This window comes from Amycolatopsis sp. NPDC059027, from assembly GCF_042739735.1.
GTDB lineage: Bacteria > Actinomycetota > Actinomycetes > Mycobacteriales > Pseudonocardiaceae > Amycolatopsis.
Window position 1 is genome coordinate 98,637 of record NZ_JBHYIK010000011.1, and the last position, 49,821, is coordinate 148,457.

The 49,821-nt window shown below is 62.1% G+C and carries 48 protein-coding genes, 1 tRNA gene and 4 pseudogenes; 21 read left to right on the forward strand and 32 right to left on the reverse strand.

The window, feature by feature from the left end; all coding sequences use genetic code 11:
• Positions 1-111: 111 nt before the first annotated feature.
• Genes ACFWY9_RS10185 through ACFWY9_RS10200 form a run of 4 tightly spaced genes read left to right on the forward strand, consistent with a single transcriptional unit; the run spans position 112 to position 4,228 of the window.
• The gene (locus tag ACFWY9_RS10185; protein ID WP_378338657.1) at positions 112-834 is read left to right on the forward strand and encodes a quinone oxidoreductase family protein; all 723 of its coding nucleotides are present in this window, start codon (positions 112-114) and stop codon (positions 832-834) included.
• Positions 835-846: 12 nt separating this feature from the next.
• Positions 847-1,149 carry a chorismate mutase gene (locus tag ACFWY9_RS10190; RefSeq protein WP_378324364.1) on the forward strand — a complete coding sequence of 101 codons (303 nt, stop codon included), beginning with the start codon at positions 847-849 and terminating at the stop codon, positions 1,147-1,149.
• 17 nt (positions 1,150-1,166) lie between these two features.
• The gene (locus tag ACFWY9_RS10195; RefSeq protein WP_378324362.1) at positions 1,167-2,471 is read left to right on the forward strand and encodes a 3-deoxy-7-phosphoheptulonate synthase; all 1,305 of its coding nucleotides are present in this window, start codon (positions 1,167-1,169) and stop codon (positions 2,469-2,471) included.
• Positions 2,468-4,228 carry an NAD(P)-binding domain-containing protein gene (locus tag ACFWY9_RS10200; protein WP_378324361.1) on the forward strand — a complete coding sequence of 587 codons (1,761 nt, stop codon included), beginning with the start codon at positions 2,468-2,470 and terminating at the stop codon, positions 4,226-4,228. Before ACFWY9_RS10195 ends, ACFWY9_RS10200 begins: the two co-directional genes overlap by 4 nt.
• Positions 4,229-4,878: 650 nt before the next feature.
• Here ACFWY9_RS10200 and ACFWY9_RS10205 read toward each other — a convergent pair.
• The 3 genes from ACFWY9_RS10205 to ACFWY9_RS10215 are packed head-to-tail and all read right to left on the reverse strand — an operon-like array spanning position 4,879 to position 7,193.
• Entirely contained in the window at positions 4,879-5,523 is a 645-nt protein-coding gene (locus ACFWY9_RS10205) for an LmbU family transcriptional regulator (protein ID WP_378324360.1), read from the reverse strand.
• Positions 5,524-5,579: 56 nt separating this feature from the next.
• Positions 5,580-5,822, reverse strand: coding sequence for an MbtH family protein (locus tag ACFWY9_RS10210; RefSeq protein WP_378324358.1), 243 nt, complete (start codon positions 5,820-5,822; stop codon positions 5,580-5,582).
• Positions 5,823-5,858: 36 nt separating this feature from the next.
• Positions 5,859-7,193: a lysine N(6)-hydroxylase/L-ornithine N(5)-oxygenase family protein gene (locus tag ACFWY9_RS10215; protein ID WP_378324356.1), complete on the reverse strand. Its 1,335-nt coding sequence runs from the start codon at positions 7,191-7,193 to the stop codon at positions 5,859-5,861.
• 868 nt (positions 7,194-8,061) lie between these two features.
• Here ACFWY9_RS10215 and ACFWY9_RS10220 point away from each other — a divergent pair.
• The 3 genes from ACFWY9_RS10220 (at position 8,062) to ACFWY9_RS10230 (ending at position 12,693) form a co-directional block, all read left to right on the forward strand.
• A complete protein-coding gene (locus ACFWY9_RS10220; protein ID WP_378324355.1) occupies positions 8,062-11,295 on the forward strand; it encodes an amino acid adenylation domain-containing protein in 3,234 nt (1,077 codons plus the stop codon).
• Between the two features lie 13 nt (positions 11,296-11,308).
• A complete protein-coding gene (locus tag ACFWY9_RS10225; protein ID WP_378338658.1) occupies positions 11,309-12,097 on the forward strand; it encodes a thioesterase II family protein in 789 nt (262 codons plus the stop codon).
• Between the two features lie 161 nt (positions 12,098-12,258).
• Positions 12,259-12,693, forward strand: coding sequence for a hypothetical protein (locus ACFWY9_RS10230; RefSeq protein ID WP_378338659.1), 435 nt, complete (start codon positions 12,259-12,261; stop codon positions 12,691-12,693).
• A 90-nt stretch (positions 12,694-12,783) separates the two neighbouring features.
• Here the strand turns inward: ACFWY9_RS10230 and ACFWY9_RS10235 are convergent, their stop codons facing one another.
• The 4 genes from ACFWY9_RS10235 to ACFWY9_RS10250 all read right to left on the reverse strand — a co-directional run bounded on the left by ACFWY9_RS10235 (position 12,784) and on the right by ACFWY9_RS10250 (position 15,220).
• Positions 12,784-12,954: a hypothetical protein gene (locus ACFWY9_RS10235; protein ID WP_345393626.1), complete on the reverse strand. Its 171-nt coding sequence runs from the start codon at positions 12,952-12,954 to the stop codon at positions 12,784-12,786.
• Between the two features lie 302 nt (positions 12,955-13,256).
• Entirely contained in the window at positions 13,257-13,499 is a 243-nt protein-coding gene (locus ACFWY9_RS10240) for a hypothetical protein (protein WP_378338660.1), read from the reverse strand.
• A 193-nt stretch (positions 13,500-13,692) separates the two neighbouring features.
• On the reverse strand, positions 13,693-14,505 hold the full coding sequence (locus ACFWY9_RS10245) for a hypothetical protein (RefSeq protein ID WP_378338661.1): 813 nt from the start codon (positions 14,503-14,505) through the stop codon (positions 13,693-13,695).
• Position 14,506: 1 nt separating this feature from the next.
• Positions 14,507-15,220: a hypothetical protein gene (locus tag ACFWY9_RS10250; RefSeq protein ID WP_378338662.1), complete on the reverse strand. Its 714-nt coding sequence runs from the start codon at positions 15,218-15,220 to the stop codon at positions 14,507-14,509.
• Between the two features lie 284 nt (positions 15,221-15,504).
• On the opposite strand from ACFWY9_RS10250, the gene ACFWY9_RS10255 reads away from it, so the two are divergent.
• The 3 genes from ACFWY9_RS10255 to ACFWY9_RS10265 all read left to right on the forward strand — a co-directional run bounded on the left by ACFWY9_RS10255 (position 15,505) and on the right by ACFWY9_RS10265 (position 18,820).
• Entirely contained in the window at positions 15,505-17,175 is a 1,671-nt protein-coding gene (locus tag ACFWY9_RS10255) for a class I SAM-dependent DNA methyltransferase (protein ID WP_378338663.1), read from the forward strand.
• Between the two features lie 88 nt (positions 17,176-17,263).
• Entirely contained in the window at positions 17,264-17,911 is a 648-nt protein-coding gene (locus ACFWY9_RS10260) for a hypothetical protein (protein ID WP_378338664.1), read from the forward strand.
• A gap of 3 nt (positions 17,912-17,914) precedes the next feature.
• Entirely contained in the window at positions 17,915-18,820 is a 906-nt protein-coding gene (locus ACFWY9_RS10265) for a hypothetical protein (RefSeq protein ID WP_378338665.1), read from the forward strand.
• A 161-nt stretch (positions 18,821-18,981) separates the two neighbouring features.
• Here ACFWY9_RS10265 and ACFWY9_RS10270 read toward each other — a convergent pair whose 3' ends face one another.
• Complete coding sequence (locus ACFWY9_RS10270) at positions 18,982-20,043, reverse strand: hypothetical protein (RefSeq protein ID WP_378338666.1); 1,062 nt, start codon at positions 20,041-20,043, stop codon at positions 18,982-18,984.
• Positions 20,044-20,511: 468 nt separating this feature from the next.
• Here ACFWY9_RS10270 and ACFWY9_RS10275 point away from each other — a divergent pair.
• Positions 20,512-20,974, forward strand: a pseudogene (locus ACFWY9_RS10275) (Lsr2 family protein).
• 4 nt (positions 20,975-20,978) lie between these two features.
• Here ACFWY9_RS10275 and ACFWY9_RS10280 read toward each other — a convergent pair.
• The gene (locus ACFWY9_RS10280; RefSeq protein WP_378338667.1) at positions 20,979-22,025 is read right to left on the reverse strand and encodes a DUF4268 domain-containing protein; all 1,047 of its coding nucleotides are present in this window, start codon (positions 22,023-22,025) and stop codon (positions 20,979-20,981) included.
• Between the two features lie 647 nt (positions 22,026-22,672).
• Here ACFWY9_RS10280 and ACFWY9_RS10285 point away from each other — a divergent pair.
• Positions 22,673-23,008, forward strand: coding sequence for a hypothetical protein (locus ACFWY9_RS10285; protein ID WP_378338668.1), 336 nt, complete (start codon positions 22,673-22,675; stop codon positions 23,006-23,008).
• 33 nt (positions 23,009-23,041) lie between these two features.
• Here the strand turns inward: ACFWY9_RS10285 and ACFWY9_RS10290 are convergent, their stop codons facing one another.
• Complete coding sequence (locus ACFWY9_RS10290; protein ID WP_378338669.1) at positions 23,042-24,250, reverse strand: Shedu immune nuclease family protein; 1,209 nt, start codon at positions 24,248-24,250, stop codon at positions 23,042-23,044.
• A 209-nt stretch (positions 24,251-24,459) separates the two neighbouring features.
• Between ACFWY9_RS10290 and ACFWY9_RS10295 the strand changes: the two are divergent.
• Positions 24,460-24,651: pseudogene (locus tag ACFWY9_RS10295) on the forward strand (histone-like nucleoid-structuring protein Lsr2); the annotation flags it as partial.
• 62 nt (positions 24,652-24,713) lie between these two features.
• Here the strand turns inward: ACFWY9_RS10295 and ACFWY9_RS10300 are convergent.
• The 3 genes from ACFWY9_RS10300 to ACFWY9_RS10310 form a co-directional block, all read right to left on the reverse strand.
• The gene (locus ACFWY9_RS10300) at positions 24,714-25,193 is read right to left on the reverse strand and encodes a hypothetical protein (RefSeq protein WP_378338670.1); all 480 of its coding nucleotides are present in this window, start codon (positions 25,191-25,193) and stop codon (positions 24,714-24,716) included.
• A 31-nt stretch (positions 25,194-25,224) separates the two neighbouring features.
• On the reverse strand, positions 25,225-26,586 hold the full coding sequence (locus ACFWY9_RS10305) for a hypothetical protein (protein WP_378338671.1): 1,362 nt from the start codon (positions 26,584-26,586) through the stop codon (positions 25,225-25,227).
• A 1,470-nt stretch (positions 26,587-28,056) separates the two neighbouring features.
• Complete coding sequence (locus tag ACFWY9_RS10310) at positions 28,057-28,245, reverse strand: hypothetical protein (RefSeq protein ID WP_378338672.1); 189 nt, start codon at positions 28,243-28,245, stop codon at positions 28,057-28,059.
• Between ACFWY9_RS10310 and ACFWY9_RS10315 the strand changes: the two genes are divergently transcribed.
• The 3 genes from ACFWY9_RS10315 to ACFWY9_RS10325 are packed head-to-tail and all read left to right on the forward strand — an operon-like array spanning position 28,244 to position 29,364.
• The gene (locus ACFWY9_RS10315) at positions 28,244-28,420 is read left to right on the forward strand and encodes a hypothetical protein (RefSeq protein WP_378338673.1); all 177 of its coding nucleotides are present in this window, start codon (positions 28,244-28,246) and stop codon (positions 28,418-28,420) included. The two genes, ACFWY9_RS10310 and ACFWY9_RS10315, sit on opposite strands and share 2 nt — an antisense overlap.
• Positions 28,421-28,459: 39 nt before the next feature.
• Complete coding sequence (locus tag ACFWY9_RS10320) at positions 28,460-28,843, forward strand: hypothetical protein (protein WP_378338674.1); 384 nt, start codon at positions 28,460-28,462, stop codon at positions 28,841-28,843.
• Complete coding sequence (locus tag ACFWY9_RS10325) at positions 28,840-29,364, forward strand: suppressor of fused domain protein (protein WP_378338675.1); 525 nt, start codon at positions 28,840-28,842, stop codon at positions 29,362-29,364. The genes ACFWY9_RS10320 and ACFWY9_RS10325 overlap by 4 nt, the downstream gene beginning before the upstream one ends.
• A gap of 166 nt (positions 29,365-29,530) precedes the next feature.
• On the opposite strand, the gene ACFWY9_RS10330 is transcribed toward ACFWY9_RS10325, so the two are convergent.
• The 4 genes from ACFWY9_RS10330 to ACFWY9_RS10345 all read right to left on the reverse strand — a co-directional run bounded on the left by ACFWY9_RS10330 (position 29,531) and on the right by ACFWY9_RS10345 (position 34,174).
• Positions 29,531-30,400 carry a patatin-like phospholipase family protein gene (locus ACFWY9_RS10330; RefSeq protein ID WP_378338676.1) on the reverse strand — a complete coding sequence of 290 codons (870 nt, stop codon included), beginning with the start codon at positions 30,398-30,400 and terminating at the stop codon, positions 29,531-29,533.
• A gap of 69 nt (positions 30,401-30,469) precedes the next feature.
• Complete coding sequence (locus tag ACFWY9_RS10335; RefSeq protein ID WP_378338677.1) at positions 30,470-31,675, reverse strand: hypothetical protein; 1,206 nt, start codon at positions 31,673-31,675, stop codon at positions 30,470-30,472.
• A 40-nt stretch (positions 31,676-31,715) separates the two neighbouring features.
• Complete coding sequence (locus ACFWY9_RS10340; protein WP_378338698.1) at positions 31,716-32,591, reverse strand: fatty acid desaturase family protein; 876 nt, start codon at positions 32,589-32,591, stop codon at positions 31,716-31,718.
• A gap of 620 nt (positions 32,592-33,211) precedes the next feature.
• The gene (locus ACFWY9_RS10345) at positions 33,212-34,174 is read right to left on the reverse strand and encodes a helix-turn-helix transcriptional regulator (protein ID WP_378338678.1); all 963 of its coding nucleotides are present in this window, start codon (positions 34,172-34,174) and stop codon (positions 33,212-33,214) included.
• Positions 34,175-34,458: 284 nt separating this feature from the next.
• Here ACFWY9_RS10345 and ACFWY9_RS10350 point away from each other — a divergent pair, with 284 nt between their 5' ends.
• Positions 34,459-35,268: a hypothetical protein gene (locus ACFWY9_RS10350; RefSeq protein WP_378338679.1), complete on the forward strand. Its 810-nt coding sequence runs from the start codon at positions 34,459-34,461 to the stop codon at positions 35,266-35,268.
• 98 nt (positions 35,269-35,366) lie between these two features.
• On the opposite strand, the gene ACFWY9_RS10355 is transcribed toward ACFWY9_RS10350, so the two are convergent.
• Genes ACFWY9_RS10355 through ACFWY9_RS10370 form a run of 4 tightly spaced genes read right to left on the reverse strand, consistent with a single transcriptional unit; the run spans position 35,367 to position 38,601 of the window.
• On the reverse strand, positions 35,367-36,116 hold the full coding sequence (locus tag ACFWY9_RS10355; RefSeq protein WP_378338680.1) for an ESX secretion-associated protein EspG: 750 nt from the start codon (positions 36,114-36,116) through the stop codon (positions 35,367-35,369).
• A 24-nt stretch (positions 36,117-36,140) separates the two neighbouring features.
• Positions 36,141-37,484, reverse strand: coding sequence for a hypothetical protein (locus tag ACFWY9_RS10360; RefSeq protein WP_378338681.1), 1,344 nt, complete (start codon positions 37,482-37,484; stop codon positions 36,141-36,143).
• Between the two features lie 2 nt (positions 37,485-37,486).
• A complete protein-coding gene (locus tag ACFWY9_RS10365; RefSeq protein ID WP_378338682.1) occupies positions 37,487-38,131 on the reverse strand; it encodes a DUF3558 domain-containing protein in 645 nt (214 codons plus the stop codon).
• A complete protein-coding gene (locus tag ACFWY9_RS10370) occupies positions 38,128-38,601 on the reverse strand; it encodes a hypothetical protein (protein WP_378338683.1) in 474 nt (157 codons plus the stop codon). The genes ACFWY9_RS10365 and ACFWY9_RS10370 overlap by 4 nt, the downstream gene beginning before the upstream one ends.
• A gap of 446 nt (positions 38,602-39,047) precedes the next feature.
• Between ACFWY9_RS10370 and ACFWY9_RS10375 the strand changes: the two genes are divergently transcribed.
• Positions 39,048-39,257 carry a hypothetical protein gene (locus ACFWY9_RS10375; RefSeq protein WP_378338684.1) on the forward strand — a complete coding sequence of 70 codons (210 nt, stop codon included), beginning with the start codon at positions 39,048-39,050 and terminating at the stop codon, positions 39,255-39,257.
• A 77-nt stretch (positions 39,258-39,334) separates the two neighbouring features.
• Complete coding sequence (locus ACFWY9_RS10380; protein WP_378338685.1) at positions 39,335-40,132, forward strand: NYN domain-containing protein; 798 nt, start codon at positions 39,335-39,337, stop codon at positions 40,130-40,132.
• Positions 40,133-40,218: 86 nt separating this feature from the next.
• On the opposite strand, the gene ACFWY9_RS10385 is transcribed toward ACFWY9_RS10380, so the two are convergent.
• The 4 genes from ACFWY9_RS10385 to ACFWY9_RS10400 form a co-directional block, all read right to left on the reverse strand.
• Positions 40,219-40,668 carry a contact-dependent growth inhibition system immunity protein gene (locus tag ACFWY9_RS10385; protein WP_378338686.1) on the reverse strand — a complete coding sequence of 150 codons (450 nt, stop codon included), beginning with the start codon at positions 40,666-40,668 and terminating at the stop codon, positions 40,219-40,221.
• 36 nt (positions 40,669-40,704) lie between these two features.
• A complete protein-coding gene (locus tag ACFWY9_RS10390) occupies positions 40,705-41,871 on the reverse strand; it encodes a putative T7SS-secreted protein (protein WP_378338687.1) in 1,167 nt (388 codons plus the stop codon).
• Positions 41,864-42,184 (reverse strand): WXG100 family type VII secretion target, encoded by a 321-nt coding sequence (locus ACFWY9_RS10395; protein ID WP_378338688.1) that lies wholly within the window; start codon positions 42,182-42,184, stop codon positions 41,864-41,866. Before ACFWY9_RS10395 ends, ACFWY9_RS10390 begins: the two co-directional genes overlap by 8 nt.
• A 470-nt stretch (positions 42,185-42,654) precedes the next feature.
• Entirely contained in the window at positions 42,655-43,770 is a 1,116-nt protein-coding gene (locus ACFWY9_RS10400) for a hypothetical protein (protein WP_378338689.1), read from the reverse strand.
• A gap of 263 nt (positions 43,771-44,033) precedes the next feature.
• Between ACFWY9_RS10400 and ACFWY9_RS10405 the strand changes: the two genes are divergently transcribed.
• Positions 44,034-44,273: a helix-turn-helix domain-containing protein gene (locus ACFWY9_RS10405; protein WP_378338690.1), complete on the forward strand. Its 240-nt coding sequence runs from the start codon at positions 44,034-44,036 to the stop codon at positions 44,271-44,273.
• On the opposite strand, the gene ACFWY9_RS10410 is transcribed toward ACFWY9_RS10405, so the two are convergent.
• Both ACFWY9_RS10410 and ACFWY9_RS10415 read right to left on the reverse strand, forming a co-directional pair.
• Positions 44,270-44,788, reverse strand: a complete 519-nt coding sequence (locus ACFWY9_RS10410) for an NUDIX domain-containing protein (RefSeq protein ID WP_378338691.1) — start codon at positions 44,786-44,788, stop codon at positions 44,270-44,272. The two genes, ACFWY9_RS10405 and ACFWY9_RS10410, sit on opposite strands and share 4 nt — an antisense overlap.
• Positions 44,785-46,059, reverse strand: a complete 1,275-nt coding sequence (locus tag ACFWY9_RS10415; RefSeq protein WP_378338692.1) for a multiprotein-bridging factor 1 family protein — start codon at positions 46,057-46,059, stop codon at positions 44,785-44,787. Before ACFWY9_RS10415 ends, ACFWY9_RS10410 begins: the two co-directional genes overlap by 4 nt.
• 663 nt (positions 46,060-46,722) lie before the next feature.
• Between ACFWY9_RS10415 and ACFWY9_RS10420 the strand changes: the two are divergent.
• Positions 46,723-46,794, forward strand: a pseudogene (locus ACFWY9_RS10420) (hypothetical protein); the annotation flags it as partial.
• Positions 46,795-47,190: 396 nt separating this feature from the next.
• Here the strand turns inward: ACFWY9_RS10420 and ACFWY9_RS10425 are convergent.
• The 5 genes and pseudogenes from ACFWY9_RS10425 to ACFWY9_RS10445 form a co-directional block, all read right to left on the reverse strand.
• Entirely contained in the window at positions 47,191-47,475 is a 285-nt protein-coding gene (locus tag ACFWY9_RS10425) for a hypothetical protein (RefSeq protein WP_378338693.1), read from the reverse strand.
• A gap of 22 nt (positions 47,476-47,497) precedes the next feature.
• Positions 47,498-47,570: transfer RNA gene (locus tag ACFWY9_RS10430), tRNA-Ala, on the reverse strand.
• Positions 47,571-47,625: 55 nt separating this feature from the next.
• Complete coding sequence (gene glpR / locus ACFWY9_RS10435) at positions 47,626-48,438, reverse strand: gephyrin-like molybdotransferase receptor GlpR (RefSeq protein ID WP_378338694.1); 813 nt, start codon at positions 48,436-48,438, stop codon at positions 47,626-47,628.
• A gap of 165 nt (positions 48,439-48,603) precedes the next feature.
• The gene (locus ACFWY9_RS10440; protein ID WP_378324351.1) at positions 48,604-49,275 is read right to left on the reverse strand and encodes a GNAT family N-acetyltransferase; all 672 of its coding nucleotides are present in this window, start codon (positions 49,273-49,275) and stop codon (positions 48,604-48,606) included.
• A gap of 8 nt (positions 49,276-49,283) precedes the next feature.
• Positions 49,284-49,821, reverse strand: a pseudogene (locus tag ACFWY9_RS10445) (hypothetical protein); the annotation flags it as partial.

Here is a 49,821-nt window from a genome sequence, read left to right on the forward strand (position 1 = left end):
CCAATACCCCGCGGCGCGCACCTTTTGGGCCCCGGGGGGGGGGGGGGGCCCCCGGCCCCCCCCGGGGCCACCCCCGCGCCGGCGTTCCGGTTGGGCCCCCCCCCCGCCACCGTGGACGTGCCGGTTCCCGGCGCCTACGCCGAACAAGTCGTACTGCCCGCACACCGGCTTGTCCTGGTACCTCCGGGCATTTCGGCCGAGCAGGCCTGCGCTGGCCTGCTGCAGGGAATGACAGTGCGGCTGCTGACGCACGACTGCCATCCGGCACGGCCTGGTGAGACGGCGCTGGTACACGCCGCGGCGGGCGGTGTCGGCCTGCTGCTCACGCAGATGCTCAACCAGCTAGGCGTCCGGGTCATCGGCACGGTTTCCACCGCCGAGAAGGAAAAAGCGGCACGCGAGGCCGGTGCGCACGACATCATCCGATATACGGATGTCGACTTCGTGTCCGAGGTCCAGCGGTTGACCGGACGAGCGGGGGTCGATGTCGTCTACGACGCGGTCGGCGACACCACGTTCGACGGAAGCCTCGCTTGCCTGCGCCGGCAAGGAAAGCTTGTGCTCTATGGTCAGTCGAGCGGCAAGGTGGGGCCCGTCGACGTGTCCACAGGCCCCCTGCGCTCCAAGGTGCTGACTCGGCCTTATCTCCCGGATTTCATCGTCACCAGGGAAGAACTACTCAAACGAGCTGAAATCGTATTCGACTGGATGGGGAACAACCAGCTGAACGCACACATAGAACGGAGATATCGGCTCGAGAACGCCGTCACCGCGCACAGGGATCTCCAGGAACGGCGCACCATCGGGAAGTTACTACTGACTCCACAGAGATAGTGGGTATCAAGCGTGAGCGGTTCAGATGGTGAGGCACTTACATCCGCGGCGACCGTCAGTGCAGGTACTGGTGGTCTTATCCAGTTGTCCGCTGCGGCCGCACGACAAGAGATCGATAACATCGACATCGGGATAGTCAACTTGTTACGCATACGTTTTGATATTTCCAAGCGTATTCAGCAGGCTCGTCTCGACTCGGGTGGCGCACGGACAGACCCCCGCCGGGAAGCCGACATCAAGCGGGTGTACCGATCCTTCTTTGGAGAACCCGGGGAAGAGGTTGCGGATGCCGTCCTGCGACTTTGCCGGTCCTGACCACACTGGTAGGCGTCATGAACAGCCACATGGATGAGCCGGCAACGCGGCGACAGCCTTCGGCGGCACAACAGCCGGACTGGCCGGATCCCGGCAAGCTGTCCGAGGTGGTACGAACACTGGAGCGTCTTCCGTCTCTGGTATCACTGACTGACTGCGATGCACTACGCGACCGGCTCGCCGCTGTCGCCAGGGGCGATGCGTTCCTGTTCCAGGCCGGCGACTGCGCCGAACTCTTCGCAGCGTCGCAGGTCGAATCGGCCGAAGCGAAGATCAGGTGCCTCGCGGATATCGCGACGGTCCTGACCGCTGTCTCGGGTCTGCCAATCGTCACCGTCGGCCGCATCGCAGGGCAGTACGCGAAACCACGTTCGACGCCGACCGAGACGAGAGACGACGATGTGCTGCCGGCCTACCGCGGCGACGCGGTGAATTCGATACAGTTCACCGCCAAGGACCGTACCCCGGACCCACGGCGTCTGCTCCGCGCATACCGCGCGTCGGCGCGCACCCTGCTGGAGATCCGGAAATTGCAGGCTCGCGAACCTGTACTGCGCCGCAGGCTCGGCGGTAACTGTTTCACCAGCCACGAGGCTCTACTGCTACCGTACGAAAACGCGCTCACGCGCACTGACCCGGCCAGCGGGCGGCGATACGGCGCCTCCGGTCATCTACTGTGGATCGGCGAGCGGACCAGGCAGATTTCCGGCCCGCATATCGCATTCGCGGCGCGCGTGTGCAATCCGATAGCGGTCAAGCTGGGGCGTACGGCGACTCCCGGTACGATAGCGCAGCTGGTGGAACGACTCGACCCGCAGCGGCAACCTGGGCGACTCACCTTCATCACCCGGTTCGGCTCCGACGCCGTGCGGGAAATGCTCCCGCCGCTGGTCGAGGAAGCACTCGCCGTGGGTTCTCCGGCCGCGTGGGTGTGCGATCCGATGCACGGGAACACGTTCGTGACACCGGAGGGCCGCAAGACCCGACGGCTGGAGACAATACATGATGAAATACGTGGATTCTTCGAGGTCCACAAGGAGCTGGGGACAATCCCTGGCGGCCTCCATCTGGAGGTGACAAGCAGGAACGTGACCGAATGCATCGATTCCGGCTCTCCGGTTCGAGTGGACGATCTCCACCGCCGATACGAGACGGCATGTGATCCGCGACTGAATCGCGACCAGGTGCTGAGGTTGACCTACGGAACAGCGCCATTGATCAATTCCACCGGCTGGATCAACCCGCGCGCTGGAAACCAGCCCGGCTCACGGGATTCGGCAGGCTCGCTGGTAACTCACCCAAGGCCAGGAAGGTTGTCATGACGGAACACCACAAGTACATTATTGTCGGCGCCGGCCCGGCCGGCTTGCAGCTGGGGTACTTCCTGGAGCGCAGCGGCCGCGACTATCTCATTCTGGAGAGATCCGCGAGAGTCGGCAACTTCTTCCACAAGTATCCCATCCATCGAACCTTGATCTCGATCAACAAGAAACACAACTTTTTCAAGGAAGAGGAATTCAACTGGCGACACGACTGGAACTCCCTCCTGTCCGATGATTCGCGTATGCGCTTCACCGAGTACACGGACGAACTGTTTCCCGACGCGGACGTCTACTGTCGCTACCTGAGCGACTTCGCTACCCGGTTCTCGCTCCGGATCCGGCACCAGACGGAGGTGACGAACATATCGCGTCCCGAGAGGGACATCTTCCGGCTGACGACGGCGACTGGGGAGGTCTTCACCTGCGACGTTCTGCTTCTGGGCCTCGGAGCCGCCGAACCGATGATCCCCGACGAAATCGAGGGGATCGAGCTGGCGACCGGCTACGAGGACGTGACACTCGACCTCGAAGCTTATCGAAACAAACGCGTCGGAATTATCGGTCAGGGCAATTCGGCGTTCGAGACGGCGAAGTACATAGCCGGTTCGGCGGCTATCGTGAACATCCTGGCCAAGGGCCCGATACGGTTCGCCTGGGACACCCATTACGTGGGTGACCTCCGAGCGATCAACAACGAAATCTTCGACCTTTACCAGCTCAAGAGCCTGAATGCGGTGCTGAGTCCGCGCCTGAGGAAGATCGAACAGACTCCGACCGGGACTCTGGTGACAAGCCACGAGTACGACTACCCGACCTCCTCCATCCCCGGAACCCTTCAGCTCGACCGCGAGTACGACATCATCATCCGCTGCTGCGGATGGCGCTATGTGCCGGAGAGCATTTTTTCGCCAGACGTCATGCCGGAAACCTGGGACAGGGGGAAATATCCTCGGTTATCTCCGACGTGGGAGTCCGCCAACGTGCGGAACCTCTACTTCATCGGTACTGCCATGAACGGGAACGACAAGAAGTCAGCCTCGGGATTCATTCATGGTTACCGGTACAACGTTCAGGTGCTTTCACGCCTGCTCGAGGAGCGGTACGAAGGTGTTCCTTACCCCAGGAAGATCATCGAACCGTTCGCGTGGGACACATTCGCAGATTACCTCTACGAGCGCGTGAGCGTGACGGCCGCGCTGTTCCAGTTGTTCGGAACCCTCTGTGACGTCATCACTGTCGCCGGCGACGGCCGCCTCACGATCATGCAGGAACTCCCGCTCGCACACGCCGATCGGATGGACTTCGGCGAAGATCACGTCTTCACTCTGACACTCGAGTTCGGGTTCCACCACTACTCGGAATCCGCCGTCCAATTCCTCGGGCCATCCGACCCGAATCACCCCGATTGCACAGCTTTCCTGCATCCGGTGATCCGCTATCGTCGGGGAACGGCCCGCGACGAGTTCCACTTCGGCGACTCACTCCTCGCCAGATGGGATCGTCCGCACGGCCATGGCGGCGCTGTCGTCTCGTACCATCTCGACTTCCAGCGTTGGATGTGCGGCAAGCTCGGAATCCCGGCGCCGCAAGCCGACGCGCGGCCCGATGGCCCGTTCCGGCCGTGGACGCCCGAGGAACACGCCGCCTGGACGGCCAAGGAGAACGCCGCGGAGCGAGACGAGCCGACCTGCCAAAAGACGCTCAGGACAGACGCGGCGCCGCGGAGACTGGACCGAGCAGGCGACCCGCGAGGCTGACGCTCGCGGGATAGTCACGGATCAAGTCGGCGAGGATGGCGGAGTGCGCGCAGCGCGGTTCGGCACGCGGCGGCGTGTACAGACAGTCAGGCCGCCCGGGCAGTCAGTTCACCGTTCCAGTGACCGTGAATATGCTGAACGGGTCGGCCTTCGCCCCTGCGTGGACGAGGCACTCGGCGATTCTGTTCAGCGAGCGCCACCGACACCCGCGACGCGCTATGGGCTCCTCGTCCCGATCAGCTCGGTGATCCGGTCGCCCGAATCGTGCGGCCGCCGCGCGGTGACGGCCCTTGGCGGGCCCCCGGACGTCCGAGCCAACGGCCTGGGCGGCGACGGCCGGATCGATGCGGGTTCATCACCGCGACGGCATACCTCCTCGGGCTCGACCAGGATGACACCGTGCACCTGCTCGTGCGGATACGGCATTCCGCACGAGCAGGGCGAACACCACGAGGCGCCGATTCCGGCGTCCCGTGGGGTGCGTTCAGCGATTCGACGCTGATTCCACTTTTCGTACGATCGAGCACACCCATCTTTCCCGCACACGACACCGTATGGCAATTCCCGAAGCGTGACACCGTTCTGCGGAATAGACTTCCGACACCCAAACGTGCCCCTCTACTTGCTCGACCGACTTGAAAGACATACCGTCAAATTCCGAAATCATAGTCGACGTTAAGTGCTTCTTCCGCAGCTTGATCCAGGGTCTCTCGTACCCAGTGATCAAAGTTCGTGCCCGCGGCATCCGCTGCCTTGCGCCAGACGTCGACATGGTCGTCGGGCACCTTGATGTGCGACTGCTTTCTCGCCGGGGCCTGCGTCTCACTGTCCACGACACGGCTGGCCCTGATCGCGATGCGCAACTGTTTGGTAGTCCATGCTTCCTGCTCCGCGCAGTCAAGCAATCGCTCCTGCTCCACGAAAGGAAGAGAGGCCACTTCCGCGTGGTGCTGGAAGGTCAGCGCGGACCGACGCCTGGCAATCTCAAAGCGGCGTGCCACCCACGCGTAGTTGCGCAATGTCTGGTATCTGAGGCCGACCGTACGAATGACCCTCTGATAACTATCGGAGTAGTACTTCTTGCCGAACACCAACCAGTCGCCGAGCCACCACGCCGAGGCATCCATCAGGCCGGACAACCGTTTACCGGCCAGTGTCCATTCCTCGAAGCTCAGGTCCGTGGGGATCCGAAGCCCGACCCCGGTGGCGAGCACCTTGTCGCCGGCCGCCGCCTTTCCCGGATGGTGTGAATTTCTGTTCTGATCAGGTTCTGTACGACCAACTCCCGCCACCATGCGTATTGAACCCAACGCGCTTCCCCCATTTCTTTCGATGCGCTATCTCCAGATGTTCACTCGCGTATGCCTTCGCCGCGCGCGTCCCCAGCCATCGCCTCCTGCAGGCTCTGCGGACGCAGGTCCGTCCAGTTCTCCTCGACGTACTCGAGGCACCGCTGCCTGGAGTCCTCGCCGAACACGGTCCGCCAGCCCTTCGGGACCGGCGCGAACGTAGGCCACAATGAATGCTGGTTCTCGTCGTTGACCACCACGTAGAACCGGCCATCCTCGTCGTCGAAGGGGTTGGTGCTGCTCACGGTTCTCCAATCTTTTGGCGAAGCTGTCCTGGTCGGTCAGCTCGTCGGAAGGACGTTGACGGCCGCCGTGTAATCGATTTCCCACCGGGTACGGCGACTCAGGATGGATTCGACGATCTCGCCGCTGCGCACCGCGATGTTCGACAGCAGTGACGACACCAGTCCGTGTGCGTGCTCCGTACCGCCCTGCAGGTAGATACCACCGGGCAGGTCGAGATTCGTGACCAGCCGGTAGTCCCGCTCAACGCGGTAACGTTTCGCTTCGTCCCGGAAGATGTACGGGTCGATCTCGCCCAGCAGTCCCGCGGGCTGCATGGGGTTGTAGCCGGTGGCGCACACCAGGACGTCCACGTCGAGTTCGCCGGGGGTGCCCTGACGGAGCGACTCGATGCTCAACCGTGTCTGGTCACCGACCCGGCGAACACCGCTTACCCGGGAAAGCTTAAGAAAGTTCAACCTGTCGGCCTTGAGCAACTTGTCCTCGTACATCCGCCGATAGAGGTCGCTGATCACCTCCGCGTCGACGACCGAGTAGTTCGTGTTGCGGTGATAGCGCCAGAACGCCTCGCGCGACTCGCCCGATCCGAAGTATTGGTCGTCGACCGCGTCAGCGCCGAAGACCTCGTTGGCGAACGGCGTGTCGTCAGCGATGGAGTAGCCGTACGACGGGATGATCGCGAAAACACTGGCCTCCGGCAGGGAGTCGTAAAGGAACCTGGCGATCTCGGCCGCGCTCTGCCCAGCGCCCGCGACGGCAACGCGCCCGAGTCGTCCCCGATCGGCGTTCTCGAATCTGCCGAGGAACTCCGAGCTGTGCCAGACATGGTCGTCGCGGTCGATACCCGAAGGCATTCTCGCCTCAAGGCCAGTGGATATCACTACGTTATGCGCATACACTGTCCGTATAGCCTGGTTCGCACGCTTGACGGTGACCGCGAGTGCACCCGCGCAAGGGCCGTCGGCGACGAAATCGATGCCGGTGACGTGCGCGCCATAGGTTACATAGCTGGCCACCCTGGCCGCGCCCCACTCCAGGTAGTCATGAAATTCGCGCCGAGTCGGAAAGAAGTCCTGATTGTTCACGAACTCGGCCAGCCGCCCCATGGAATGGAGGTAGGAAACAAAACTGAATGACGAGGACGGGTTGCGAAAAGTGGCAAGATCCTTGAGAAACGAGACCTGCATCTTCGCCAATGGAAGCACCATATCCCGATGCCAGCCGAACGTGTTCTGCCGCTCGAAAAAAGCAGCAGTGAGCCGTTTTCCGGAGAGATCATCCTGAGATTCCACCAGCGCCGCCGCCAGAGAGAGGCTGGCCGGGCCGAACCCGACGCCAACCACGTCATACATCTCGGGTGCACGAGTTTCCATAGATAGTCTCCCCATCGACAGCTATGACGCCGTCCCGATTTACCCGGCTCCAGCCCCCACGACCCCCATGAACAAGTAGCTATTTAATTTCCAACAAATAGCTACCCCGCTTTTCGAAAAGTAATATATCACCGGCAACACGCTAGACCAAGACGATCGACCTCCCCGAGCAGGTGTCGGAAATTTACTGTTTTGTGGATTCGGGTTGATTTGTCGCGGAAGTGGCAGGCGACCCCGGAGAACAGGGTCTTCGCTCCAGGCTCAAGTGAGCGGCAATCACGAGCGACGGAAGAACATGCGGTGCGACGATATCGGATGGCCGACCGCGAGCATCCGGAGAAGCGGGCGCCCCGCAAATGATCATTGACCGTCCAAGACCACGCCCCCTTCGTGGAAACATGGGTCACCGATCGGAGATGACCCGTGACCCACCCAGTCGCCCCACCGCCCCGGAATGTCCTGTCAACCGGACACCGGTCGCTTGCACTGAAGCACGCCCGCACGTGCGGCCGCACTACCGTACTGTCCGTCTTACCACCACTGTCCGTGACAGTCCACCGCAACCTGGGTGACGACAACACGGGCTGGTCGACAATGCCGAGCACTCCGCGTGACCGCGGTGGGCTCGACCTCCCTCCGTTTGCGCGGTGCCGGCCACTGTTGACGACGACACCGACGCGCTCGGATTCCATGGCGGCCAGACCGGTATAACGCATGCGTAGCACGATGTCCCGTCACCGGGACAAGCCAGTCGACAGCCGTGACAAAGGCTGATCCGGCGAGGATTTCCATTGCGTGTCACGGCTACCGTCAGGCCAATACCGTCATCCAGCATCAGGCGAGACACGGACGAAAAGGAGATGATGAGGTGCCCGACGGAACACCCGGGCCTGACGGGTCGCTCGGTATCGATGCCGAGTCGTTCCCGTTGGCGTTCGGCCAGGAGGAACTTTGGCGCCTGTATGAACGCGATCCGGAAGAGGTGCGATACAACTCCACATTCACGTTCCGGCTGGACGGCGAACTTGACCGGACGGCGTTGCAGGAAACGGTCCGGCAATTGGTGGCCAGGCACGAGATACTGCGCGCGACTTTCGCCGAGGTCGCCGGTAGCCCACACCAAACGGTGTGGCCGGTAGACGCGGTCCATGTCGACTTCGTCGACCTGGAGCCGATGCCCAGGGCAGCATACGAGTCCCAGTTGGACACGCGCATACGTGCGTCGAGCCGGATCCCCTTCGATCTCGGCTCTGGCCCGATGTTGCGAACGACGCTCTTCCGGCTGAGCGGAACGGAGCACGTGCTGGCGCTGTGCGCGCACGCCATCGTCGTCGATGAGCCTTCAAAGGAGATCATCGCCGCAGAGCTGAGCGCACTCTACGCGGCAGCCCTGGCGAAGGAACCGGCGCGGACGGCCGAGCTTCCGATGCGGTATGCCGACTATGTTCGCCGGCAACGCGAACGCCTCACCGAAGACGACCTCGCCGCACAACTGGACTATTGGCTCGCACAGCTCGCCGACCTCCCCGTCCTGAACCTGCCGATGGATCGCGCTCGGTCAGGCGGATCCCGCAAGGCCGGTACTCCGCACCAATTCCGAATTCCGGCCGCGGTCGTCAACGGAATGGCCGAGTTGGCCGGCGTCAGTGGGGGTACGCTGTTCGCGGGGCTGTTCACGGTATGTCAGGTGATCTTCTCCCGCTACTGTCGGCAACGTGACGTCGCTCTGGGAACGGTGGCGGCCGGTCGCGACTTGCCAGGGCTCGAGGGCGTGATCGGCCAATTCACGAATTTCCTCCTCCTGCGCGCCACCGTCCAGCCGGGCATGCCGTTCGCGCAGCTCCTCGCTCAGAACGTCACGACGATCCGAGACGCACTGGCGCACGGCGATGTGCCGTTCCAGCGTGTGGTGAACGCCTTGGAAGCGTCCCGGGACGACGACCGCCCTCCCGTGCAGGTGATGGTGACCCTTCGGAAGACGCCCCGCCCAGGCACCGAGCCGGGTGGCATGAGCGTGCGCGAAGTACGGACACCGAGCGCATCTCAGTCGTACGACATCGCCATAGACTTCTGCCAGACCGAAACCGGAGAATTGGCGGGTTCGCTGCGCTACGACGCAACACTGTTCGACTCGGCCACCGTACGGCGACTCGCTCGACACGTGTCGGTGTTGCTGGACGCCGCCGTGCGGGATCCCTCCCTGCCGGTGGGTGATCTCCCCTTGATCGACGAGGAAGAGCACCACGTCGTGCTCGCCGACTGGGCGGTCAACAAGGTGGAGCTGCCCGCGTGGCGGGGCGTTCACGAGTTGGTCGGCGAGCAGGCACATCTGCGGCCGACCGCGGTCGCCGTCGTGGACGGCAGCGACACGGTGACCTACGCGCAACTGGACGCCCGAGCGAACCGGCTGGCCAATCTGCTGGTTTCGGCCGGAGTTCGCCCGGGATCGGTGATCGCGGTGTGCCTGCCGCGCGGCATCGCACTGATCACCGCGTTGCTAGCCACTCTTCGCGCCGGCTGCGCCTATCTCCCGCTGGACCACGAATATCCGGCCGAGCGGCTGAGTTTCATGCTCGCCGACGCGGAGCCGACGATATGCCTGACCGAAAGGCGGCTGATCGCGAACCTACCGGACACCGCCGTCCGATATCTCCTGCTGGACGAGCAACGGCAGGCCCTGTCCACGCAACCGGCCGAGCCACCCGGCGTACCCGTCGCTCCGCGCGACGCGGCATACGTGATCTACACCTCGGGTTCGACCGGCCTGCCAAAGGGAGTCGTCGTCGAGCACCGGTCGATAGTCCGGCTGGTCAGCAACGCCGACTTCATCCCGTTGCGCACGGACGACATCGTGGGTCAGGGGGCCGCGGCGACCTTCGACGCGGTGACCTTCGAGATCTGGGCGCCCCTGGTCGTCGGAGCCCGGATAGTGGTCCTCGCCAAGGACACGATCCTCGATCCGGTCACGCTTATCAGGACGCTGGTTCAGCGTCAGGTCACCACATTGATCCTCACGACCGCGGTGTTCAACCAGGTGGTGGCCGCGGACCCCGGTGCCTTTCACACACTGCGCCAGTTGCTCTTCGGCGGCGAGACCGTCAACCCACACCGCGTGTCGCAGTTACTCGCGAGCCGGCCGCCTCAGCGGCTGCTGCACGGCTACGGGCCCACCGAGACGACCACGCTCGCCACCTGGCATCTGATCGACGAGGCCGATGATCACACCACGGTGCCCATCGGCCGCCCCATCGCGAACACGACGGCTTATGTGCTCGACCAGCGGCTCCATCCGGTACCGATCGGCGTAGTCGGCGAGCTGTTCATCGGTGGACCCGGTGTGGCCCGCGGCTACCTCAGCCGGCCCGGCCTCACAGCGGAAAGGTTTCTGCCGGACCCTTTCGGCGACACGCCGGGCGACCGGATGTACCGGACCGGGGACCTCGTGCGATGGTCTCCGGAGGGCACGCTCAAATTCGTCGGCAGGGCCGACCGCCAGGTCAAGATCCGCGGATACCGGATCGAGCCGGGCGAGATCGAGCTCGTGCTGCAACAACATCCGGACGTCGAGGACGCGGCCGTCGTGTGCCGCGACGATGACGAGCACAAACGCCTCGTCGCCTACGTTCGCCATGTACCCGGACGGGCGCCCGAGCCCGCGCGGTTGCGGGATTTCGCCAGCGAAAGGTTGCCGGAGTTCATGGTGCCGGCCATCATCATGTCGCTCACCGACTTCCCGCTCAGCCCGAGCGGCAAGGTCGACCGTGCGGCGCTGCCGCCTCCGGATCACCGGGCCGACACCCCTGTCGAGGATCGGGGCGGCTATGTTCCGCCCCGGACGGACCACGAGCGCGTACTCGCGGAGATCTGGTCCGAAGTACTCCATATCGAAAACATCGGTGTCACCGACAACTTCTACGAGCTGGGCGGCGATTCGGTCCTCGGCATAAAGATCGTCGCCAAGGCGAAGAAGGCCGGGATATCGATCTCCGCCAAGAACTTGTTCAGGCAACAGACGATCGCCGAGCTGGCCGGCGGCGCGGCGGTGAACGAACAACAGGTCGCCATCACCGACGCGGTGATCGGTGAGACAGACCGGATCTGAATTGCGAGGGGTCGTGCACACACGAAAACGGCACCACAACGACCGGCTGGTCGTCGAGAGTCCGTATCTCTGGCGAGCTCGCCGGGACGAGGCCCAGCACCGGCTGATTTGTTTTCCGCACGCGGGTGGAGGTGCGAACGCGTACGCGAGTTGGGCACGGCGGTTGCCTCGGGAGATCGAGTTGGCCGCCGTGCAGTTGCCCGGCCGTCAGAATCGGATCGCCGAAGACCCGGTCACTGCTGTGGACCCGCTGGTGCGGACGCTGATCGATGCTCTGCGGTCGGTGCTGAACGGGTCGTTTTCCTTTTTCGGCCACTCGAGCGGCTCGTTGCTGGCGTTCGAGGTGGCCAGGGAACTGCAGGCGCAGGGCGGGCCGTGTCCGGCACGCTTGTTCGTGTCAGCACAGTCCTCACCGGACGTGATCTGGGGCGGACCGAAACTGCATGATCTTCCGGAGGCGGAATTCCGCACGGCCATCCTGAGCTTGGGCGGCTTCGACACCGAACTGATCGAGGACGACGAGGCGGTCGCCGAACTGCTACCCCCTGTTCTCGCCGACTTCCGCCTCTGGGAGAGCCATCGCATCACACGCGCTCCCCTGTTGGAGATACCTATTGTCGCGCTGGTCGGACAGTCGGACTGGCGGGCACCGTTGGCCACCATGGAGGGATGGCAGGCTTACACGACCGCGTCATTCGCGACACGCGTCTACCCAGGTGGGCATTTCTACCTGATCGACGAAGGCAACGATGTGCCCGGATTCATCGAACAGACTTTGCTGGGAATCAGGTCACAGAGCTGACGGTCCTCGACCGAGGGGCGCCTACGCGACCCCAACCCGCTGAACGCAACCACAGCCTGGGGGTCCGGGCCTTGCCCCGAACGGGGTGTGCAGGTTGCACCCCCACCAGACACGCGAAACGCAAATGGCGAGCGCTCTCCGCGAGCACTCGCCAGCTATGCGTGGACCCTGGGGGACGCTACTACAACACAACGACGCAGGTCAGGAAGCTCGAAGCCCTCATCCGGAAGCTGCCAGAGCCCCGCAAGCCTGCGCGAAGTTCACCCAAATGGCGTAAGTCACGGCGAGCCAGGCAGCTGAGCGATCAACAGGTCGACGAGCTGGTCAAGGGCTACCAGGGCGGTGAGACAGTCTACGACCTCGCCGAACGATTCAAGATCAATCGGAAGACGGTCGGCAGGCTCCTCTACCGCGCCGGCGTGCAGATCCGCGGGCGGTTGACGACGGAGCAGATCGACGAGGCAGTACAGCTGTACGCGGCTGGCTGGTCACTCGCACGAATCGGCCAGAGGTTCGACACGACGGCGGACACGGCGCGGGCGAGACTACTCGAGCGTGGGGTGCGAATGCGAGATACGCGGGGACGGGAGCGCTAGCGGAGTCGCCGTACGTGCACAGAGTTGCACGCTCCGCGTACGGGTCCCCCGGGGGCGAGGCGTTAAGCACCTCGCCCCCGGGGCTACCGGCTAGTTGTTCTTGTGCTTCGTCTTGTCGACTTCGATGTATCCCTGTCCGGACTTGGGTGTCGGCGGCAAGGGCTTGCCCTTGACCGCGGTCACCTCGACCTTGCTACCCGGAACCTTGTACTGGCCCGAAGAGGGCGCGGGCGTCCCCGGAGGGATCGTCTTCTTGGACATGACTGCGACTTTCTGTCGGTGCGAGCTTGAACACCAAGTGGCGGCGCAGCCTTGTTGCCTACTGCCACTGCCTTGTACCGTCGCAGAGCACGCCAATGCACTGGACCCCGGCCGAGGTGTTGACCCCGGTCGGGGTCTTTCTACTCGCTGACTAGGAGTGTACCCGGCAACTCCGACAGTCCTGGCATTCACGACACAACATGTTGTCCACCGTGTCGCAGTGACCCCCACAAGTAGTGTTTCGGTCACCGAGAGCGAACAGGTGTGCGAAGGTGCGGCTCCGGAACCCGTCGACCAGGCACCTACTGCCGGTAGTGCGCCCAGACGATCGATACGGCGACGAAGATGGCGCTCAGCACCGTGAAGAGCAGTGCGAGCCACTCCGAGGTGGTCACTGCCAAGCGCGCTCGGATGTTCGCGACGTCCCCGTACGACGTCGACTGCACGGCTTCGCGGGTGCGCCGGCGGAAGCTGATGTACATCAGGGTGGCAGCGACCAGCGAGAACCCGACCGCCGCCAGGCGCAGCACTTCTGAGATCGACATGGGGTTGCACCTTCCTCTTGGGTCACTTGTCGCCCATTGAGGAAGTGCAGAAGCGGGGGCGGACAGGACAGGCAGTCGTAGCGCCTGGACGATAAACGCTGCAGCGAGATGCTCGCTCTCCATGGCCAACCGTGGTGAGCTGCCCCAGCGACAGCCCACCACGGCCTGAACAGGTACCGCTGGTATGAGCTGGCTATAAGTCAGCTCGCGCAGGTCGGTCCTGCCGTACTTGTCCGTCGACCACGAACGGCGCTTCGTTGCTCTTCTCGACCCGAGGCTTCAGCACCGCATCGATTTCACTGCGTAGCTCATCTAGGACCACAACGAGGCGTTCAGGGCTCGGCAGGTCGTGCATCGTCTTACCGACGGCATACACCAGCTGCGCCGCCTTATTTAGATCCAACTCAGCCTTCACCGTCGCTTCAAAGGGAGACTTCGCTTCCCGTAGCGCTCGCAACTCGTTCTCGAGTTCCCGTTGCCTCTTCGCGAGCTCGACGTGCACCAAGCGCGCCCTATGTCGGACCTGCCGATCAGCACGTGACTCGGCCATCTCGCGGTCGATCACCGCATAGACGTCGGGATCCGACAGGAAAGATCGCACCTTCGCAGCCCTCTGGTCCACTGAGAGACGCTGATCTGCCTTCGAATCGATCGGTAGTTTACCGGCACGCTCCGCGGCCTGCCTGACGGTCAGACCATCTCGAAGCAAATCCGTGCGGTCGCGCAGGTCCCGGTGAACCGTCCACGATGCAGCAACCCGACGATCTGGTGGAACCTTCGAAGCGACTTCTCGATAGATCCGAAACTGTGCTGCGTCAAGACCAAGGGCTTCGGCGAGAGGCTCGACGAACTTAGCAGGAATCGTGAGTAAAAAATCACCGAGTGCAAACTTTGGGTCTTCACTTCCCCTGCGTACCTGCTCACTCCGCCTAAGAGGTGGCAGCGCAGCAAGTCGAGTACCTTCCGTGACCCACTCCTGCCAGTCCGAGGGTAGGGGCTGATTCACGTCAAGCCACCCCGTCGCTTGTCTCCGCTGCAGTGAGCGCAGTGGCCTGCTTGACGTCCGCATGGGGCACTGCTGCCACAGCTTGTTTCATCGCCGCGCTAGCTTGGCGGGCTACCGGCGTCACCAGCTCAGGCCGGCGCTCGCCTACCAAACCAAGCTGAGCTTCCAGTCTACGGGCCGCCCGAATGAACGCTGCCCCTGCCGGACCCGTGTAGTGCGTGATAATCAAGTCACGATCCGTAGTCAAGAACCGCCCCGGCTCTGTCGTAGGCTGACGCTTACCACTTTCTTCGTTCAGCTTTGTCCGCGGGACGTGTGCCTCACACAGGACATATCCGCCGTCGCCCACGTTCTTCTGCACGAATCCGGTCGGACCAGTATTGGTCAAGGTCCACAACCGCTTCATCAAGTCCGCTTGGACCACGCGAGCTTCCGACTGCTCAGCGACCTCTCGAACGCCAGGGCCTTCCGGGAAGAGTTCAGCATACAGCTCAAACTTGGTGACAGCTTTCTTGGCCATGTCCCGCTTTACGGCGGCGATGTGGTTCGCCTGCATCACCTCAAGCACTGCCGCTGGCAGCAACTTAACATTGGCTCGCGGAGGGTCTTCATCCTCGAACACGAACCCGGCGTCAATGAGCGCCTGGGAGAAGAGCCGCTCGACAAGTTCTTGATCAACCTCGTAAAACTCACCAGTGGCCGGGTTGTAGTCCATCAAGGCTGGCTGAGATCCGTGTTTAGCCATACTTCACCTTCACTACGCTCTGCTCAGTTCGTCCGCGCCTTGCAGACCTGGCGAGAGCCAGGTCACAGCTTGGCCCGCGACCCGACCGACGTCAAGCCAGCAAGACGCCGGGCTCAAACACACCTAGTTATCGAATTGCTACACAGAGTCCCGGCCGGTGGTCGCGGTGATGCAGGCTGCAACGCCTAGGATCCCTCTGGGTAACGTAGGCGCGCCTACTCGGGATTCGAACGTTCGTACGACAGGATGGCAGTGTGAGCACCTCTGAGCCAACGTTCGACAGCCCTGCGCTGCGTAAGGCACGGGGAGCCTTCTTCACGCCGGCAGCTCTCTGCGACTACATCGTCGACTGGGCCGTGCGCTCTTACGATGATCGCGTACTCGAGCCAGCATGCGGCGAAGCCGCGTTCTTACTCTCCGCCGGCCGTCGTCTCGCCAAACTCGCAGCCGACCAGGGTACTTCACCCGCGGCACTCCACGGTGTCGAACTCCACGCCGCGAGCGCTCGACACGCTCAGTCACTGGTCGAGGCGCAGGGCAGCGAAGTCGAAGTGGAGACTGGAGACTTCTTTACCTTTGAGCCTCAAGCCCAGTACGACGTCGTCGTTGGCAATCCACCCTACGTCCGCTACCAGGACTTTGCCGGCGAAGCTCGTTTGCGTTCCCGAGCTGCGACACTGCGCGCTGGTGTGCCGCTGACCGGACTAGCCTCTTCGTGGGCCGCCTTCACCGTCCACGCCGCCTTATGCCTGAAGCCTGGCGGTCGCCTTGGCCTCGTCTTGCCCGCCGAGCTGCTTACAGTCAACTATGCCGGGCCGATTCGTCGCTTCCTCATGGAACGCTTCCGGAACGTCCGCCTAGTAATGTTCACCGAACGTGTCTTCCCCGGCGTCATGGAAGAAGTCGTCCTCGTCCTAGCAGACGGCTTCGACCGCGGGCCAAGCAAGCACTGCGACATCTACCAGGCGCGCAACACTTCCGATCTGAACCAAGCCGTCAGCCAGCATTGGACACCAACCGATCTCGAAGCGAAGTGGTCTCCGTCTCTCCTCAGCGCTGAGGCTGTCGAGGCCTACGAGACACTGTTCGCAGGTCCAGATTTCTGCACCCTCCAGACTTGGGGCGAGACAACCCTTGGCATGGTTACCGGCAACAACAAGTACTTCATGATGTCACCGCAGCGGGCGTGGGAACTCGGCCTCACCGAAAGCGAGCTGCTTCCCATGTCACCCCCCGGCTCTCGTCACCTTCGCGGCTTAGAGTTCAGCAAAACCGCTTGGAATGACCTCGGCCGCGAGGGAATGGCCACTTACCTGTTACGACCAAAAGGTGACCCTTCTTCCGCCGCGTCGGACTATTTCACCGAAGGTGAAAAAGCCAAGGTTAACCAAGCATACAAATGCCGCGTTCGTAAGCCTTGGTGGCGCGTGCCACTTGTCGCAAAGGCTGACCTCTTTCTCACCTATATGAACGCCGACACGGCTCGCCTCTGCACGAACAGCGCAGGTGTGAATAATCTGAATTCTGTGCACGGTGTATACTTGAACAACGGCTACAAAATCCTGGGAAAAAAACTCCTGCCTATTGCCGCCCTTAACTCAATGACCCTCCTTGGCGCCGAGACTGTCGGACGCGCATATGGCGGCGGTATGCTGAAGGTGGAACCCAAGGAGGCCGACATGCTTCCGGTTCCGTCCAAGACACTCATCGAATCGGCCCAGCAAAAGCTGGAGACCACCCGCCCACAGATCGACCGCTTCCTGCGGAACGGCAAGCTCTTAGAAGCAGTTCAGGCCATCGACGACATACTTCTCATCGACTACGGAAAACTACGACGACCACTGGCGAAGGCGCTCCGCGAAGCACACATCGCACTACGTGAGCGGCGAGCATCTAGGGGGGCTAAAGCGCGTGACACGGATTGACGACTTGGTAACACAAGCACTCAAGACAGTCGGGCAGAAGCCGCCCGATAATGCGGATCGGGAGACTAAGAAGGCGTACTCTGAGCGCATGTCACATGCGCTTGCGGCTGCCTTCGGTCAAGAACTTCGCGATCGTGGCATGGACGGCGCACGCCCCGGCGGCGACGGCCTTGTAGGCGTTTCTGGAGCTGGCCGAAGGATCGCCGGAAGCCTACTGTCGAAGAAGATCGACGTCACCTGGACAACCGAGGAATCAGGTCTTCTCCTCGGCATCTCCCTTAAGACCATCAACTTCCGCGACGGAAACTCCGGAAACTACCAGAAGAACCTGACTAACCGCCGAGGCGACCTCGCAGTCGAGGCAATGACCCTTCACGGCAGGTTTCCATACGCAGTTCTCGCAGGCTTGCTGATCCTCGACAAAGGCGCTACGACCGACAATACAGCCAAGCGCAATAGCACGTTCACTAATGCTTTCCCGAAGGTTCGATCACTTACAGACAGGGGCAAACCGTCTGGCCAGGAAGAGCAGTTCGAACGGTGCTACATCATGGTCGTGGACGCGAATCCCTTTCAGCCTAGCCTTGAGTGCTACCACGCCAAGGACCCGGTGAACGCAGTGCCTCTAGAAGCAGTGTTCGATGACCTCGTAGCTCTTGTCCTTGAAAGAAATTTTGAGTTCTATGAGCCGAGCGGTTCTGGCGAACTCCGAGAAACCGGGACTAAAGAAAGTTAAGCGATGACAAAAACCCAACTCGCTGACATCTTTAGTCTCCTTGAACCAATTATTCAGGTCTACCCTGACAGTAATCCATGGCGCACCCGAGAAGGTGGTGCTTCTACATACGAAGCAAACTTCGAGCTCCTCGAAGATATGCTAAATATCCCTGTAACCGAAGGAACAGGCACGCAGTCCGGGCGACTAGCCAAGACTATCGACGCATGGGTCGCCAACGAACTGAGGCGGTCGGGTTTCAGGCACGACGAGGTTTGGCCACGACTCACCGCTCCCCGTGTGGTACCACGCGAGGTTTCGCTGTTTATCGACATGCTTCCGCGACGCATGCAGCCAGATGCACGAATGCAACTCCTTAAGAATGCAACCGTAGCGCCATCAGACGCTCGCATACTCGGAAGAGCATATGTGAAGCAAGTTGATGTCCTTATTGCGCAATGGGCCCGCGGCCCAGAGCTTCTTGTCTCCACTAAGAGCATGGGTTCGTCCTTCGGGAAAAACCTTGCTAACCGTTTCGAAGAAGCCTATGGAGATGCCAAGAACCTACGAGGCCGATATCCTCTAGCATCGATGGGTTTTCTCTTCTTGCTTCGTTCGACTGTACTACAAGAAAAGAGCGCCTTCGAAAGAGCCATCGATATGATGCGGAAGCTGAAGGCTGAAAGTGACGTCTACGACACCACCTGCTTACTGCTAGCCGAGTGGAATGATAGCGAGCCGGCAAATGTTCGCATATTAGACAATGCCGTCCCGGATGATTTGAACGCAAACGCGTTCATGGCCACGCTAGTAAAGGCAGTCCTAGACCGCACTCCCGTGGACATGCACGTTGAGGTTCGTCAACGTCGCGAACACCGGATACTACCTGTCACAGAGGCTAGCCAGACCGAATCTGCACCGGATCACTAGACCGGCGATGCCTCTGGCAACGAGGCTCAGATGATAAATCAACGCCGACACACTACAAGAACCATTGCTTGGTTTCGCAATTTATTTAAACGGGGGTTTGCGAGAACTCGCCTCCCTTAAGAGTATATACGGCGAACTGGTTACCGTTGATCACGCATCGCTCACTCGTCGGCGCGCTGGCGGGAGCCTTTGCGCTTAGGGCCCTCCGTTGCAGGCCACAGTTCCCAGCTGCCGCGAGCGCCCTGACGGACCTGTGCGGTCGGATACTTGGCTTGGAGCTCTTGCAGCTTGGCCATCACTTCATCGATAGGACCAGGTGGGATAGTCGCCAGCGGCTGAGGCTTGGGTTTCGCCAGCTTCTTCTCGACGGGGCCAGGAGCGAAAATCGCACGGAGCCTCGGCGGAAGCATGGCGCGCCACTGTTCACCGGTGAAGTCAGGCAACGCGTACGTGCCGCCCCACACGTGGCCAATTCGGTAGGCCGTACAAGCTGGGCACCGTTCCCACCAACCCGGCATGAGCTGGGCCAGTCTCTCGGCCGTCGACCCCCGAGCCGGCCGTGAGCGGAAGAGCCGCAAAGACAAGTCGTACTCGTGCCACTCAGCGGGGGCCTGGCACTCAGAGCACATTCTGGCCGCATCCGGCACCGGCATGGCGAGCAGCGCGTTGAAACGCCGACGGTTCTTCGTCGCCAACTCGCGCAGCACCGGGTGTCGCCAGTAGCGCATGTGCTGCTCCAGGTGCTTTTCCCGCCGCTCAGCAGGGAGGCAGCCGTCACTGTCGAGAACATCGTCCGGATCGCCGATTTGCTCACGAAGCCTGCCAGCCTCAGTCTGACTCTCACCCAGCCGACGTTCGGCGTCTTCCCGCTGTGCCTTGTTGGCCGGCGCTTCAAGCACATGCCGGAAGAACCCAGCGTCCGCTTCCTTCCTTAGTAGCTGCAGACGCAGGCCCTCCCGCTCCTTGTCGTACAACTCTGCGACCAGAGCCTCCCGGCGTTCTCTATCCTCCTTTGTCTTCTTGTCGATATCTTCGTGCAAGCGCTGCTCAAACGCCTCAAGTTCTTCCTCCGTATGTTCACGCTGAGATGCACCGTTGTCCCACTGGCTAAGGATCCGCCACACGCGATCATGTTCTCGTTGGTAGTGGTCCTCCTCCCACCAGTTCCATAACAGCTCGACGTCAGTGTTCATACGGGTGAAGACCGACAACGCTTCAAGCAACTCAGCCCCACTCGACGTGCCGCTGGGCTTCCGCGTCCACGTGACGCCGTTCGACGCAGTGACCTGTGTTGGAGCCTTACTCCCAACCACGATGGGTTTGCCCTTCTCTCCTCGAGTCTGGTCGCCAGACGATATCGGCTGGCTGGTCGCTGTTCTTCTGTGGCGAACCTGGCCCTAGGCGGTGCACCTTCACCTCGCGAACTCGCCGCAGCTACCAAGTCGCAACGCTTCGCTGACCTACCCGCGCCACGCGGTCTGAGCTTGCATCGACGTCGCCCTGGGTACGCGGAGGTGTCTCTACATCGCTACGGTGAGCAGCGCAGTTACAACAGCACCGGCCTGCAGATCGTCCATCACCGTCCACCCATGCGTGTCACTCCGCCGCATCAGTGATCCTTGACTACGCTGACTCTGTCACCCGATAGAAACCTCCATCATCTCCCTGACCTGCGGAAAGGCCTCTCTTCCATGGCCCAGAAAGTCCTCATCGAGGTCCTCGACGACATCGACGGCAGTGAAGCCCACCAGACAGTGCCCTTCGCCCTGGACGGTGTGTCCTACGAGATCGACCTGTCCGACGACAACGCCGAGGCGCTACGTGCTGAGCTGGACCGCTTCGTCGCCTCCGGTCGCCGAGTCGGCGGCCGGAAGATCCGGGTGGCGCTGGGCCAGGCGACGACGCGCCACTGCGGGCAGTGCCAGCCCCACCCGCCCAAATGACCGAGAGCACACCCAGCAGGTCCGTGCCTGGGCTATTAAGAACGGCTACGACATCTCAGACCGCGGCCGTATCCCCAACGACGTCTACGCCGCTTACGAAGCAGGCGAACCGGCTCCTGCCACCGAGCCGGAGCCAGCTCCGGAACCCAAAGCTGCGGCCAAGCCGACGAGGAAGCGTGCCCCTCGGAAGAAGAAGGCGAACGCCAGCTAGCTACTCACTCATCGTGCACTGGCGAGTCCAGTGGTAGCAGCTTGAGTCGGTTGAAATCCAGGATCACCGTGGGATCGTTCTTTAGCTGGGCGGTCGCGCCGCGGAGCTTCGAGTCGAGTACGCCGTGAAGGCGCGCCACCTGGTCAACGGTCCATCGGACAGCCTGTTCCCGCTGGGCTTCGTCGGCGTCCTCGAGCACGAACCCGGGGTTGTAGACCGAGATGCGACTCGCTCTCTTGTCTTCAAGTCGCTCCCAGACAAGCTCGAAACCGAGTTCTCGGTGGATGGCTTCGTGCTGCTGGTAGAAGAAGTCGAACAGGTGCTTGGTGGCCTGCTTCCCAGCTGACTCCTGCATGTCGAGGTACAGCTCGATGCGGTAACCCTGCTTGCTGAAGGTCAGGGCGTAGTAGCCAAACGGTCCGCTAGCGAACGAGCACCAGTTCGCCGGCTGGATCCGCGGGGCACGGATCGCTGGGTACTCCTGTGTCAACAGATCGAACGCTTCCTCGAAGAACGCCATCCGCAGCTGGTTCCTCGACGAGGCCACAGCCTTCGAGGTCTCCTTGGCCGCTTTGCTCCAGTTATTCGGCTCGAGGACTACGTCCAGGACTGGGGCCTTCGCCGAGTCTCCGATGCGCACCACACTTAGCTCGATGCCGAAGACACGGACATCGGAGTCGGTACGCTCGTTGAGCCAGGTCAGCGCGCTGCGATGTTCGTCGCGGAGCCTCGTCGTGATCCAGATGACCGTCGACGCCTCTAAGCCGCTGGCATAGACGAGCAGCTGACCGAGGTGCATGTGGTCACTAGGCTCGAGCTGGTTCTCGATGATCACGGGCCGGCCGTCGGGGTCGGCGGCCTGGATGTCGAGCCGGAACTCGCCGACGTGGACTTCCTGGTCGACGACGGTCAGCGGTAAACCGATCGCGTCGCTGAGTACCTCGATGTTCTCTGCCAGCCACGGTGTGAAGTCGACAGCCTCGTGTCGCCAGACGTCGCGAAGGTTGGCGAGCCGTTCCAGCCGGCCGAGGCCGAGCGCGTCGATGCCCATTCGCCAGAGCTAGCACGGTCACCCCACCAAGGACCAGGGGTCGCCAAGAGTTCCCAAGATATCAAGCGAACAGGTGGGCCTGCCGCGATCAGAGGTTCCGAGCCCACCTAGCGATTGCTACTGACCGCGCACTACTCACTTGTCGTCGCGACCGACGGTGGTGCTCGCCGCTCATGTCCCGCCACGAGGAGAAAACCCCACTGCTACCCCTGCGGCGATAGCGTCGCGGGGTAGCATCTTTTACTTCTTGGGACTCTTCGACTTCATGCGGATGGCCAGAAAGGTTAGGAGGCACCCCAGTGCGAGCACGGCAATGCTGGAAGCTATGCCTAATTTAATATAGGCTTCGCCGCATGGCCAAACCGACCCTCCTGAAAATAGCGGCGGGTACTCCTCGGGACGACACACTAAACGACCAAACCATGCTGATGCGTACCAAAGTAAGAATGAACTTATACAGATAAGCAGCACGCCTGCAACTAAGGGATATTTGTATGACAACTTGGGCATATATTCCAATTATGGCAGGTGTCGTGCGTGATGACAAGTTGCCTGCTGCAGTTTAGGGTTCCACAGCTGGGCCGTTGCTATATTCGGTACTCGATCTTCTTGACAAATCGATCCAGTTCATGCATAAATAAAGATGCATGTCAAACCTCAATCCCGTCAAACTACACACCATCATCGGCACCTCGACCGCGTGGACCGACGAGCTTTGGGAAGAAGCACTCGACTATCTGCTAGCAAACACAGCCACACCAGACGCGATTCTCATGTCCATAGCCCTGTCGGTCGGCGCACCGCCTGACTATCCCCACAAGATCGACTACTTGCGGGAGTTTCGCAAGTTTCCGCCAACACTTCTCCTTGGTGCATTCGACCTGATGCGGTTTATAAAACACGAGCGTGCCAAGCGTGAAGCAGAAGCCGAGAAGCGCACGGCTGGGTTGAGGCTGTTCGGTGACGCGTTCAGTGATTCGTGACGAACGGTCCGGCGCACAAGTTGGCAGTTCCTCTCAGTCCGCAACAATAAATCTCGCCCGCTCGTACAGCTCATCGAACGTGATGATCTCGACATCGGTAATCCCGCGCCGGTAGAACTCGAACGAAGAAAACCGCTCAGCGTTGACACCCATCTTGTGCTCGAACTGGCTCATATTGCCGATCACCACTACCTGCTTCGGGCGTACTGTTGAGAATTCAATGTCCGTCGGGGTGCCGTCCTTCTCGGTGTGCTTTCGGATGTAATCAGAAAGATCGCGAACTGCCTTGTCAGTCGTCTTTTGTACCTGCGATACAGCGCCGGTCAATTCCCTGGATACCTGGTAAACGTCCGGCTCGCGGTATGCTCTAGCTTCCAAGAGTGGTGTTGCATGCGTCTTGATCTCACAGAACAGCAAGCTGCTCACAAAGCTGCGGGAACGCAAAACGGCATCACTTCGTTTGGCGCCGCCGATAAAGAGGCCTCCACCCGTGGTGTAGCGCTCAAGTTTTCCGTCATCGAACGCCTGGCAGGAGATGAGGTTAAGCCCGTACCCAAAGATCCACGGGTTTTGCTCGAAGAAATGTTGCCAGGGGGCTTCTTTACCCTTTAGGTCGAGCTTGGCGCGCTCCGACTCAAAGAAGTCTTCATCGGCGAGAAGTCGTGCGAAGTAGTCCAGCTGCGCTTTCCGGTTCGTGATGAGATGGATGTCAGCCTGGGTAAGCGAGCTACCAAGAACCGTCCGCACGGCTTCGAGCGCGGTGGCGCGATCGGCGTCTTGGAGCTGCTCGACCAACTGAGCGCTGTCAGCACTCACCACTCTAAATTGGTTCGGTGGCAGCTCCATGCCCTTGAAGCTCTGCAGGAAGTCGATCAGCGTCCAGAAGTTTTTGTGCGCATCCGACGTGTCAACGCTCGCCTTAACTACCCGCGCCGCGTCGTTGTCCGGAAGTTCGAGTTCCAGCGTCGGTGCATTCGCCTTGGTCTTGTCCTTCTTCCAGAACTTGAGCCTCGGGGAGTAGCCACCCTCCTTCTTGATGAGGGTCACGTCGCAGAGGGTGGCAACCCGTGGACGATCGTCAAGGACGAAGCTCTTGATGACGCGGCCGTACTTCGTGTCGTAGAAGAAATGGAACGTTCCATCCGACCCGGCTCGTACTTCAAGCGTCGAGAAGTCGCCCCCTTCGACGACGAAGTCGGGCGTAGGGAAGTTCAGCCATCCTCGTTGGAAGTTGGGGGCCATGCTTCTCTTGCTCCTCGTGGCGATCGGCTATAGACCATCCGTCGTCCTTGGTTGCTGCGCCGTTACCACGAGGACTGCACCGGCTTGATAACTAAGGGCTGCTGGACCGCCGTCACGCTTGGTGGCGTGGCTTGATCCTGCTCCGCCGATCTCGACCTGATCGACGTGCTCTTCGAGCGCATCGAACCAGGGTTTCAAGCTCCACCAGCGTGTCCTCAGGGCGGAGCGCTTCAAGTTCGGTTTCGGGGCCAGCTACTGCTGTCCCTGAAGATGCGAGGGCACACAGTGCCAGCTCCGCCCGCCCAAATGACAGTGAATACACCCAGCAGGTACGGGCCTGCGCGATTGAGAACGGCTACGACATCTCAGACCGCGGTTCTATCCCCAACGACGTCTACGCCGCTTACGAAGCAGGAGGAGGCCAACTATGCCAGCCGAGCAGCCACCCCAGTGGTCGGTCGCATCAGCCTGCCGAGGCTGGCCAGAGCTGGACGAGGAAGTGTTCGACGCCGCTGTGCATGTCGTCGGGGTCGGTGTGTTCGTCGCGCTCGAGGTGTAGGAGTCGTTCGCGGCCGGTGGCGTGCACGCGGATGTGGTAGTCGCCGGGGCCGTCGAGGTCGAGTTCGGGTGTGAGGGGGCCTTCGAGCATGGCGGAGATGTAGACCCGGCCGCGGGTGAGCCGCAGCCGGGTCTCGTCGTGTTCCTCCCACGGTTCGCTCGCGGCGGGTTGGTCCGGTTCGGCGGTCCAGGCTTCGAGGGTGACGGTGGTGTAGTGCATGCTGCTCGAGGAGCTGAGCAGGTAGAGCATGTCGGTGACGCCATGGCACAACCGGCGGCTGTCGAAGTCGGGTCGGACGACGGTGTCGAACCCGGTTCCCAGGATGATGATCATCGTGTGGTCGGGGATGACCTCGGCGTGCACGGTGCCGGTCCGGTGTGCCATGGCTGTCATCGTCGGTGGTGGTCTTCCCGCGTTAGCGGTCGAGGATCTGGACGTAGAAGAAGTCGAGATCGTAGTAGAGGATGCGGTCTTCCCGGTAGTACGCCTGCAGCGCGAGGCCGGCGTCACGGTTGTTGTCGGTGCTGACCGCCTTCACGGAGAAGTCGTAGTACGGGTGCGCCGCCCCTTGCACGGTGGTGGCGAAGGGGAACTCGTCGCATTGCTGTCCGGCCTGGGGTTTGTCGGGCCAAGCCGGGTTGGTGCAGGCGCGGTCTTTTTCCTTGCCGTTGGCGGTGTGGTCGGGGCTGCCGTAGGGGACGCGTTCGAGGTGGTCGACCCAGTCCTTGTCGAGCACGCCGGTGTACTTGCCGGGGATCTTCTTCGGATGGTTCTCCGGCGGCCAGGTGTTGTCCGGGTGGTCGAAAGCGAACCGGATGTGCTCGGCCACGTCGTGCACGATCGAGTTGCTGCCGTCCGGGTTGTAGCTGCGGTATTGCAGGTGGGGTACGACGTCGTGGAAGACGCACGCCTTGGGACGGCCGGGGATGTAGTCGGCCGAGTCGCACTTGGTCGTGTAGTCGTAGCTGGTGGCGGTGCCGCCGCCGGCGAGATGCGCGACGAAGTGGAAGAAGTGGTAGAGCACCTTGTCCTGTCGCGTGCTGGCGTTCTCGTCGGAGGTGACCTTCCACGAGGTCCAGGTGCCCGCGGTGGAGTCGACGAGCCATTCGGCGATAGTCTTGGTCACCGTGCCGCCCTGGACACCGCAGCCCGGGGTCGGACCGGTGCACACGGTCTCGAGGCCGAAGCGGTAAGCCGGGGTGTACTTGCCGGAGACCACCGCGCGGTTCGGTGTCATGAACAGGACGTTGTCGCGCTGCCCGTCGTCGCGGCCGTAGCCGACGATGGTCATCCCGATGGCCATCACGCTGAACCCGGTCCTCGGGTCGTAGGCGATGTCATAGGCCGTCCACTGGGAACACCAATGGAACCGGTCCTTGATCCACCCATAGCGGCCCGTCGAGGCAGCGTTGGCGCGGCACTCACTGACGAACGCCGCGTCCGGGACCGCCGGTGGGGTGTTCGCCATCGGCTGGGCACCCGCCTCCACCGAACGCGCGGCCTCGGCCGCGTCGACCCCGGCGACCTGTCCGCTCTCCAGCGCACGGCGGCGCATCTGTTCGGGGGTCGGGTTGCTGGGTGCTGTCGGTGTGGCGGGCTGTTGGTCGATCCGCAGATTCTGGCCGTCCCAATGGAAAGCCGAGGTCGGGACGAAGCCCTGCTGGTGCCAGCCGCGTGGTTCCTGCGCCGACGCTGTTCCCTGCACCAACGACGTCACAAGTGCCGCGGTGGCGAGCACCGCCAAGGTTGCTCTTCGCCAGGTAAGCCGTCTGATCACGTTGTTCCTCCCCTGTTGCTCCAGGAATCGAGCAGGAGCGAGCGGATACGAAGACAGCACTCAGCCACGACGGCCCCACGCACCGGTCATGGTGCGGACGTCGGGTGTCTCCGAATGGTGAAGTGAAAGAATCCCCTGCGCCTGCCCGATTCTCCCTATCGAACTCACGCAATTCCGACACTCCCACGCTCGCCATGATCAACACAACCCGGTAGGCGAGAACGTCGACGACTAGCCATTGTGGACAGACGGACTGCTAGCCGCAGCGACTTCGAATTGCGTCGTCACCCTTACGTCGACCGAAGATCCTCGTAGAGGCGACACCTTGAAGCAACAGTTACGGGAGAAGCAGTGGATCACCGTTGACGCGCCGAGCATGAATCGGATCCAGCGGAGATGTCACATAGCCACGGCAAGTCGTGGCCAGGCAACCGAATGCGCGTAGCTCGACGATGCCAGCCGCGGCGGAATGGATTCGCGGCCAACCAGGGTAAACACCTACGGCTTGGGCGGCCAGAAGCCAGCGCGAGCTGACTTCCGGCCGCAGAGCGCTACTTCGTTGTTCCTCCGCCCAGCAGGCCAGCTACAAGATCACCCCGAACCAGTAGCACGGTGGTCACAAGGGCGCAGATGATCACCACGATCGCTCCGATCGTGATCAAGCACCACATGAGGCGCCGATAGAGCTTTTTGCTGGTCAGAACGTGGACGAGTATCCACCATGGGACCTCATCAGGCGAACATCTTGGGCGGCCTTGACCGCCCAAGCTAGTCTTGGACATAGCGACGCTCCTGCTCGTTTAGCCGCGTGCGGTTTCGTCGTGTCGGAGTGCCGTCTGTGTGCAGCAGGCGGCACTCCATCTCTATGAGGCTCAGACTCGTTCCTTACGCACCTCGGTCCTGTCACTGCTCATCATCACTTCACGAGAGGTAGCGGTCAAAACTCACTCTGCTACTGGACATGCGATCAGGCTCCGTAGCAGCTGCGGCGACTGCGCCTCTCTCGTTCTCCATCATCGTGGCAAGGGACCCCGGGTTTAACCCCGGCCACCCATACTTCGTAACTCGGCACTACAGGAGATCAACTTTAGGAGGATTGAATACTTCATGTGTTCAATCCTCCCGGGATTGTCACTCATTTGGGCGCGACGAACCCCGTTTGCCGTAGCGACGCCGATCGCAAGGTGTCAACAGTCCTCCGGAGCGGCCGTTACTCCACCTTCCCGCGACGTACGGAGAGTGATTTTTTTCGTGACACTGGGTCTGACCGTTGATAGCGTGCCGCGACGTCTCGCCACAGACCAGCGGCAGCATGCCGCAGTCCGACCGCCGGGTAAGCGAAGAACTGCTCAGAAGCACGCAGCGCCGCTCCTTGGAGATGTTGCACCTTGGCACGGCGCCTGATGCTTGAGTCAGATTGTCACGCCTTGTACGGTGCCGGGTGTGGTTCGTGACCAGAGGGAGGCTGAGTCACGCCTGGCGCTGGTCGCGCAGCAGGTGTGGGCGGGTGAACGCGGGCCCGCGGACTTCGCCGAGGCGTTCGCTACCGCTGCGGTGTATGCCGAGCGCCGCGAGCAGCCGGGGCTGCTGGTCGCCGACCTCGGTGAGCGGGGTCAGTGGATGCGGGTGTTCTCGACGCCGGAGCGGCTCTACGCGCATGCCGGCGAGTGTCCGTACTTCCTTCACCACCGGTGCTGATCTGCTGGAGCTGGTGCCGCCAGGCGTCGGTGTGATGGTGGATCCCGACGACGAGCACTGGTTCCCGGTGCTGTCGCGGCTGGCGCCGCCCGAGGTGGTCGCGCAGGCCTGGTCACGACTGGCCCGAAGCGGGTAAGGCACCGACTGGGACATTCGATAGAGGGGATGATGAGGGGTGGATGGTCCGGGTTTCCATGTCGAGATCGAGGTGCTGGAGAGCGCGTCGAAGAGCATGGGCCAAGTCGCGGCTGATCAGGACGGGTTCGCGTTGCGCGGGCTTTGCGGTGAGCCGCCGATGTACGGGCACAACGCCGTCGACGCCGCCGCCGCACTGCTGGACGCGGGAGCGAACATCGAGGCCCGCGCCAACCGTGAGCTAACTACGCTCCACATCGCGGTGAACCGCTGGCGCCAGAGTTCGGACGGTGCGCTGATCAAGCTGCTGCTTGAGCGCGGTGCGGACAAGACCAGCACGGACATGCATGGCTGGACGCCGCTGGAGCGGTCGAACGGCCAGTTCGGTTTCCCTGATGACCTGCGGGAGCTGCTCGTTCCATGACTGACCCCCAGCTCGCCGACCACTTCACCCGATTCCTCGGTCCCGGCACTCGCGCCGAACAGCTGGCCCGCGGTGTCGAGCTGTGGCGGCACGAGCGACCGGAATTTGTCTCCTTCACCACCCGGGGCTTGTCTGACCTCGACGTGGCGGCACTCAAGCCACAAGAGCTGGTGTGCTCGGTACAGCAAGGCCAGGACGGCGCCGCGGCGCATCTGGTCAAGACGATGTTCGAGATGATCCTCGAAACTGACCGAGGCCCGGTGGTCACCCAGCTCATCCCCGGGCAAGCGCCGATCCTGGAACGCACCAATATCTACGGCCTGCTCGCGAGCAGTCATCCATACCTGGACGATGCCTTCAACGCTGTCACCGACGATGCCGGCACGATCCTCGTGCAGATTGTCACGCTGCTCCCGCTTACTGCAGCCGAGGTTCAGCGGGGCGAGCAGGCAGGGCTTGATGCACTGATCGACACGCTCGAGGAGAATGATCCACCGTTGCTGGATGTGACACGGCCATAAGAACGCCCGCACAACCGAATTCGACGGGAACACCGCAATAATCGGCGCCACGCGGCAAAGAAGGATGACGTCGAGTCTGACTGACCGACACGACTTGGTGCTTCATAGGTGCGTCATTCAGGACGTCCTTGGCCAAAAAATGCAGATCGAAGTGCCTTCTAGCGCTTTACGCTTGAAGTCGACTAAGCGCTTCAAGGGCATCGCTATATCCAAGTTCTTCTAGTTTTCGCAACTTCAGCTCATCAGTCTCCACTCGACTACAAACCAGTGTCGGGTCTGATGGGCTGATTCTAACAACACGTGCCCCCATAAAGGAATCGAGTTCCATAAGGCTGTCGACGGCTCCCGCGAGCGGGTTCCTAGTCAACATCAGGTTCCGGACTGGAGATGAAATTCCAGGCGCATATCTAATAATCCGCGCTTCCTTACCATCAGCCACTTCAGCCAGCGTCAGCGAGGGAACACTTGAGATCGCAATCACGACATCTGGGTTATGTCGAAACGCTCGCAAGGCGGGCAGTGGATCCGAAATTCCGCCGTCCACGTACTTCCGACCTTCTATAGTGACCTTGATCGGATACAGAACTGGTATCGCCATAGTCGCACGCAGCGCGAGAACCAAGTCTGCATCCTTCTCGCATTTTGCAACATCGAAATACTCGGCACTACCCGTATCAGCATCAGTCACGACTACTTCGAACACAATTCCCTGACCGCTAAGTGTCGCACAAGAGATTGACGTCACCTCCCGCATAATCTCAACAAGGTAGTCGACGTCGACAATCTTGTTCAAGCGGCGCGAATTGATGAAACGAGTGCTTGCCAGTCTCGACAGCAACACATCGGTCACTTCCGCGACAGACGGCGCCCTTTCATCGGATACCTGGTTTGCCAGGACAGCCGCAGCCACACATCCCGCACTCGCAGCATGAATCGTCTTCACCTGATCGCCATACCCAGACTCGACGATCGCCCGCACGGCTCCCACGCAGTAGATCGAGCGCATCGCGCCGCCTTGGAGTGCAATTGAAATCATTAGTCTCTCCTCGTCAACAACTTCCTACACATGCCCATTATACGACACAAAGGCGCTAGCCCTAACGCTCTACGGAGTGAAGTATTTGACCAGTTGCACCACTATCGCCGACAGCGGTCCCACAACCGATAGCGCGCCGGCTACGAGCCATCGTTGCCGTATGGGAGTCGTTGGGATGCGAGACACTAGTTCTAGCTGCTGGTACGCAACCAGCTTTCGAAGAGAGGAAGAAGCACTATTGTCCATAATTCCTTCTTGCAACATTCTACCTATCTCTGCCCGCTGGTCATTACGATCCGTCCGTACTTGTCGGCGAAAATTCAAAGTCACCTGGACGAACACATACAATACGACGCCGGTGAAGGAAATAAGAACGAGCACCGTAAGAGGACTACCGAGCGAAGGTTGCACAAAGAACGACATCGCCCACGCACTGAGCAGTGTACAGACCACACCTGCTTCCATATTCGAGATTATCTGCCGAAGCTTAGACCATCCGTACAAGCCATCGGGGTTAACCATGTTGGCTTTGAACTGGTAGTCTTCCTTACACTTTCGCAAAAAACGAACATAGGTCAGGCCCAAGACAGCCTCAGCGTACACCATGTAGATGCCTAGAGTTCCGATCAATAACCAAACGATCCCCCCAACGCGAAAGGGCCTAAGGCTTGCCCACCAGCCGGCGTATAACCCACCTGGTTGCAAAAAGCTAAAGAGAGAGGACTTCAGGAGAAGATTCACCGCAAGGGTAAAGCCAAACGCCACCAGAAGCGCCAGCCAGGAGTACTTGCCGAACTTGCGAAGCTTTGCATTTACCTCATCGACTGCCGTTGTCAATGCCAGCCGACCATCCTCGCTATACTTGATACATCCAGATGACTTCATTTCCGAGTGAAGCACAGAAGCGTTCCGGTACAGGCTGTAAACCAAACATATTGACATCCCAATAGTGAAACCCAAGGTAAGCGAAGGGTAGTCTCGCAACAAGGGGACTTGACCGCCAGTACCCTTCTTCCTGAATACAAATGCAGCCAAATCTGACCATAGGCCCGGCTGCGAGCCAGGCAATAACAACGAGGAAAGCGACGCCGACCACGAAGTGAATAGAACGAACGCGCCAGCGACGCAAGCCGCGAGGACCACAGGTTTGAAGTGCCATCGATGCAACCTGCCCAGAATTATCGGATCGACTACAAACGGATCAATATCAGGAACCTGCTCCGGAACCCCTTCAGACGCACCATCGTTCGCCGCTACGGACGTTAACTTGGTCAAGCTTACTCCTGGCCAGATCGCTAAATTTACGTATGAACTTTCAAGACCGAGAGAGAACCTTCAGCAGTCTCGCATGTGACTGCAGAGCACCAAACAAGCTTCGATGGGTAGGCAACTCGATACTAATTTCTTGCAAACTAGCTCTTAGTCGACTCGTGGCCCCCGGAAGTTCCAAAAAGCTCAGAGTAGGTGCAATGTGATGGACTACGTGGAAGTTCACGCCACCGCAAAGCCACCACCAAAAACCCTTAGAACACCCTACATCCGTTGTCCGAACAAGTTGCTCACACAGCGGATAGATCTTCGAGAAGTCTTCATCGCCAACTGTCAAGTCCGTGTTGTGTTGAACCTGGGTTATAAGGGACGCCAGAGCGCCAGTAAATAGCATGAACAACACCAAATCGACGAAGGCGCTAGACAAGGACGTCAAGATGAACAACGGGCACCAAACCGCGGCAAAAGTCGCATATTTGTCAACAAGAAACACCCAGCACTTCGGCGCAGAACCGAACTCCCTATACCGTCGATAACGGCGCGTGTACCACACCTCGCTTGGCTTGAGCATGTTCAAGGTGGAAAAGGGCATCAGAAACCACATATGAACATGCTGTGTTCTATGCCAAGTTGACCACCTTTGGGCCGATGACACGCGCGCAAGCAACCCGAACTGGATATCCGGATCAAATTCTGGGTTACCGACATACCGGTGATGCATACGTACGTGCTTATATTGCCACCAAAGCGGACTAATGCCGAGAGGACCCGCGCCAAGACGCGCAATGATCATCACGGATAGCTTCGACCATGGAACATTTCCGTGGACAGCATCGTGGAACCACGAACCTAAGAGCGAAACCGTAGCAATAGAGAACAGCACAACACCAATATGACTACTGAGAGGCGCTCCAAACATCATTACGTACCCGAGCACAAGTGGAATCACGCGGGACGAAAGATCCAATATCAGGCTTCTGGTTCTCGGACGGCATCGACGCCTCAGTTCCGTCGAACGGAAGGATCGCAATCTGTGCTCCAGACGCCGAGATCTCGCGGGCACGCTCGCCGTCACGGCTTCTTTCACGATCGACTCCTTGACATCAGTAGGACTCTTGACACCCAACGACTCCGACCACAACAGTCGCACGACAAGGACAGGCCGTTTCTAACTTCAATGAGTCTGCCCCGAATGAGCTCTTGACGTGACGCAAACGTAACCAACGGGTTCGTGACGTCAATTTTTGTCCGTCCGCTCCCACTGTGCGGCTTGAAGTACCACGCCGAATTTTCGTTGCTACGAGCATGGGGCAGTCCCCGTAGAAGGACCGCAGGTCCACGGGCTCAGGAAAATGAGGCATCGACGTCTTTCCCGCGCTTGAGCGAGCGGATCAGTCTCATTCGACACAAGTATCCCAGTCCTTCTCGCCAAAACCCTGAACCCTGTCAGCTTCCAGCAACGCACGGGTTTCCGCTTCCTACTTGGTAGGAGCCCCGGATGAACCGCTTATCAAACCAAGATGGAGTTCGTATGCACCCAAATCAGGTGTCAGCAGGTCGGTGTTTCAACCGCCGCACAGCCGCACCGACTTCGCTCTTAGCCTCAACCTCGAAGACGCGCAGAACGATGTTCATATGGCTCTTGACAGTCGCCTCTGTGATGCCCATCCGCTTAGCGAGCTGCGCAATCGTAGGGACAACATCGGTGTCGCGCGAGTCTTCGCCGAGGAGTTCGGCCAGTTCGCGCTGGCGACCGGTCAGTTTGGTCAATCGTTCCACTACGAGGTGCTGATAGTGCAGCTCGCGCGCCCACACTTCTGACTGCAGCCGATCGACCGATCTGCGCAAAGCCAGAAGACCAGCAGCCGCGTCGTAGTCGTCGTTACTAGTTTGCACTCTGGAGCGCTCGATGCTCGCACGGTGCGCCTGCAGTGCATCGAGCAACTCGCCGAGAACGTCTTCCACAGTGACTTCGGAGCCATCATCCGGAAGGCCTACGCTAAGTCGAGGGCTGCGCCGTGCCATGCGGGCTTCATACGTTGCCTGCACGCCGAGCACCTCGGCGAGGTGCTCGAGCGCCTTGACCACAACTTGGTCGTATACGTTGGGCGTGTACGACTGGATGGAGATCAGTCCCATAACCTCACGTTCGGACGTCCCATCGAAAATGGGGCTCACCACGGCGTCATGGGAGAGCCTGTCCATGCGCCCGAACATCACGCCGGCGTTGAGCAGCTTGCCGTCGTCGCTGCGGTAGACGTAACTGCGCTTATGCGTCCGTACCCACTGCGCGGTACGTCCCGGTCGGATTGGGAGCGAGCCAGGCAGGTCGAAGAATTCGCCGTCGTACTGGTGATGGAAGTGCACGGTGTCACTACCGACGAACTCGCCAACGTAGAACGCATCAACGGTGGTCAGTTGCTTCATGGCGGTGCGGATGGCGTCGAACTGCTCGAAGCGGGTACCGCGGTGGCGTGCTATTTCGTTGGTCGTTCGCGAGAGCACTGCTTCAACCTTTGACGGAAGCATCGAGGACCACACCTCCAGTGCGCGACTCCGGACAGACGACCGATTCAACCCCACGCGCAGCGGGACCGCTAGATGCACCCTTGCGGGCGACGGCCATCCCGACGATCACTCACAGCAGCAGTACTCGGCAGCGGCTGGCCGTTGTCACCCGGAGCGGTGCCCTCACTGAGTGAACACGAAGTCGAACTCGGTGACAAAGTTGAAGAGATTCAAACCAGGGCGCGCAGTCAGTGATGTTGCACGTACTGAAGGATAAAGGGATGCGCGAGCACACCTCACACGTCCCCGACGTGGCGCTTCCGGCGGAACGAACACCGATCTACGACGATTTGGTCGCGCAATGCTCCGAACCGCCGGCCGCGTTCGCGAAGCAGTACCACGACCCGACCCTCGTCGAGTTGCTCGAGGATGTCGCCTCGCACTGGCTGAAAGCCGGACACGTCTTAAAACAGGCGACCGACCTTGTGCGTGAACGCGCAGCCGGGCAAGTGACGGCTGGTGAGGAACCCATAACGGGGGAAGCTCCCCCAACACAAACCCGATCCAGCGACGCTCACCCTGAGCACAGCGACGAAGGCTCGCCCCTGCTCGCCGACTGCCGCAGCGTGTTCGATGCTCTCGGTGCCGACCGACTGCCATCCGGAGCCTTGGCGCTCGCGCTCCGCGGCATGTTCGGCAACCGCTGGCCCATGATGACCAAAGCCAAGCTCGCTACCCAGCTTCCTGCTGAGGTGCGCCCGGTGCCGTACACCAGCAGCAAACGGCTCTATCTCCGACAGCAGTTCTACGACGACATGGCGACGGTCCCGTCGGCCGCACCAACTTTTCTGCAGTTGCTGGCCGACTACTTCGCTGAACGCGCTGAGGATGCCCTGCCCGCAGGCTGGCTCCACGACCACTGGATGCGGCACTGTGATGCGGCAAAGCACATCAACATGGCCGAGTTCTTAGAACTGCTGCGGATCCATGACGTTCGCCCTGACTGGACGAAGAGCGGTCATTTCGTCCGCGCTAGCGAGTTGAAGAGCTTGTCGCCTAACGATTCATCCTCCGCAGAAGCGGCGAGTTGAGCGTGGCGCCGGCAGCTTCGAGCAGGCCAGCCGTCCTCAGCCCCTGTACCGTCTGTGCCTAACCTTCGACCAGGAAGATCAGGGTAGGAGCCGCGACGTTACAGCCCATCGTGCGTGATGTTGAACGTGCGGATGAAGTCCCGCGACGTCCCTGGGTGCAGGACAATGTCGCCGCCTCCGGTTTCGTAGGTCAAGACTCGTCCGCGACCGGTGAGGTCCAGCGCGGTGATCGGCAGGCTGCGGTGCCGGGCGCCGTCGCTGCCTCGGCGAGCAGTGTAGAGCTGGTGCACCGCATCGCGTGGCACAACCAGGAGGGCCTTGATGTAGTCGGCGTTACTGGTGTCCACGGGTTCCGCCAAGGGGTTAGCCGGTGTGATGTTCGGGTTGTCATAGAACGTCTTCAGCACGCTGACGGTTCGGATAGCCGCGCCCGGCACGGCGGGCAGCGTGTCGAGCAACGTCGTCGCCGGCCACTTCACCTCGATCGGGTCAACGACAACGACGTCGTCGTTGACGACGACCCGCACGGCGTCCTCGCCGCGGACCGCGACGAGCGCAGCACAACCCGTACCGTCCTGGAAGCTGCTCCAGCCGTAGTACTCACGATCGGCATTGCCGACCACCTGCAGAGTCGATCGCCACAAACCATTGAGCCGATTGTGCCGCGCTAGCCCGTGCTCGTTGAGCAGCTCCATGGTGCGCGCGTGGAGCTGCCGATCGAAGTCGTCGGTCGTCACGTACCGGAGATTGGTACCGATCACCGGATGCGGACTTCCGAGGTCGACCATCTCCCAGGCGGCCATGAACGCCACTTTTGGCAGCACCACCGGTCTGTTGATCGCCTCCACCGGCGCTCCCCCTCGTGTGTTTGTCTAGGCCCCGATCGTCGGCGGCACCGGCGGCAAGCCGGTGATCGGATCGACGTCGTCCTTCCGCTCGTCCTCGGTGAAGAGGGGGTTGTCCAACACGAACTTGCGCTCCCGTTCCCGGTCCTCGCCCTTCCCACCTCGCCCACCGCCGCCGGGAGCGAGTCCCGCAGGGCTACTCGTTGCCCGGCCGCCTGCCTTCTCCACAGCTCCGACACCCTCTCGAGCCATCACCCCGCCTGCCATGCCACCGGTCTGTTTCGCCGTGCCAGGCGCCGCTCCGGTTCTCCCGGAGCCGCCGCTGAGCCTGCTCCCGCGACTGGCCTCGCCGGCGCTTCCGATGAGGCCCAGCCCTCCCTCGCCCGCACCGGCCGCACTCGAGACCCCACGACCAAAGCCAGTGGTGGACGATAGGTCGCCTGCAGGAACGCCAGAGGGGGAACCGGAGGGAAGGTAGCCCGCCGCCGCAGTACCGTCTCGCCCCTCAGGTGTGTGGACTGCAGGTCCTTCGCCAGATGCGCTGGCGGCGGGGCGATCGCCGACGAACTGCCCATCGGGACGTGGCGGTCCGTTACGCCCGATGCCCGGAGACGGCGGGCTTGGCTGGGGCGGCACAAAGCTGGTCGTCTGGGGTTGGTGCGGTGGGACGGTCTGATGGGGATCCCGGCTCGTGGGGGGCTTCTGGCTGTCGACAGGCCTGTGCGCCGCAATCGCTCCGCCGTCGTAGGCGCCGAGTTGGCCGTAGTCGATGCTGAGCTGGGAACTGCCCGTTCGGGCTTGCTCGGTGTAGTCCTTGTAGATGGCCAGGTTCTTCTCGACGGTCTTGTTGTAGTTGTTGATCGCTTTCTCCGTGTCGGTGTCCCACGGCGAGATGACGTCGAAGAAGCTCTTGTCCGGCCGGTTCGGCAGTGGGTCCATGTGGGCTTGGGCACTGGTAAACCCGTGTGCGACCGTGCTCAGGCTGGAGCCGTTGCTACGGAAGGTGCCATCCGCTGCTGCGGCAACGTCACGGAACTTCCGGATCCTGGCCCTGGCAGCCTCCGACGCCGGACCCGTCCACGACGCTTCCAGTCCACCGAGAATCTCGGATGTCCGGTTTGTGAAACCCTGTTGTGCCTTGGAGAGTCCAGTGGCGAGGTCAATGCCGCGGAACCAGTCGGCGGCGTTACCGCCCATGACCTGCTTAATGACCTCGGGCGCGGGTACTGCCTGAGTGCCAAGGTTGCCTGCGAACAGGTCATCAGTCCACGCTGCAGCCTTCTCGGCGAGATGGACGAGCGTCTTGCCGCCTTCCTTCACCTTGTCGAGAACAGACTTTCCGAGGTGCATGATTCCATCGAAGAACCCCACGGTCAGACACCCACCTTCCCCCGCAGTGTGGTCACCACGTCGTTGGCTTCGAGGGGAGCGATCGTGCAGGGGTCAACCTTGCCGCGCTTGCTTCGGCCCAAGAACATGGCGGCTTCAACCGTGAGGTTGTCGGCGATGCCAACACTAACCGCGCAGAAGTCCTTGGGATCGCCGCCGCTCGAAGATACGTACGCGACGGCGGGAAACCCCTGTATTGCCGGTAACGGCTTCCAGACGACCGATTGCGGTTTGGTGTTTTCGTAGAGTCCGCTCAGTCCTTTTCCAGTCTCCGTGACGTAGTACACCAGAACCTGCCCACTGGTTTCTACATTCGACCACACACATCTGGCCCCGATGCCAGGCACTGTATCTGGCTTTCCCGGATCGTTCACCCCGATCCCGTCCTTGACCTGCTGCGCGGTGAGCGCGGCACACGGCCCGCCCGTCAAGACCGAGTTCGGTAAAGGAGTAGCCACCTTTGGCGCGCCCGCATAGGGCAACGCCTGCGGAGTCGATGAGGAATTTGCCGCGCCGTCTGGTGGCTTCGAGGACGTTTGCCCTGGCGGGTCAGGCTTGGTGCCGGAACAGCCAGTCAGCACCATAGTGAGTGCTGCGACCAGAACTACGGTTACTGCAGGACCTCTCATCCGGCACGTCCTCCGTCGGTTTGCCCGGCTTTCCTGATATCCCCGTCAGCACGCAGATCAGCTTGATGCGTTTTACCGAGTGCCGTTTCCAGTCTGGTAACCAACTCGGACAGGTAGGCGATTTGAACGCGAACGTGACCAGCCCCGAAGGAGAGCGCCGCAGGTTGTCCTGAATCCTGGCGTGTCAGGTCTCCGTGATACTTCATGCTGGCCGGATCACGGGCCGGCGGCTGGATCTGCGCCAGGGCGTTGGCATCGGCCAAGGCAGGCTGCATCTCCACCAGGAGCTGCTGAGCTTGCTTGAGCATCCTCTCGGCTTCGCCGCGGTCCAGGCTGAAGCCTTTGCCGACGTCGCCTTGCCCTTGCTGGTCTCGGATACGGAGTTGCTCGTTGGCAAGCCAGCCTTGGAACTCAGTGTCCAGCTTGGCCGCAGGCGTGGCTCCGCCATCTGGTCTAGCAGGCTGCGTCATGGCCTTTCGGCCCCCCTCTTACCTCTGCCTAGCGGCGTTCGGTGATCTGCGCGGCCCTGTGGGACTCGAACGCGATGGGCCGACTAGCAGCGCGGTACACCGTACTGCCAACAGCCGCACCGCGATACGGCTATTCGCAATAAACTAGGCAACTCATGATCGAGTAAGTCTGCGTACCGTGACAGCAGGTCACCCAGGCAGGCCAACAAGGCATCGATCGGTACTGCAAGCTGTCAAGTGTCAAGAAACGCAGGGCAACAAGCCACGACGTCGCACCAAGGCTTGGGTGACGCTAAACGAGTGATAACCCACTATCAGGTCACAAAACCAGTCATGACTTCAACTCTTGTTCGGTACCGGTGTAACCATCTTCGTCAACGCCGCGGCGTAGGGCTATCTCCGAGAGTAGGAGGTGCCGGTTGAATGCTCGACATGGATGGCGTGGCATGGCGATCACCTACGGCATCGTGGCAAGCATACAAACTTATCTAGCTGTCTCGGCGGATGTGACATGGGCAGCGATCATCGCAACAGCGTGCGGGTTTGCGTCGATGCTCTGCGGAGTCGCCGCCTGGCGCGCGACGGAAGATGACGGTCCGCTAGACGCGTCGACTGCATTTGATCGCGATGCCAGCACAAACCGAGCGATCACGTAACGACCTGCCGGAGGGCAGCGACGTTCGTGCACCTGCCCACGCCGGCATTGACCATGTTCTTGAACGGAGCCAGAAGATTGACCAGTGTCACGCGCCCAGGCGACACCGAGCAGATCGCAGTGTTCATCGACTTCGAGAACCTCGCCATCGGCGCCGCCAACAGCCTGCCCGACCAGACCAATCCCGTCCCGTACGCAGCGCTCGAGCTGGTGTGCCGCGACTACGGCAACGCCTCCATCCGGCGCGCGTACGCCGACTGGGCGAAGCAGCAGTTCGGCAAGTACCAGAACGACCTCGCCATGAACGGCGTCGACCTCATCCAGATCCAGCGGTTCGGGATCCAGCAGAAGAACGCTGCCGACATCCGGATGGCCGTCGATGCCATGGAAACGTTGATCACGCACCCGGACATCGGGACGTACCTCCTGGTGGCCGGCGATGGTGATTACTCACCGCTCGTGCAACGACTCCGGGAGTTCGGCAAGCACGTCGTCGGCGTCGGGACCGAGGCATCGGCCAGCCCGCGGCTGGTCTCGGTCTGCTCCGAGTACAAGTACTGGGGGACGCTCGTCGCCGCAGCCGACCCCACCATCCGCCCCAACGTGAAAGCCGCCTTCGACATCAAACACGGCGAGAAGCTCTTGCTCCAAGGTATGCAGCAGCGCGTCGGAGGCGACGCCCCGGGTGCGTGGCTCAAGCACAAGATGCTGTCTCTCGACCCAGCGTTCGATGAGCGGAACTACGGCTGCCGCAGCTTCAAGGAGTTCCTGAACCAGATGACCCACGTCGTCACTGTCGAAGCGAGCGACGGGCCGGGTGACCTTCGCGTCCGGCTGGTTGAGACGGTCCCGGCGCAACGAAGCGAGGCAGGTTAGTCAACAGCTTGGCTTGTGCAGCTCGGCCTGCCTCAGGACCACTAGCCTCATGCCGTTCAACAGCCGGGTAGCGATGACTTGCCAACTCAATGGCCAGGCTGTTGCTGTCCTCCCACAGTCCGATACGCGTCGATCGCTGCCGAGATGACGTCCGCGGGCGCGTAATGTGCATTGAAGTCCATCGAGGACGCGACTGTCACGACTTGCCCAAAGCGCGCGGCCAGATCAGCGTGGTGCCGCCAGAACTCGGCCGGGAGCTGTAGCACCGCGACCAGCAGATCGCCGGGGTAGTAGTCCCCCTCCACCAGCGGATTGGTCTCAAGAAGGTTCAGCGCGTACGGCACCAGGGCGTCGACGCTCGTCTGCTGACTCAGGAGAACACGCAAGTCCTCGGCGGTGAGTTGGCCTATCGGCTTACGGCGCAACTCATGAACCGTCTTGACCAGACGCGACGCATCAGCCGGCGGCTCGCCCCACGGCTTGCCTTCGATCTCCTCAAGGGTCAGAGTCTCGTCATTCGTCACATTCGCTGCCATTCGCCGTTCCCGTTCGCTCCCGTGTCAGCCTAGTGGTCAGCCTCGGGGCACCCACTGCTCGCTGTAGTCGAGCAGCTTGCTGGCCTCGGACAGCTCATTTTCGATCCCCGGCCGGTCCTCCGGCGACAGCCGCGAGTCATTGAGCATGCGCTTGAGCTTGTTAACCTGGTTCAGGAGGCCGTTCTGCGCTTCCTTTACCTCCTTGACGTGATCCCAAGGGGTGCCGTCACCCTTCCTAGCGACGACCTCGCCGTTGAGTTCTCGCCGCGCGGCATCCAGATCGCGATCAGTCAGGTGCTCCTTGAGCCGGTCCGTCTTGGTCGGCTGCTTCGGTGCCGAACGCGTGTTGACGACCTCGACCTTGTCATCGGTGGCGGCATGGCGCGCCAAGTCGCCAGCCGAGGCCACCATCATGGTGCCGCCGACGACGATGCCCCCGGCTGACACTACGTTGAGCGGCACACCAGCGATCGCACCGATGCCCGTCGCGTCCAGCAGGAGACCAGCGCCTTCACCGACTGAGCTGATCATGGTGAGCCCCGCACCGCCGACGAACGCCGCCGTATCGAGCGGGTGGTTGAGCATGGCGTTACCGAATGACGCCAGCCCGTTGAGCAGGTGCGCACCGAAGTCCGCAGCGAAGTTGCCGACATCATCTAGCCAACTGGACTGCTGCGGCGCCCCGTCAGCTTCGGCGTTCAGCATGCCCGCAATCGAGTCGCCAGCCCCCGTGAGCTGCACGCGGGCCCGGTTGAGGATGTCCCGAGCGGCCTGCCGGGATGGTTCTCCGGTGTCGGTGAACGTCGGCGGCGGCTGGTTGTGCGCAGCGGCTTCGGCGGCAGCCTTGTCATAGGCAGCCTTGGCCTGCTGCGTGGCGGCCTGGCCCTTGTCCCAGAGCGCGATGGCCTCCCCGGCCTGTGTCTGGGCCCAGCGCAAGGTAGACGCGTAGTCATCGAGCAGCTCGGCAGCACGGTGGAGCGCATCGGACGCGTCGTACCACTTGTTCGGCTCATAGCTGAACTTGTCATGGAACGCTCGCGCGGCGGGCCCCTCCCACGAGCCGGTGTCGATCGCCCGCAGACCCCCGGCCGCGTGTTCGGCCTCGTCGCCGCGGCCGCGCAGTACACGGATGTTCTCCTCGATCGCCTCCGGATTGCCGGGCACGAGCGCGCGAGGATCCCTGGTTTCGCCAAGCTCAGCCACCGTCGACCGCCCCCTCGCCGGGGTCGGTCTTCAGTGAGTCGGCCGCAGACTGGTCAACAGTGCGGTATGCCTGGGCAGCACGCGCCAACACGTCGCCGATCGCGCCGGCATCGTCGGTCAACGTGTCGAGACCATCGCTCCACCGGACGCAGAAATTCATCAGAGCGTCGTGGATGCCGCCATGGCCGTAGAGCTGGGTGTCACCACAGAGGCCACGCAGCTCGAAGTTCTCCTGGTCAGTGACGCTTCGGCGTATGCCTGACGCTGCTTCCTCAACCTTCTCGACGTCGACGTGAAACCCTGGTCCATCCACGACGGCACCCTCCTGGCCGTAAGGACGTGTGTAACCATTGCTGCCACCTCGTCACGGCAGCGCACAGCCACTGTACCTGTGCAGAACGTCAGCACGAGGCTCTGAGACGATTTCGACGATAGCCGAGCGCTTCTCGTTCCTTGGGTGATTCGTCGTCATCCGGATGGAGGTACAACTGCGCCACCAGTCGTCCAGCTACTGGCGGCGCGGCACCTGACATATGCGATCCACGAGTCCGCGACCTACCCGATGGAGCTCGGCCGCGAACGTATGGAGCGGTCCGGACTCCGGATCAAGAGGCCGTTCTGGGCATGGCATGAACTACTTCAACGCCGAACAGAGCCTGAGGTCGTAAACCCAGATGCGCCACTTCATCACTATGCGCACAGCAACCTCTCCGGCGGACAAGGGAACCAGGTTAAGAGTAGTAACGTACGAACTCCCACGACAGCCTCTCGTCAGGCTATATGTCACCGCTTGATCAGATGTCTAGTCAGTTCGTCCTCGAGTACCCACACGAACGCCACCCCAGCCCGCGGGAAGACCCACCCGTCGAAGCCGACGTCGACGGTCTTCGCCGGCGCCGTCGTCGGAGACCGTTCGACGCGTGAGGCCTCAGGACTCGCGAAGTAGTCCAGCACGTTGACGTACCGGATGTCTGCCTGCCCGTAGTTGAGCTGAACGTGCAGCCCCTTGGTCGGCCGGGGCAGGTCGAGGTACAGCAGATGCCCGTGGCACTGCGCGAGGATCCGGTAGGTGTACGAGACCGTCACCTCGTTGCCAATCGTCGCAGCTTTGCCGAGAGCGACCGTGTACACCTGCGCGCCGCGACGTACGGTTCGGCGAATAGGTCGTTCCTCGCCATCGATGGTGAACTGGACGAGTTCGAACGTGTCCTGCGAACTTGCGTCGAGAGTCCCTACCTTCTCGAACATCCACTGGTCGGCGACCGTCGGATCGCGAAGCAACTCCCGGTACTCCGCCTGGTCGCTCGTACTCACGAATCGCAGCGTCGATTCGGTCGGCCTGACCTCGTACTCCCAGCGGATCGTAGCGACGAACATCGAGTCCTTGCCCTTCGCCGGTCCGCCTTCCCAGGGACTGAGTGACACCGACACGTCGACGTTGTGCCATCGCTCCGGCGAGCGAACGACCTGTTCACGCAGGTCAGCGTAGGCATCGTGGGCAAGTTCGACGTCACCGAGGCGGAGTCCGATCGCGTTGGTCGCGATGCGGTCAAGCATCTTCTCCGACGCGATGCTCCGCATCGTCTCCGGCTCGAACGCGAAGCTGTCCAGTACGGCGTCACGGATAGCCGGCGCCTCCTGCCGGATGGCCTGACGGAAGTGCGCGGTAGCCCGTTCATCAGCTTCCCGCCTGGCGTAGTACTCGAAGATGACCGCGATGACACCGGCGCTAAGCAGCGTGGTGCCCAGCTCGTTGGTCGGCCAACCCACGAGCCAGCTCAGGGTTGCGGTTGTCGCGACAGCTTTCGACAGAAACAGAAAGCCAACGCCGACGACGGCTGTCACCAATCCGGCGAGCCGGAGTTTTGCCTTGTAAAGCTGGTCGAGCAGTTGATTCATCTATCACTTATTGTACCAAGATTTATTTTCCTGTTGAATAGCAAAACGCGAGGTCCTGGACGAGTACAGCGTCCAGGACCTCGCGCTTCTCCGCCTGTGCGTTGAGGTCAGCCGCCGGTGCCACCACCGCCGCCGCCGCCGGACGTGGTCTTCTGCATGTCGTCACCTCCCGTCAAAAGCGCTGGCAGAAGGTCGATTCTCTCGACCGACGGCGACAATATCCTATTTTGGGATATTGTCGAGCGTTACGTTGCGCTACCCCGGTGGACAAGTCGATCTACTCTGCGGAGTACCAACGACTCTGCGCGCTCCTGCGTGAACTGCGACGTGAAGCTGGCCTGACGCAGGTACAAGTCGCGGAGCGGCTCGATGAGCCGCAGTCCTTCGTGAGCAAGTACGAGGCCGGCGAACGACGGCTCGACCTCATCGAGTTGCACCAGGTGGCAACAGCACTCGGGACCACCGTCGTGGCCATCGTCCAGCGCCTCTGGCCGGAAGGCTAATCTTTCTGCTCACCCGCAGTGTCTGGCGCAAGTTCCGCGTACGCCACGTCGCCCGACGTACGCGCCGCGAGCGCCTTGTCGAGTTGCGACCACAGTCGCGGCTTGAGCAGTGGCTTCGCTTCGGCCAGCGTCACGAACCGCAGCCCCGCCAGTTCCTCGTCGGTCAGACGTAGGTTCGCCGCCGTCGCGTCGTCAAGCACACCGCCATCGAAGACGAACATCAGCTGGTCGTCCCACGGTCCGTGCGGTGGTACCCATTCGACAAGCAGCAGCCTGCCAACGGTCAGCGTCAGTCCGAGTTCCTCACGTAGTTCCCGCTCGGCGGCGACCCGCGGCGGCTCGTTGGCCTCGGCCATCCCACCTGGGAGGTCCCATCCCTCCTTGTAGGTGGGATCCACCAGCAGCACGCGGCCTGCCCGGTCGGTAATCAGTACGTCGGCGGCGACACGCTTACGCGCCTGCTTGGCGTTGCCCTCGGCCAGGTACGCGAAGCGGGCCGCATCGTCCTCAGTCACACCGGCCACGACGTGTCGGATTTCGGCGCAGCCGCGGGTTGCAGAACATGACTGCAGTCTGCCAGGAACAGCTGCACTTCGGGCACTGCGCGATGTGGCTTCAAGGCTGTCTTGAGATCGGTAAGTCGACTGCTCACGCGAGTTGAGGTGAGCGCGCCGAGGGCCGCGCATACCTCGCGGCCGAGCGAAGCCGCCTCATCAATCTCGCCGCCGCCGATGAGCACCTCGGCAAGCGTCAGCTGCCCGAATGCGCGGCTACGCACCCGGTCGCCGACCCGCAGCTCAAGCACGCGGCGAGCCTGACGTTCGGCTTGTCTGCGGTCGCCGAGTGCGTCGTAGCAGAGGGCTGCCTCACCAGCCAACGACGCTTCGTCGAACTGACTGATCCATTCCGCAGGCGTGTCCTCGTGCAGGCGCTCCAGCACGCGTTCTGCGTCCATCAGGGATCGACGGCTCGCTTCAGTGTCGCCTTGCATGGCGAAACCGCGGGCGCTCATGGCGTGCAACCGCGCTGACAGCCGCTGCCGAGCCGGGCCCCGCTCAGCATGCATCAAGCCGATTTGGGCGATGCGGACGGCGTCCGTCGCCTGGTGGAGCTGACCAGCGAGGTGGCTCATGCTGGCGCAGACGTTGGCGAGGAGCGCAGGGTGATCCATCGCCTTCGCGAGCCGATATGACTGGCTGAAGTGACGCTTGGCGTGCTGATCACGGCCACTATCGTGGGCCATCCATCCGGCGATCTCCGTCAGTGAGGCGGCCGCCTCGAACAAGCGCTCGCCCAGGATGTCACTGGTTGGGTCGAAGAGGCGCGGGCTAATCTCGGTCTGCAGGTACTCGACCACGGTCGAATAGATCCGGCCGCCACCGACCTTTCGGTCCGCTACCTGGAATGCGGTGGCCTTAGCCTGGATGGTGGCGAGGTCGGCCTGCCGATCTGGCTGTGTCGGTCCGTCGGGACACACGCCGTGCACCGCCCGAGGCGTACGTCCCTGTTCCTCAACGCTCGCGACCACTCCTTTGCCGACCTGGTGCTCGCCGCGCGAATCGGCCGTCGCGTACGGCAGGTCCTCGCGCAGCAGCACCTCCAGGCGGTCCGCGCTGATGTTCAGAACCGTGGCCAACTTGGGTCGCTTGTATGGCAGCGGCTCGGTCTTCCCCGATTCCCAGTTACCGATCGTCTTGACGTCGACCGCCAGTGCCTCAGCGAGCGTCTCCTGCGTGTAGCCAGCTGCCCGCCGTGCCCGTGCCAGTCCGTCGCGCCTAGCGACCATACGCACCCCTCCGTGTACGGTCCGTGCCGCCTGGTCACATTACCGCAGGTCAGGCCCTGTGGGTGCCGGTCTTTTCGGCAATTTTCCCGGTCTTTGCCCTGGGCTCCCTTGGCGCCCTCGACCAAGGTCAGAAGCGGTATCCGGCGCCGAGGTGGGCGCCCCACCCCGAGAGGCGCCACTGGCCGTTCTTCCCCCGACGGCTGGGCGTGGCCCTCGGCGTCGGATGCCGTCCAAGATCGACGATGAGACGGACGGAGCGGTCATCATGGCCGTACGAACGATCGACCTGCGTAGTGGCCCACGAGTGTCCTGCGCCTGGCAGCGACGGCTGAACCGGCTGTCGGCGACGGTCAGCGAGCGGATCCCCGAGCCCGTGCAGTTTGTACAGCCTGATCATTCTGACATTTGTGCTGCACGAGCCGGACCCGGCCACCGGTGATTGCGCGTGCTGCGAGGCGGTCTGGCCCTGCGAGGCCGTTCGGCAGGCCTACCGGCTGCGCGAAGGCTTCTGACATATCGATATGCCTGTCCGCATCTTGCTCAGCCTGGATGACTTGCATCTCGTTGCCAGGGGAATACGCCACCGCGCCCAGCGTGCACCACCATTACCTCAAGGGTTCCCTGTTCTGTGGCCGCTGCAGGAGGACTGGCCGCCTCAGCCGGATGATCATCCAACGCACGGTCAACTCCCGTGGCACCGAGTACATGTACTTCTTCTGCCGAAACAAACAGAGCGGCACCTGTCGCGCTCCGCACCTCAACATCCTGCACGTCGAGGAAGCCATCGAGGCCCACTACGCCACTGTCCGGTTTGGCCCCGACTTCATCGCCGGTGTCAGGACGCACGTCGCGACGGCGCTCGAGGACGAGCAGGCTGCCAGCCGTCTCCTCCACCAGCAGCTCACCGCCGAACTGCGCGACCTCGACGCTCAGGAGGAGAACCTGATCGATCTGGCAGCCAAGGGCGGCGACGGAATGCCGCAAGCGAAGATCAAGGAGCGGCTCTACGCCATCGGCCACCAACGCGAGCGACTGACCGCTCGCCTTGAGGGCACCACCGAGAACCTCGCCGAGGCCGCCCGCCTGATTGAACTCTGCCTCACCCTGCTTGAGGACCCGCAGGAGCTGTACCTACGGTGCGATGACGAACAGCGTCGCCTGCTGAACCAGGCGCTCTTCGAGCACCTCTTCGTCGAAGAGGAAGACGTGACTGACCACGACCTCCGCGAGCCGTTCGCCACGCTGCACGCCGTACAGACCGGCCAGCGCCCGCCAGCGGGCGACAAGCCCGATCCCGGAGGCGTAGCACCGCCCTCCACCACTGCAAACGGCACGAGGGCCGTCTCCCAAGCGGGAGACGGCCCTCGTGCTGTAAACGATATTGAAGCCCTGCTCCAGGGCATCGAATTGGCCCACTGTTCTAGTGGGCCACGTGATGTGGAGCTGAGGGGAATCGAACCCCTGACCTTCTCGATGCGAACGAGACGCGCTACCAACTGCGCTACAGCCCCTTGTTTGAAGCTCCATGAGCCTATCAGCAGCTCATGGAGCCCCTTGCACCGGGGGTCACTCTCCGGCGGCCCGACGGAAGGGCCTGGTCCCCGGCTCGTCGAGGTCCACGAAGGCGGGGTCCTCGTCGTCGAGGTCCACGACGACGGCCTGCCTGCGGGCGCGGAGCATCGGCGACGGCTTGCGTTCGACGATCTCGCGCCGGACGGGGGCGACGACCTCGACGTCCTCTACATCGTCTACTACAGGCTCCTCGTCGGCCTCGGGGGCCATCGGACGCCGGGGCGCGCGGGTGTTGTTGAAGCGCGCCATGCGGCGCTGCCGGATCTCGTTCTCGATGCGCACCTGGCGGCGGAGATAGCCCAGGTAGCCGACGAGGACGACGTCGGCGGCGGCGTGGGCCCACCAGACGAGCGGGATGAGGAAGCCGGCGACGGCGGCGGTGGCCACGGCGACGATGAGCAGGATGACGACGACGCGCTGCCGGAAGGCGTACTTGGCGCGGGCCGCGATCTCCGCGGCTTCGGGGTCGAAGCCGCCCCGGCCGGGGCGGTAGCCGTGCCGTTCGGACTCGGCGCGTGGCGCGCGTGACGGTTGCGGCAGGGGGTCGGGTTCCGGTTCCTCGTCCTTGAGGTCCGCGTCGAGTTCGGCTTCGAGCTCGGCGAGGTCGTCCTCGACCGTCGGCTTCGCGCTGTCGGACATGGCGAACTCCTCCTGTCCTTCGTTGCGTGCGCTCCCGCTCCGCACCACTCGCGCGGCGAGCGCGGAGTCGGCCGTCCGCGCGACCTGCTGGCGCTTGCGGGCGACCATGGGCACGAGTACGACGAGCCATGCCGCGGCGAGCGCGACGATGATCACGGAGCTGGGCATCTCCCGTCACCTCCCCCGACTCTTCCTGTCCTGAAGTCACGCTAGCCACAGGAGTAACAGAACGGGCGGAGGCTCGCCGGGTTCGATCACGGAAATGCATCACCGGATTAGGTGAAACTCACGGAATGTGGTAACGCCGTTGCGGAGCCGGACGAGTAATCGCCATCACGCCTGTTCGGCACGTCCGGATGCGATGAGCCGGGGCACCAGGCCGTCGCCGGTTTCCTCCTGGGTGATGGCGTAACAGTAGTGGTCCCGCCAGCCACCGGCGACGTCGAGATAGCGCTCGAAAAGGCCTTCCCGCCGGTACCCCGCCTTGGTCAGAACGCGCAGGCTGGGCCCGTTCTCCGGGCGCACGGTCGCCTCCAGCCGATGCAGCCCGGCCAGCCCGAAAGAGTGATCCGTCACGAGCGCCACGGCGGCCGTCGCGACACCCCCGCCGACGAAGTCCGAAGCCACCCAGTACCCGATCCACGCGGACCGCAGCGACGCGCGGATGACGTTACCCACAGTGATCTGCCCGGCGAACCGGCCGTCGACGGTCACCGTGAACGGCAGGCACTGCCCGCGCCGCGCCAGCGACCGCAACGCGGCCCACTGCGACGGCCACGACCAGAAGGCGTTGCGATCGGGCCAAGGCCCGATCCCGGTGGGTTCCCACTGCTCCAGGTGCTCGCGGTCGCGCTGGCGGATCCGGCTCCACTCGCCCGCGTCCCGCAGCCGGACCGGCCGCACCGTGACGACGCCCGCCGGGACGCGTAACGGTCCGAGCCGGGCGGGCCAGCCGGGATGCCTGCTTTCCACCGGGTAGGACACGCCGGACACGGGCGAGGTCATCCGCCGTGCTACCCCCGCTGTGCCAGGAAGGTGACCTTGACCTGTTCGCCCGCCGGTACCTCGGTGAGATCCTCGTCCACGTTGATCAGGCAGTTCGCCTCCGCGAGCGAGGCGAGCAGATGTGCGCCGGACGTGCCGAGCGGCTGCACCAGGTACTCGCCGTTGGCCTCGTCCCGCAGCAGCTGACCGCGCAGGAAACCCCGCCTGCCCTTGGTCGACGTCACGGGCGAGAGCAGCCGTGCCCCGACGACCCGGCGATGCGGGTTGCGGGTGCCGCGGGCCGCGCGGATCAGCGGCCGCACCAGCACCTCGAACACCACGAGCGCGCTCATCGGATTGCCGGGGATGAGGAACGTCGGGACCGAGTCCGGCCCGAGCCGTCCGAAGCCCTGCACCGAGCCCGGGTGCATCGCCACCCGCGTCGTGTCGATCCGCCCGAGGTCCGACAGTGCGGCGTGCACCTCGTGGGGGGGGGGGGGGGGGGCGCCCCCCCCCCCGCGCCCCCGGCCGCGGAGGCACACTGCCACCCCGCCCCCCCCCCCGCCC

Coding starts and splice junctions, on each gene's coding strand:
- ACFWY9_RS10205 (WP_378324360.1), bottom strand. CDS start 5,523: ATGGTGGCGGGAGTTGGTCGTACAGAACCTGATCAGAACAGAAATTCA.
- ACFWY9_RS10235 (WP_345393626.1), bottom strand. CDS start 12,954: ATGTCCAAGAAGACGATCCCTCCGGGGACGCCCGCGCCCTCTTCGGGC.
- ACFWY9_RS10400 (WP_378338689.1), bottom strand. CDS start 43,770: ATGAATCAACTGCTCGACCAGCTTTACAAGGCAAAACTCCGGCTCGCC.
- ACFWY9_RS10315 (WP_378338673.1), top strand. CDS start 28,244: ATGCCGGCGAGTGTCCGTACTTCCTTCACCACCGGTGCTGATCTGCTG.
- ACFWY9_RS10375 (WP_378338684.1), top strand. CDS start 39,048: ATGGCGATCACCTACGGCATCGTGGCAAGCATACAAACTTATCTAGCT.
- ACFWY9_RS10195 (WP_378324362.1), top strand. CDS start 1,167: ATGAACAGCCACATGGATGAGCCGGCAACGCGGCGACAGCCTTCGGCG.
- ACFWY9_RS10440 (WP_378324351.1), bottom strand. CDS start 49,275: ATGACCTCGCCCGTGTCCGGCGTGTCCTACCCGGTGGAAAGCAGGCAT.
- ACFWY9_RS10350 (WP_378338679.1), top strand. CDS start 34,459: ATGCGCGAGCACACCTCACACGTCCCCGACGTGGCGCTTCCGGCGGAA.
- ACFWY9_RS10280 (WP_378338667.1), bottom strand. CDS start 22,025: ATGGGCATCGACGCGCTCGGCCTCGGCCGGCTGGAACGGCTCGCCAAC.
- ACFWY9_RS10285 (WP_378338668.1), top strand. CDS start 22,673: ATGTCAAACCTCAATCCCGTCAAACTACACACCATCATCGGCACCTCG.
- ACFWY9_RS10330 (WP_378338676.1), bottom strand. CDS start 30,400: ATGATTTCAATTGCACTCCAAGGCGGCGCGATGCGCTCGATCTACTGC.
- ACFWY9_RS10265 (WP_378338665.1), top strand. CDS start 17,915: ATGACAAAAACCCAACTCGCTGACATCTTTAGTCTCCTTGAACCAATT.
- ACFWY9_RS10365 (WP_378338682.1), bottom strand. CDS start 38,131: ATGAGAGGTCCTGCAGTAACCGTAGTTCTGGTCGCAGCACTCACTATG.
- ACFWY9_RS10260 (WP_378338664.1), top strand. CDS start 17,264: ATGTCACATGCGCTTGCGGCTGCCTTCGGTCAAGAACTTCGCGATCGT.
- ACFWY9_RS10310 (WP_378338672.1), bottom strand. CDS start 28,245: ATGCGCGTAGAGCCGCTCCGGCGTCGAGAACACCCGCATCCACTGACC.
- ACFWY9_RS10215 (WP_378324356.1), bottom strand. CDS start 7,193: ATGGAAACTCGTGCACCCGAGATGTATGACGTGGTTGGCGTCGGGTTC.
- glpR (WP_378338694.1), bottom strand. CDS start 48,438: ATGCCCAGCTCCGTGATCATCGTCGCGCTCGCCGCGGCATGGCTCGTC.
- ACFWY9_RS10290 (WP_378338669.1), bottom strand. CDS start 24,250: ATGGCCCCCAACTTCCAACGAGGATGGCTGAACTTCCCTACGCCCGAC.
- ACFWY9_RS10340 (WP_378338698.1), bottom strand. CDS start 32,591: ATGATGTTTGGAGCGCCTCTCAGTAGTCATATTGGTGTTGTGCTGTTC.
- ACFWY9_RS10385 (WP_378338686.1), bottom strand. CDS start 40,668: ATGGCAGCGAATGTGACGAATGACGAGACTCTGACCCTTGAGGAGATC.
- ACFWY9_RS10250 (WP_378338662.1), bottom strand. CDS start 15,220: ATGGACTACAACCCGGCCACTGGTGAGTTTTACGAGGTTGATCAAGAA.
- ACFWY9_RS10325 (WP_378338675.1), top strand. CDS start 28,840: ATGACTGACCCCCAGCTCGCCGACCACTTCACCCGATTCCTCGGTCCC.
- ACFWY9_RS10370 (WP_378338683.1), bottom strand. CDS start 38,601: ATGACGCAGCCTGCTAGACCAGATGGCGGAGCCACGCCTGCGGCCAAG.
- ACFWY9_RS10300 (WP_378338670.1), bottom strand. CDS start 25,193: ATGGCACACCGGACCGGCACCGTGCACGCCGAGGTCATCCCCGACCAC.
- ACFWY9_RS10200 (WP_378324361.1), top strand. CDS start 2,468: ATGACGGAACACCACAAGTACATTATTGTCGGCGCCGGCCCGGCCGGC.
- ACFWY9_RS10240 (WP_378338660.1), bottom strand. CDS start 13,499: ATGTCGATCTCAGAAGTGCTGCGCCTGGCGGCGGTCGGGTTCTCGCTG.
- ACFWY9_RS10415 (WP_378338692.1), bottom strand. CDS start 46,059: ATGGTCGCTAGGCGCGACGGACTGGCACGGGCACGGCGGGCAGCTGGC.